This window comes from Sphaerisporangium corydalis, assembly GCF_025506355.1.
Taxonomy (GTDB): Bacteria; Actinomycetota; Actinomycetes; order Streptosporangiales; family Streptosporangiaceae; genus Sphaerisporangium; species Sphaerisporangium corydalis.
Genome location: NZ_JANZYP010000022.1, coordinates 1 through 57,671, shown reverse-complemented (window position 1 = coordinate 57,671; position 57,671 = coordinate 1). Strand labels below are relative to the sequence as shown.

Annotated in this window: 46 protein-coding genes and 1 pseudogene (1 of these 47 running past the window's edge); 22 read left to right on the top strand and 25 right to left on the bottom strand. The window is 70.4% G+C overall.

Going from position 1 to position 57,671, the window contains the following annotated elements; all coding sequences use genetic code 11:
• The 3 genes from NYZ98_RS17410 to NYZ98_RS17400 form a co-directional block, all read left to right on the top strand.
• Nucleotides 1–910: the 3' portion of an MGH1-like glycoside hydrolase domain-containing protein gene (locus tag NYZ98_RS17410; RefSeq protein WP_262843842.1), read on the top strand. Its footprint begins 455 nt before the window's first position; the window shows 910 of its 1,365 coding nt (coding positions 456–1,365); its start codon lies beyond the left edge, outside the window; its stop codon occupies nt 908–910.
• Between the two features lie 351 nt (nt 911–1,261).
• On the top strand, nt 1,262–2,302 hold the full coding sequence (locus tag NYZ98_RS17405; protein WP_262843841.1) for a glucosyl-3-phosphoglycerate synthase: 1,041 nt from the start codon (nt 1,262–1,264) through the stop codon (nt 2,300–2,302).
• A 106-nt stretch (nt 2,303–2,408) separates the two neighbouring features.
• Entirely contained in the window at nt 2,409–3,848 is a 1,440-nt protein-coding gene (locus tag NYZ98_RS17400) for an NAD(P)/FAD-dependent oxidoreductase (RefSeq protein WP_262843840.1), read from the top strand.
• A gap of 92 nt (nt 3,849–3,940) precedes the next feature.
• Here the strand turns inward: NYZ98_RS17400 and NYZ98_RS17395 are convergent, their stop codons facing one another.
• The 3 genes from NYZ98_RS17395 to fxsA all read right to left on the bottom strand — a co-directional run bounded on the left by NYZ98_RS17395 (nt 3,941) and on the right by fxsA (nt 7,200).
• Nucleotides 3,941–5,956 carry an nSTAND1 domain-containing NTPase gene (locus NYZ98_RS17395; protein WP_262843839.1) on the bottom strand — a complete coding sequence of 672 codons (2,016 nt, stop codon included), beginning with the start codon at nt 5,954–5,956 and terminating at the stop codon, nt 3,941–3,943.
• Nucleotides 5,953–6,846: an SIR2 family NAD-dependent protein deacylase gene (locus tag NYZ98_RS17390; RefSeq protein WP_262843838.1), complete on the bottom strand. Its 894-nt coding sequence runs from the start codon at nt 6,844–6,846 to the stop codon at nt 5,953–5,955. The genes NYZ98_RS17395 and NYZ98_RS17390 overlap by 4 nt, the downstream gene beginning before the upstream one ends.
• A 150-nt stretch (nt 6,847–6,996) precedes the next feature.
• Nucleotides 6,997–7,200 (bottom strand): FxSxx-COOH cyclophane-containing RiPP peptide, encoded by a 204-nt coding sequence (fxsA, locus tag NYZ98_RS17385; RefSeq protein ID WP_262843837.1) that lies wholly within the window; start codon nt 7,198–7,200, stop codon nt 6,997–6,999.
• 306 nt (nt 7,201–7,506) lie between these two features.
• Between fxsA and fxsT the strand changes: the two genes are divergently transcribed.
• Entirely contained in the window at nt 7,507–10,053 is a 2,547-nt protein-coding gene (fxsT, locus tag NYZ98_RS17380; protein WP_262843836.1) for an FxSxx-COOH system tetratricopeptide repeat protein, read from the top strand.
• A 211-nt stretch (nt 10,054–10,264) separates the two neighbouring features.
• Here fxsT and NYZ98_RS17375 read toward each other — a convergent pair whose 3' ends face one another.
• The 4 genes from NYZ98_RS17375 to NYZ98_RS17360 all read right to left on the bottom strand — a co-directional run bounded on the left by NYZ98_RS17375 (nt 10,265) and on the right by NYZ98_RS17360 (nt 16,450).
• Complete coding sequence (locus tag NYZ98_RS17375; RefSeq protein ID WP_262843835.1) at nt 10,265–10,747, bottom strand: transposase; 483 nt, start codon at nt 10,745–10,747, stop codon at nt 10,265–10,267.
• Between the two features lie 390 nt (nt 10,748–11,137).
• Complete coding sequence (locus tag NYZ98_RS17370; RefSeq protein ID WP_262843834.1) at nt 11,138–13,996, bottom strand: TIR domain-containing protein; 2,859 nt, start codon at nt 13,994–13,996, stop codon at nt 11,138–11,140.
• A gap of 1,065 nt (nt 13,997–15,061) precedes the next feature.
• Nucleotides 15,062–15,685: an NADPH-dependent F420 reductase gene (locus NYZ98_RS17365; RefSeq protein WP_262843833.1), complete on the bottom strand. Its 624-nt coding sequence runs from the start codon at nt 15,683–15,685 to the stop codon at nt 15,062–15,064.
• A gap of 30 nt (nt 15,686–15,715) precedes the next feature.
• Complete coding sequence (locus NYZ98_RS17360; RefSeq protein ID WP_262843832.1) at nt 15,716–16,450, bottom strand: SDR family NAD(P)-dependent oxidoreductase; 735 nt, start codon at nt 16,448–16,450, stop codon at nt 15,716–15,718.
• A 142-nt stretch (nt 16,451–16,592) separates the two neighbouring features.
• Between NYZ98_RS17360 and NYZ98_RS17355 the strand changes: the two genes are divergently transcribed.
• A complete protein-coding gene (locus tag NYZ98_RS17355; protein WP_262843831.1) occupies nt 16,593–17,183 on the top strand; it encodes a TetR/AcrR family transcriptional regulator in 591 nt (196 codons plus the stop codon).
• A gap of 538 nt (nt 17,184–17,721) precedes the next feature.
• Nucleotides 17,722–18,327 (top strand): chloramphenicol phosphotransferase CPT family protein, encoded by a 606-nt coding sequence (locus NYZ98_RS17350; RefSeq protein ID WP_262843830.1) that lies wholly within the window; start codon nt 17,722–17,724, stop codon nt 18,325–18,327.
• A 186-nt stretch (nt 18,328–18,513) separates the two neighbouring features.
• Here the strand turns inward: NYZ98_RS17350 and NYZ98_RS17345 are convergent, their stop codons facing one another.
• Nucleotides 18,514–18,921: a VOC family protein gene (locus NYZ98_RS17345; protein WP_262843829.1), complete on the bottom strand. Its 408-nt coding sequence runs from the start codon at nt 18,919–18,921 to the stop codon at nt 18,514–18,516.
• The gene (locus NYZ98_RS17340) at nt 18,918–19,691 is read right to left on the bottom strand and encodes an arsenate reductase/protein-tyrosine-phosphatase family protein (RefSeq protein ID WP_262843828.1); all 774 of its coding nucleotides are present in this window, start codon (nt 19,689–19,691) and stop codon (nt 18,918–18,920) included. The genes NYZ98_RS17345 and NYZ98_RS17340 overlap by 4 nt, the downstream gene beginning before the upstream one ends.
• 136 nt (nt 19,692–19,827) lie before the next feature.
• On the opposite strand from NYZ98_RS17340, the gene chrA reads away from it, so the two are divergent.
• Entirely contained in the window at nt 19,828–21,039 is a 1,212-nt protein-coding gene (gene chrA, locus NYZ98_RS17335; protein WP_262843827.1) for a chromate efflux transporter, read from the top strand.
• Nucleotides 21,040–21,265: 226 nt separating this feature from the next.
• Here chrA and NYZ98_RS17330 read toward each other — a convergent pair whose 3' ends face one another.
• The gene (locus tag NYZ98_RS17330) at nt 21,266–21,649 is read right to left on the bottom strand and encodes a DUF6223 family protein (protein ID WP_262843826.1); all 384 of its coding nucleotides are present in this window, start codon (nt 21,647–21,649) and stop codon (nt 21,266–21,268) included.
• A 231-nt stretch (nt 21,650–21,880) separates the two neighbouring features.
• Between NYZ98_RS17330 and NYZ98_RS17325 the strand changes: the two genes are divergently transcribed.
• The gene (locus tag NYZ98_RS17325) at nt 21,881–23,134 is read left to right on the top strand and encodes a sensor histidine kinase (RefSeq protein ID WP_262843825.1); all 1,254 of its coding nucleotides are present in this window, start codon (nt 21,881–21,883) and stop codon (nt 23,132–23,134) included.
• A gap of 8 nt (nt 23,135–23,142) precedes the next feature.
• On the top strand, nt 23,143–23,823 hold the full coding sequence (locus NYZ98_RS17320) for a response regulator transcription factor (protein WP_262843896.1): 681 nt from the start codon (nt 23,143–23,145) through the stop codon (nt 23,821–23,823).
• Between the two features lie 409 nt (nt 23,824–24,232).
• Here NYZ98_RS17320 and NYZ98_RS17315 read toward each other — a convergent pair whose 3' ends face one another.
• Both NYZ98_RS17315 and NYZ98_RS17310 read right to left on the bottom strand, forming a co-directional pair.
• Entirely contained in the window at nt 24,233–24,706 is a 474-nt protein-coding gene (locus NYZ98_RS17315) for an NUDIX domain-containing protein (RefSeq protein ID WP_262843824.1), read from the bottom strand.
• Between the two features lie 41 nt (nt 24,707–24,747).
• The gene (locus NYZ98_RS17310) at nt 24,748–26,028 is read right to left on the bottom strand and encodes a tetratricopeptide repeat protein (RefSeq protein WP_262843823.1); all 1,281 of its coding nucleotides are present in this window, start codon (nt 26,026–26,028) and stop codon (nt 24,748–24,750) included.
• 201 nt (nt 26,029–26,229) lie between these two features.
• On the opposite strand from NYZ98_RS17310, the gene NYZ98_RS17305 reads away from it, so the two are divergent.
• The gene (locus tag NYZ98_RS17305; protein ID WP_262843822.1) at nt 26,230–26,634 is read left to right on the top strand and encodes an ATP-binding protein; all 405 of its coding nucleotides are present in this window, start codon (nt 26,230–26,232) and stop codon (nt 26,632–26,634) included.
• Between the two features lie 552 nt (nt 26,635–27,186).
• Here NYZ98_RS17305 and NYZ98_RS17300 read toward each other — a convergent pair.
• The 3 genes from NYZ98_RS17300 to NYZ98_RS17290 form a co-directional block, all read right to left on the bottom strand.
• A complete protein-coding gene (locus tag NYZ98_RS17300) occupies nt 27,187–28,647 on the bottom strand; it encodes an HEXXH motif domain-containing protein (protein WP_262843821.1) in 1,461 nt (486 codons plus the stop codon).
• A complete protein-coding gene (locus NYZ98_RS17295; RefSeq protein WP_262843820.1) occupies nt 28,644–29,810 on the bottom strand; it encodes an FxsB family cyclophane-forming radical SAM/SPASM peptide maturase in 1,167 nt (388 codons plus the stop codon). Before NYZ98_RS17295 ends, NYZ98_RS17300 begins: the two co-directional genes overlap by 4 nt.
• A 226-nt stretch (nt 29,811–30,036) precedes the next feature.
• Nucleotides 30,037–30,972: a heme o synthase gene (locus NYZ98_RS17290; protein WP_380707811.1), complete on the bottom strand. Its 936-nt coding sequence runs from the start codon at nt 30,970–30,972 to the stop codon at nt 30,037–30,039.
• Nucleotides 30,973–31,388: 416 nt separating this feature from the next.
• Here NYZ98_RS17290 and tkt point away from each other — a divergent pair, with 416 nt between their 5' ends.
• From tkt to pgl, 6 genes are all read left to right on the top strand, one after another.
• Nucleotides 31,389–33,500 (top strand): transketolase, encoded by a 2,112-nt coding sequence (gene tkt / locus NYZ98_RS17285; RefSeq protein ID WP_262843819.1) that lies wholly within the window; start codon nt 31,389–31,391, stop codon nt 33,498–33,500.
• A gap of 12 nt (nt 33,501–33,512) precedes the next feature.
• The gene (gene tal / locus NYZ98_RS17280; protein WP_262843818.1) at nt 33,513–34,622 is read left to right on the top strand and encodes a transaldolase; all 1,110 of its coding nucleotides are present in this window, start codon (nt 33,513–33,515) and stop codon (nt 34,620–34,622) included.
• Between the two features lie 145 nt (nt 34,623–34,767).
• On the top strand, nt 34,768–36,399 hold the full coding sequence (locus NYZ98_RS17275) for a glucose-6-phosphate isomerase (protein WP_262843817.1): 1,632 nt from the start codon (nt 34,768–34,770) through the stop codon (nt 36,397–36,399).
• A gap of 218 nt (nt 36,400–36,617) precedes the next feature.
• The gene (gene zwf / locus NYZ98_RS17270) at nt 36,618–38,150 is read left to right on the top strand and encodes a glucose-6-phosphate dehydrogenase (protein ID WP_262843894.1); all 1,533 of its coding nucleotides are present in this window, start codon (nt 36,618–36,620) and stop codon (nt 38,148–38,150) included.
• Between the two features lie 58 nt (nt 38,151–38,208).
• Nucleotides 38,209–39,111 carry a glucose-6-phosphate dehydrogenase assembly protein OpcA gene (gene opcA, locus NYZ98_RS17265; RefSeq protein ID WP_380707823.1) on the top strand — a complete coding sequence of 301 codons (903 nt, stop codon included), beginning with the start codon at nt 38,209–38,211 and terminating at the stop codon, nt 39,109–39,111.
• Nucleotides 39,112–39,232: 121 nt separating this feature from the next.
• Nucleotides 39,233–40,006 carry a 6-phosphogluconolactonase gene (gene pgl / locus NYZ98_RS17260; RefSeq protein ID WP_262843815.1) on the top strand — a complete coding sequence of 258 codons (774 nt, stop codon included), beginning with the start codon at nt 39,233–39,235 and terminating at the stop codon, nt 40,004–40,006.
• A gap of 20 nt (nt 40,007–40,026) precedes the next feature.
• Here pgl and add read toward each other — a convergent pair whose 3' ends face one another.
• Together add and NYZ98_RS17250 are read right to left on the bottom strand one after the other, a co-directional pair.
• Nucleotides 40,027–41,058, bottom strand: coding sequence for an adenosine deaminase (add, locus tag NYZ98_RS17255; protein ID WP_262843814.1), 1,032 nt, complete (start codon nt 41,056–41,058; stop codon nt 40,027–40,029).
• Between the two features lie 94 nt (nt 41,059–41,152).
• Nucleotides 41,153–41,932, bottom strand: coding sequence for a class I SAM-dependent methyltransferase (locus NYZ98_RS17250; protein ID WP_262843813.1), 780 nt, complete (start codon nt 41,930–41,932; stop codon nt 41,153–41,155).
• Between the two features lie 258 nt (nt 41,933–42,190).
• Here NYZ98_RS17250 and NYZ98_RS17245 point away from each other — a divergent pair, with 258 nt between their 5' ends.
• Nucleotides 42,191–42,769, top strand: a complete 579-nt coding sequence (locus NYZ98_RS17245; protein WP_262843812.1) for a CGNR zinc finger domain-containing protein — start codon at nt 42,191–42,193, stop codon at nt 42,767–42,769.
• 182 nt (nt 42,770–42,951) lie between these two features.
• A complete protein-coding gene (locus tag NYZ98_RS17240) occupies nt 42,952–43,572 on the top strand; it encodes a hypothetical protein (RefSeq protein ID WP_262843811.1) in 621 nt (206 codons plus the stop codon).
• A gap of 53 nt (nt 43,573–43,625) precedes the next feature.
• Here NYZ98_RS17240 and NYZ98_RS17235 read toward each other — a convergent pair whose 3' ends face one another.
• Nucleotides 43,626–44,495 carry an oxidoreductase gene (locus tag NYZ98_RS17235; protein WP_262843810.1) on the bottom strand — a complete coding sequence of 290 codons (870 nt, stop codon included), beginning with the start codon at nt 44,493–44,495 and terminating at the stop codon, nt 43,626–43,628.
• Nucleotides 44,496–44,827: 332 nt separating this feature from the next.
• A complete protein-coding gene (locus tag NYZ98_RS17230) occupies nt 44,828–45,628 on the bottom strand; it encodes an aminoglycoside phosphotransferase family protein (protein WP_262843809.1) in 801 nt (266 codons plus the stop codon).
• Nucleotides 45,629–46,111: 483 nt separating this feature from the next.
• Here NYZ98_RS17230 and NYZ98_RS17225 point away from each other — a divergent pair, with 483 nt between their 5' ends.
• The 3 genes and pseudogenes from NYZ98_RS17225 to NYZ98_RS41705 all read left to right on the top strand — a co-directional run.
• Nucleotides 46,112–48,958, top strand: a complete 2,847-nt coding sequence (locus NYZ98_RS17225; protein WP_262843808.1) for a TIR domain-containing protein — start codon at nt 46,112–46,114, stop codon at nt 48,956–48,958.
• Between the two features lie 278 nt (nt 48,959–49,236).
• Entirely contained in the window at nt 49,237–49,719 is a 483-nt protein-coding gene (locus tag NYZ98_RS17220; RefSeq protein WP_262843807.1) for an SRPBCC family protein, read from the top strand.
• A gap of 174 nt (nt 49,720–49,893) precedes the next feature.
• Nucleotides 49,894–50,358, top strand: a pseudogene (locus NYZ98_RS41705) (Clp protease N-terminal domain-containing protein); the annotation flags it as partial.
• Nucleotides 50,359–50,679: 321 nt separating this feature from the next.
• Here the strand turns inward: NYZ98_RS41705 and NYZ98_RS17210 are convergent.
• Nucleotides 50,680–51,708: a GNAT family N-acetyltransferase gene (locus tag NYZ98_RS17210; RefSeq protein WP_262843806.1), complete on the bottom strand. Its 1,029-nt coding sequence runs from the start codon at nt 51,706–51,708 to the stop codon at nt 50,680–50,682.
• 197 nt (nt 51,709–51,905) lie between these two features.
• Between NYZ98_RS17210 and NYZ98_RS17205 the strand changes: the two genes are divergently transcribed.
• Nucleotides 51,906–53,555 (top strand): amidohydrolase, encoded by a 1,650-nt coding sequence (locus NYZ98_RS17205; protein WP_262843805.1) that lies wholly within the window; start codon nt 51,906–51,908, stop codon nt 53,553–53,555.
• Between the two features lie 166 nt (nt 53,556–53,721).
• On the opposite strand, the gene NYZ98_RS17200 is transcribed toward NYZ98_RS17205, so the two are convergent.
• The 5 genes from NYZ98_RS17200 to gap all read right to left on the bottom strand — a co-directional run bounded on the left by NYZ98_RS17200 (nt 53,722) and on the right by gap (nt 57,522).
• Nucleotides 53,722–54,066, bottom strand: coding sequence for an RNA polymerase-binding protein RbpA (locus NYZ98_RS17200; RefSeq protein ID WP_262843804.1), 345 nt, complete (start codon nt 54,064–54,066; stop codon nt 53,722–53,724).
• A 108-nt stretch (nt 54,067–54,174) separates the two neighbouring features.
• Nucleotides 54,175–54,408, bottom strand: coding sequence for a preprotein translocase subunit SecG (gene secG / locus NYZ98_RS17195; RefSeq protein ID WP_262843803.1), 234 nt, complete (start codon nt 54,406–54,408; stop codon nt 54,175–54,177).
• Between the two features lie 129 nt (nt 54,409–54,537).
• Nucleotides 54,538–55,323 carry a triose-phosphate isomerase gene (gene tpiA / locus NYZ98_RS17190; RefSeq protein WP_262843802.1) on the bottom strand — a complete coding sequence of 262 codons (786 nt, stop codon included), beginning with the start codon at nt 55,321–55,323 and terminating at the stop codon, nt 54,538–54,540.
• A gap of 7 nt (nt 55,324–55,330) precedes the next feature.
• The gene (locus NYZ98_RS17185) at nt 55,331–56,518 is read right to left on the bottom strand and encodes a phosphoglycerate kinase (protein WP_262843801.1); all 1,188 of its coding nucleotides are present in this window, start codon (nt 56,516–56,518) and stop codon (nt 55,331–55,333) included.
• Nucleotides 56,518–57,522 (bottom strand): type I glyceraldehyde-3-phosphate dehydrogenase, encoded by a 1,005-nt coding sequence (gene gap, locus NYZ98_RS17180; RefSeq protein ID WP_262843800.1) that lies wholly within the window; start codon nt 57,520–57,522, stop codon nt 56,518–56,520. Before gap ends, NYZ98_RS17185 begins: the two co-directional genes overlap by 1 nt.
• Nucleotides 57,523–57,671 lie beyond the last annotated feature (149 nt).

Sequence of the window (57,671 nt, the reverse complement as noted above, 5' to 3'; positions counted from 1 at the left end):
CCTGCGCGCCGCGCGGCGCTCGCCCGAGGGGCTGGTGTCGATCGTGCACCCATGGGAGTCGGGCATGGACAACAGCCCGGCCTGGGACCGCCCGCTGGCCGCGGTGGTCCCCGACCCGGTCGTGGTGGAGCGGCGCGACCTGACGCACGTCAGCGCCGACGAGCGGCCGACCGACAGCGACTACGAGCGCTACACGACGCTGGCCCGCGCCTACCGGGACTCCGGCTACCGCGCCAACGGGGCGTTCGCCGTCGCCGACCCGCTGTTCGTCACCGCCTACGGCTCGGCGGAGGCCGCGCTGGCGCGGATCGCGGCCGCCTGCGGGCTCGATCCCGCTCCGCACCACCGCGAGGCGGCCAGGGTGACGGCGGCGATGGTCGAGCACCTGTACGCCGACGGCCTGTTCCACGCCCGCGACACGCTCACCGGCCGCCTGATCCGGTCCGGCAGCGCGGCGGGCCTGACCCCGCTGATCCTGCCCGACCTGCCGCGCGAGATCGCGAACGCCCTGGTCGGCACGGCCGTCGAACGCTTCGGGATCGAGGGGGGCACCCTGCCGAGCTTCATGCCCGGCGCCCCCGAGTTCGACCCGGCACGCTACTGGCGCGGGCCGAGCTGGATCAACCTGACCTGGCTGGTCTGGCAGGGCCTGCGGCACCGCCGTCCCGACCTGGCCGACCTGCTGGCCCGGGGCATGGTGCGGGCCGTCGGGCACGCCGGCATGCGGGAGTACTTCGACCCGGTCACCCTGGAGGGCCACGGGTGCGCGGACTTCAGCTGGTCGGCCGCGCTGGTCCTGGACGTCCTCGCGCGCCACCGCCTGGCGGGCGTGACCGCGCCCGGCGGCCACATCGCCGAGTGGCCGGGGCGCCTGGCCGAGGCGCACGACGGTGCCCACGTGCTCGCCTAGCGACGGGCCCGGTGCCGGTCACGGGCCCGCGCCCCGTACTGTGAGGCGAGCGACCCGGCCCTGACGAAATCCGGGCCGGTGATCGAGGTAATTGTTACATCGCGGAAACACAACAGCACATCTGCTGGCCTGCGGTGACATTTCCCGCGCCCATAATGCCGATACGGGTCAGTGAGGGCACGAGGCCGCATATGCCTCTTGTATGGCTCGCCAACCATGATGTTCGGCCCGCTCTTACCGGGGCAGTTCGGCGGCCGTCATTACACGAGAATCGGGGCTGGCTGCATGAATGAGAAATCCGGTCGATCACCACAGGCGCGTTCCCTCGTGGGGGGCGGGTTCGGTCCTCGCATGAGCACCGCCGCCGACTGGCCACTCGACGCGCTCGTGCGGGCCAAGGGCACCACCACGGTGAGCGTCGTACTGCCCGCGCGTGACGAGGAGGCGACGGTCGGTCACATCGTCTCGGTCATCCGCGAGGAGCTCGCCGAGGCCGTCCCGCTCGTGGACGAGATCCTGGTCGTCGACTCCCGGTCCACCGACGCGACCGCCGCCCGCGCCGCCGAGGCGGGGGCGCGGGTGGTCCACCAGGACGACGTGCTGCCCGGCCTGCCGGCGCTGTCGGGCAAGGGCGAGGCGCTGTGGAAGGGCCTGGCGGCCTCGACCGGCGACATCGTGGTGTTCGCCGACTCCGACCTGCGCAACTTCGGGGCGCACTTCATCTCCGGGCTGCTCGGCCCGCTGCTCACCCGGCCCGACGTCCACTTCGTGAAGGGCGCCTACGAGCGCCCGCTGACCGGCCCCGACGGCGTCGTCCAGCGCGGGGCGGGTGGCAGGGTCACCGAGCTGGTGGCCCGGCCGCTGCTCAACCTGTACTGGCCCGAGCTCGCCGGCTTCGTGCAGCCGCTCGGCGGGGAGTACGCCGCCCGGCGCTCGGTGCTGGAGCAGGTGCCCTTCGTCACCGAGTACGGGGTGGAGTTCGGCCTCCTGGTCGACCTGCTGGAACGCGTCGGGCTCGGCGCCATGGCCCAGGTGGACCTCGGCTGCCGCGAGCACAGCCACCAGTCGACGGCGGCGCTCGGCCGGATGGCCGGGCAGATCATGCTGACCGCCTGGTCGCGGCTCGAACGGCAGGGCCGGATCGTCGCCTCGGAGCCGCCCGCGACCGGGCTGCTCCAGTTCGACGCCGACGGCAACGCCACGCTCAGCGACGTCGGGGTGGCCGAGCGCCCGCCCCTCGCCTCGGTGACCCCCCGCGCGGGGGGCCCGCTCTCCTCGGCCGACCCGGTCGTCTCGCTGCGTTCGGTCCCCTCGTCGCCGGGCGTCGCGTCCCCGATGACCTCCGCCGACGCGGTGAACTCCGCCGACGCGATGCGGGAGGACGTCGCCTGAGGGCCGTACCGCTCTGAGGGCCGTACCCGCCGCTCCTCCGCCGGGTATGGTGCTACCTGTCGGTTTTTGGGGCCACGTGGCACACCCGGCCGGCGGAGGAGAACAGATGAGCGGCGATGGACTGAACGGCACCCCGTTGACCGGCGACTTCGCCAACGGCGGGGTGTCGTTCTGGTACCGGCAGATCGGCGAGCCCGACCGCCGCGCCGCCCTTCCGGGGCCGCGCGAGTACGACGTGGCGATCGTGGGCGGCGGGTACACCGGCCTGTGGACCGCGTACTACCTGAAGAAGGCCGACCCCGGCCTGCGGATCGCGATCCTGGAGCGGGAGTTCGCCGGGTTCGGCGCCTCGGGGCGCAACGGCGGCTGGCTGTCGGCCGAGTTCGCCGGGTCGCGGGAGCGGCACGCCGCCGCTCGCGGGCGCCAGGCGATGATCGACCTCCAGCACGCCATGTTCTCCGCCGTGGACGAGGTGATCGAGGTCGCCCGCGCCGAGGGCGTCGACGCCGACGTGCGCAAGGGCGGCCTGGTCCACGTCGCGACCAACCCCGCGCAGGACCGCCGGCTGCGCGCCGAGCTCGAGGACCTGCGGACGTGGGGCTTCGCCGAACACGACATGCGGCTTCTCAGCAGGTCGGAGCGCGAGGACCGCATCCGCGTCGCCGGGGCGATCTCGGCCACCTACAGCCCGCACTGCGCCCGCATCCAGCCGGCCAAGCTGGCGGTCGGCCTGGCCCGCGCCGTGGCCGCGCTCGGCGTCGACGTCTTCGAGGGCACCACGGTCACCGAGATCCGTCCCCGCGAGGCCGGCGGCAAGGGCGGGGCGGCGGCCGTCACCGACCGGGGCACCGTCTCCGCCGAATACGTCATCCGGGCCACCGAGGGCTTCACCGCGAGCATCAAGGGACAGCACCGGCAGTGGCTGCCGATGAACAGCTCGATGATCGTCACCGAGCCGCTGCCCGCCCAGGTGTGGGACGAGATCGGCTGGCGGGAGCGGGAACTGCTCGGCGACGAGGCGCACGCGTACTGCTACGTCCAGCGGACCGCCGACGACCGCATCGCGATCGGCGGGCGCGGGGTGCCGTACCGGTTCGGCTCGCGCACCGACGAGCGCGGCGCCACCCAGCCGAGGACCGTCGCCGCGCTGCGGCAGATCATGGTCACGCTGTTCCCCGCCACCGCCGGGGCGAGGATCCAGCACTCGTGGTGCGGGGTGCTCGGCGTGCCCCGCGACTGGTGCTCCACCGTCCACCTGGACCACACGACCGGGCTCGGCTGGGCGGGAGGGTACGTCGGCAGCGGCGTCACCACCACCAACCTGGCCGGGCGCACGCTCCGCGACCTGGTACTGCGGCGGGAGACCGAGCTGACCGCGCTGCCGTGGGTGGGACGGCGGGTGCGCCAATGGGAGCCTGAGCCGCTGCGCTGGCTCGGCGTGCAGGCGATCTACACGCTGTTCCGCGCCGCCGACCGCCACGAGGGGGCGCGGTCGGCCCGCACCTCCGCCTACGCCCGCCTCGCCAACCTCATCTCCGGCCGCTGACCGCCTTCCCGGCTCCTGAGACCGGCCCGCTCGGCGATCTCACCTCCGCGCCGCCTGACCCTCGTACGGCTGGGTGAGGCCGTCCGCGGCGGTCAGCGCAGGAGGGCGAGGATCTCGCGCTGGTAGGGGGTGAGCGGCGGCCGGGTGGCGGCGCCCGCGCGGCGGACGGCCGCCTCGGCGGCGGCCCGGTCGTCCAGCAGCCACAGGGCGCGGGCGGCGAAGTGGAGGGCGGGGCCGTGCTCCCCGGCCCCCGCGAGGACCGCCCCAGCCTCGGCGGCGGCCTCCTCCGGCCGCCCCAGGGCCGCGAGCGCGAGCGCGCGGGCGGCGAGCGCCGCCGGATCGGCGTGCCGGCGCACCTGGTCCAGATCACGCAGCGCGCCGGTCGCGTCGCCGAGGTCGGCCAGGATCTGGCCGCGCGCCATGACCGCCCCGGGGTCGCTCCCGTCGACGGCCAGCACCCCGCTGAGGATGGACAGCGCCGCCCCCGGGCTGCCCTCGGCCCACACCGCGCGGGCCAGCTCGGTCTGCACGGTCAGGTCGCCTGGCACCCGCTGAACGGCGGCGCGCAGCTCGCCGATCGCCTCCGCGCCGTGCCCCTGGTGCAGCAGGAGCCGGCCCACGGCGGCCAGCAGGCGGCCCACGGCCGCCGGGTCGCGCAGCATCTCGTACAGGCGGGCGGCCAGGCGGTAGTGGCGCTCGGCGGTGTCCCACTGGCCGAGCTCGTGGGCGATGTTGCCGAGGAACGACTCGATCTCGGCGCGCACCCGGGGCTCGTCGTCGCCGCACGCCCTCTTGGCCTTGTCCGCCAGCCGCTCGGCCAGGGCGAACCGTCCGTCGGCGAGCGCCTGCTCGGCGCCGCGCAGGTAGGCGGTGGCCGTGAGGGGCGCGGCCTCGGCGGGCGCGGGACCGGCCCCGGCGGGGCCTTCGGTCCGCGTGACGGGCGGGATCAGCCGGTCGTGCTGCAGCTCGCACCAGCGCGACCCCGAGCGCATCTCGGTCTTCAGCACGTGCCGGTCGACCAGGGCGCGGACCACGTCGTTGGACATGCCCGCCGTCCGCGTCTGCCCCTGGTAGGCGGTGCCGCGCGTGCCGAGCTCGGTCACGAACGTGGCGCGCACCCACGCGCGCAGGTCCCCGGCGGGGACGTCGTGGTCGGCGGCGACCTCGGTGATCGCCTGGTCGTAGAACCCGGCCAGCGACCGGTCCACGTCGGCGTGCCGCTCGACGTACTCGCGGGTGATGACCGCCATGTCCTCGGGCAGGGACTTCCACAGCGTGGAGCAGACCACCTGGAGCTGGACCGGCTCGACGGCGTCCACGACCACCGTGCTCGTCTCGCCCGCGCCGCGCAGCGTGATGGTGCGCAGGTCCTCGACCAGCTTCTCGGCGGCCCCGGTGGCGAACGAGCGGCCGGTGCCGGCGAGCGGGCCGCGGATGGCCTCGAGCGCCGTCTCCTGGTCGAACGAGGTGAGCCCCACCATGGCGGCGGCGTCCCGGCCGAGGTCGCGCTCGTGGGGCAGGATCCCGGCGAGGAAGTCCTCGCGTATCGAGATCAGCAGCCGCAGCTCGGGGTCCTCGTCCAGGGCGTTCACCAGTTCCCTGATGAACGGCTCGCGGTGGCCCTGGCGGCTCGGGAAGTCGAAGAAGAGCTCCTCGGCCTGGTCGATGGCCACCAGGCGGGGCATCGGGTCCCCGTACCGGTCCACCCGGCCGCCGCGCCGCCGCAGGAACTCGCCGACCGTCAGCCCCGACAGCCGTGTCGGCGCGACCTCGGGGGCCCAGGACGACAACAGGGCGAAGGTGAACGGGTTGCGCTCGGGCAGCGCGGCCAGCGGGAAGGCCGACCCGTGGGACAGGCGCCCCACCGGCAGCGCCTCCACGCGGGCGGGGTCCAGCAGCGGGAGGACGCCGGCCTGCAGGACGGAGGTCTTGCCGACCCCCGAGGGGCCGTACAGGACGGTGAGCCGGTTCGCCTGCCACAGCACGGAGATCTCGTAAGCGTCGCGTACCCGGCCGAAGAAACGTTCCCGGTCGTCCCCGGTGTAGGAGCGCAGCCCGACGTACGGCTCGGGGCCGGCGTCGCTGGGCGCGAGCGCGGAGGAGATCACGGCGCCGTGCCCATCCGCCGGCCGAGCTCGCCGCAGAACTCCTGCGCGGAGCCCCAGAAGATGGAGATGTCCCAGCCGTCGAAGTACCGGCCGAGATACATCTTGGCGCGCTCGGTGGCGCCGGTCTTCATGTGGTCGCCCGGAGGCGGTAACTGGACGCTGACATGGCGTCGGCGGCGAATGGCCGGGTATCGACTGATGAGTCCATGGAATAACACCCGAAACGTCCAGTCCTGAAGGCTATAGCCTATGAACAAAAGCGGTCGATTCGCCAGTGCGTCGAGAATGGCGGGCGGCATGATCTGCCGGTTGTTGCGCGTGCGCGCCGCCGTCATGTGCACCAGGAATTCGAGGTAGTCGTCCTCGGTCAGGACGAGTGAGTCCGGACGCTCCACGCTCCCGTGAAGATGATAGACCACCGGCCGCGCCACCTCGGGACGCAGCCCCGCGCCACGCTCGAAGAGTTTCCTGTCATAGGGCAGCCCGTCGTGCCAGGGACAGATGGCCGGATGGGGGGTCTTGTTCCGGGCGCGTAAACCCTCGACGAGAAAGTCGTCGTAATTAGTGGTGAGAAAAACGGGTATGGGAAATCGGGCGAGGAACGAATGTATTTCGCCGTCCCGGGTGAAGTCCGGGCGCCCGGCGGCGAGCAGGTGGTCGCAGACCTCCCGCTTCAGGGTCACGGCGTCCTTGATGTCGGCCGCCGCGTACTGCATCACCCGGGCGAGGTTGTCGCCGTCGATGAACGGATAGTCGTACTTGGCGGCCCAGGCGCGGCTGAGCTCGCCCCCGGTGGGAAGCGTGCCGTGGCAGGCGCCGGCGCCGAGGAACGGCGTGCACTCCCCCGTCTCCAGCTGCCGGGTCAGCCTTCTCCAGTCGGACTCGTCCACCGATGGCACCACCTCGCACGACCGATCGGCCCGTGACGGACCATGACGTCGCACGACTCTATTGTGGCGGTCAAGCCCGTTCCGCGCGCAGGTGCGGGCCGTGTCCGGCGAGGGCGGCGGTGACCTCGTCCAGGGATGCGCCATGACCACCTACTTCGGGTGACGATCGCTCGGCTCGGTGCCGCGGTCGATGCTCTGACTGAATCCGGCGAACGGCTCCAGATCCCCCTCGCCGACCTCGACCAGGCGGCGCAGGGCCCTCGCGAGGGCCGACTGGTCGGCGTCGTCGAGGTCGGCGAGCGACAGGCCGCTCACGTCCAGGAGGCCATCGGATTCGGTCGGTTCGCCACTCATGAGGCTCCTTGCCCATCAAACACGACATACAGCCTAAACAGCTATTACTACTCACAATTCCCTGGATACGACTACCTGGAACCTGTGGGCCGGAGCGTCCGGCCGTGATCTCATGATCTCATCGCGCATTCGCAGTATCAATCGCCAGTTTCCGGCCATCCGTAATACCATGCGATGCTCATCACGTACGACGGTGGCGGGCCACCGGGACAGGCAAGGGGAGTCGCGTTGCCTGCTCCGGCGAAAAAGCCTTTAGGATGCGTGAATAGCGAGCTGGAACGAGCACGAGAACGTGGAGGCGGCGACGTGACGGTGGATTCGGCGCGGAAGCCGGGCCGCGCCTCTGAGGCACCCGAGGTCTGGGGCAAGGTCCCCTTCCGCAACGTCAACTTCACCGGCCGCGAGGAGCTGCTCACGCGGCTGCGCGCCGACATCTCCACCGGCAGCTCCTCCGACGTCACCGCCGTCGTCCCGCACGCGCTGCACGGCTTCGGCGGCGTCGGCAAGACGCAGGTCGCCGTGGAGTACGCCTACCGTTACCGCTCCGACTACGACGTCGTCTGGTGGATCCCCGCCGACCAGCCCGTCCTGGTGAAGTCCTCGCTGGCCGGCCTCGCGCCCTACCTCGGCCTGCCGGTCGCGGTCGGCACCGGCATCGAGGACGCCGCGGCGGCGGTCCTGGACGCGCTGCGCCGGGGCGAGCCGTACTCCCGCTGGCTGCTGATCTTCGACAACGCCGACCAGCCCGAGGACATCAGCGACGTCATCCCGCACGGCCCGGGCCACGTCCTGGTCACCTCGCGCAACCACCGCTGGCAGGGCGTCGTGCGCACGGTCGCCGTCGACGTCTTCAGCCGCAACGAGAGCACCGAGTTCCTCGGCAAGCGGGTCTCCAGGTCCATCGACGCCGGCGAGGCCGACCGGCTCGCCGAGCAGCTCGGCGACCTGCCCCTGGCCCTGGAACAGGCCGGCGCCCTGCAGGCCGAGACCGGCATCTCCGTCGAGGAGTACCTGCGGCTGCTCGCCGAGCAGACCCGCCTGCTGCTCGCCGAGAGCAAGCCCTCGGAGTACCCGCTGTCGATGACGGCGGCCTGGGGCCTTTCGGTGTCCCAGCTCCGCGCCCGGCTGCCCGAGGCGGTCACCGTCCTGCGCTGCTGCGCCTTCTTCGGCCCCGAGCCGATCCCGCGCGACGTCTTCCGGCGCGCGGCCGGCCAGGCCACCGACGCCCGGCTCGGCGGCATCCTGTCCAACCCCATCCTGGTCAGCAGGGCGATCAGGGAGCTCGGCCGGTTCGCCCTGGCCCACATCGACTCCGGCAGCCGCACCATCCAGGTCCACCGCCTGGTGCAGGCGCTGCTGCGCGAGGAGCTCGACGATGAGGAGCAGAGCCGCTACCGGCACGAGGTCCACCTCCTGCTGGCCGGCGCGGCGCCGATCGACCCCGACGACCCCGCCAAGTGGGCGCGGTTCAACGACCTGATCGCGCACATCCGGCCGTCGCTGATGGCCGACTGCACCAACCCCGCGGTCCGCAAGACCGCCCGCGACCTGGTCCACTACCTGTACCGCTCGGGCAACTACGAGTCGGCCAAGTCGTTCGCCGAGGGCTTCCTCGCGACCTGGACCAAGGAGTCCGGGCCGAGCTCCCCCGACGTGCTGATCGCCCGGCGCTATCTCGGCAGCATCGTCCGCGAGGTCGGCGAATACCGCGCCGCCTACGCCCTGGACAGCTCGACGCTGACGACGATGACCGAGGTGCTGGGGGCCGACGACCCGGAGACCCTGGTGCTGAGCAGCGGGTTCGCGGCCGACCTGCGCGCGGCGGGCGACTTCCGCGCCGCCAGGGAGCTGGACGAGGACCTGCGCCGGCGCCACGAGGAGGCGTTCGGCGCCCTCGCGCCCGCCACCCTGCAGATCATGAACAACCTGGCGCTCGACTACGGCCTGAACAGCGAGTACACCGAAGCCAGGGAACTGCACCAGCTCACCTTCCAGCAGCAGAGCGACGCGACCGAGGGCGTCAGCCAGGCGGACGTGCTCGGCTCCTGGAACGGCCTGGCCCGCGCGGTGCGCCTGTGCGGCGACTTCGCCGAGGCGCGCGACGTCGGCGAGGACGCCCTGGCGTACGGGGTGCAGGAACTCGGTCCCGACCACCCCTGGACGCTGCGCACCGCCAAGGACCTGTCCATCGCGCTGCGCAGGGCCGGGGCCTTCGAGGAGTCGCAGGAACAGGCCAGGAGCGTGTACTCCCGCCTGCAGCGCCTCATGGGCGACACCCACCCCGACACCGTGGCCGCCGCCAGCAACCTGTCCAACGTGCTCCGCCAGACCGGCGACCTGGACACCGCGCACGACATCGCCAAGGACGCGGTCGGCCGCTACCGCGAGATCTACGGCGACGACCACCCCTACACCCACGGCTGCGCCAGCAACCTGGCGGTGCTCCAGCGCCTGATGGGCGACCCCGGCACCGCCAAGGCCACCAACGAGGCCGCGCTCGCGGCCCTGGAGGCCCGGCTGGGCCGCGACCACCACTACTCCCTGTCCTGCGCGATCAACCTCGCCAGCGACCTGGCGGCGCTCGGCGCGCACGACGAGGCCCGGGCCCTCGGGGAGGACTCGCTGCTGAGGCTGCGCCCCCTGCTCGGCGCCGACTACCCGCTGACCATCACCTGCATGGCCAACCTCGTCCTCGACCTGCGGGTCCTGGGAGCCGACGAGGAGGCGGGCAGACTCACCGAGGAGACCCGCGTCGCCTACCTGCGGACCATCGGCATCGAACACCCCGACGCCAAGGCCAGCCTGATCGACCGCCGCCGCCTCGACTGCGACTTCGACCCACCCCCCATCTAACCCCCGCCGACACTCCCGACCTTTCGGCCCCGACCCATCCCAAAGGTCCTCGCCTCCGGCTCGGGCAGTGTTTCCCAAATTCCAAGGGCCTACCGTTCGGCAGGTGCAGGCGCATGAACCCGTACGTCGTCGCTCTCGACGTGGGGGCACCACCATGACCGCCCGCCCCTTCCTTCCGCCCTCCATTCCTTCCGCCCGCCACCTTGACGCGCTAGATCAGGCGCCGAAACGGCGGGGTGCGGTACGGCGAAACCGGCGCCCTATACGGCGACTGACCGGTGCCCTCCACCGAGTCCTCTCCGAGCCATCGATGACGCGCTCTCCCCGGAACAGGGGTAAGAAAAGGCACCGGCTTCAATTGGCCCACCCGTTGAACAGTGTCGTGGGAACCGAGTCCTTCCCACCCAGAACTCGCAACCCACCACCACCCACCCACGAGCACGGACCGACCCTCGTGACCTGAACACCACCACAGGCGCCCTGGCCGACGACTGGGTCGGCGGCCGCCAGATGTGCATCGACGTACCGCGACCACCGCGGCGCGTTCGGCCGCGTAGATCCACGACCGCAACGTCTCGGTATTGACGTTCAGATCAGCGGCGACATCCCTCACCGTCCGCTTCCCGCCAGAAGCGCGCCACAACGCCACGGCATCGATCTTGAACTCCGGACTGTACTTCGAGGGCCTTGCCACGTGAACGACCTTCCTGGATCAACGAGATCCATTCTCAGGCATGTCCACCTCTCGGAGGTGACCTCATCCGCAAGGCCGTCTGCGCCTGCGGGCAGTTCCCGAACGAGGCCACCATCAAGTGCATCTACATGGCGCTGATGGGCCTGGACCCGACGAGGAAGGGCCGCAAAAGGTGGACTATGCGCTGGAAGGCGCCCCTGAACGCGTTCCAGATCGCCTTCGAGGGCCGTCTTACCCCGAGCAACAGCTGACCACTCGACAACCAAGATCAGCCGTTAAATTGACTCACCCCTGGCCCACGCTCGGTGACCAACGAAAGTGAGTTGGAGTCAAAAGAGAGACAGAGCCGTTTACTGGACACGCCCGAATTTAAGATCAGTTGCGCGTTTATCAATTTGCACAAACGTGTCGATAAGGCCTTTCGGGAAGGTAAGCATTCCACTCAGCAGGCGTTAGGTCACGATCCGCGATCGTGCAGAGGGTTCGCCGCCACGACGCTGGGTCGGTGTCCCAAAGTGTGATTGCATTGTTTCGGCTAGTCGATGCTAGTATGCGTCCATTGGGGCTGTAGACGAGTGGTCCGCTTGCCAAGATAAGCTTGGCCATAGGGGCACGCTGGGCCACCGACCACAGGATGATTTCACCCGCAGCGGCTGACACAACGGTTTGACTGTCTGGACTGAAGGCGACGTCGCCAGGCTGGAAGGTGTGGCCAGCTAATGTGGCGATCCGGGCCCGTCGATCAAGACTCCACAATATGACCTCGCACCCGAAACATCCTGAGGGTGTCTGGGGCTGACCTGCAGGTTGCAGCGATGCGAGTGTATGACCATCCGGGCTTGACGTGACAGTTACGATGGAACCGCCGAGGGTGTCGACCGGGAACTCTGCGAGCTTCTTGGCATGTGGGACATCCCACACTACGATCGGTCCGCCGCTTTCACCTGCGGACAGCGTTTTCGAATCTGAACCGAATGCGATGCTGCTTATCCCCTCCGGCGCGGGTAGCGTCGCCATTTGAATGTCGCGACCAAGGTCCCACACCACCAGTTTGGTGCCGTCGCCGATGACCGTGGCCATCTCCCGGCCATCCCTGCTCAGAGCTACCGGTCGCGCTCCATACGGGCCACCCCCAACGCTGACGGCGGCAGGGGGGACGCCCAGCGCCGTGCGCCCGCCATGCGCCAAATCCCATACGGTGAAGTTCCCTTTGTGCACGACGAGAACACGGCCGTCGGCGGTGAAGCCCAACGGGGAATCTTCGCTCGGCAGCTTGGCCACCTGGACGCGTCGGATGACGTCCCAGACGGAGGCATTGGAGCGATTCTTGGCGAAGGCGGCCAAGAGCAGATTGCCTGACAGGTTGAACGCTACAGGTGAACCAGCGTCAGGCAGGCTGGTGGAGGATAGCGGACTTCGAGTTCCGAGTTTCCACCGGATGATGTTGGTGTCGTCACTGCTGGATGCAAGCGTCTGGCCATCGGGGCTGAAGGCGACGTCGGTAACCGCGTCGGTATGGGCCTTGAGAGTGTCGATTCGCGTGAATTTGGTTATGTCCCACAGCGTGACGTGATTGGCGGAATCAGCGGAGGCAAGAGTGTTGCCGTCTGGGCTGAAGTGCAGAGCGTCGACGTCCCCATCCGCCTGCATCCGGGCCAGTTCGGTACCCTTCCGCGCGTCCCAAAGCATGATCATTGCGGAGTGTGCAGAGCATCCCGCGCCAATGATTCCGCCATCCGGACTGAGGGCGATGCTCAAGACGCCGCATTGCTCCGACGCGCTGAGACTCAGGGCGAGTTGGGCTTTATCGACATCCCATACAACAGGCCCGTGGTAATTGGAGTCCGCGATAAGGAGAGAGCCGTCAGGGCTGAAGGCAAGGGCTCTAATACCTAGTCCCTCAGACGGCGAAGCGGGAGACGGGGGCATAGCGAGGGTAGCTAGTTTGACGTGCTTGGCGATGTCCCACACGACGATCGTTGTGATGTCCTGGCCGCCAACGGCTAGTCGTTTGCCGTCTGGGCTGTAGGCGATGGCCGAGCCCAACGGCCCGCAAGGAAAACTTGCGATCTGGGCCCGCTGCGGAATGCTCCATAGGGTCACCTTGGTTTGGTCGCAAACAGCCAACATGTTGCCTTTCGGGCTGAATGCCAGCTTCCGGGCGCTTCCTGGCAGGGTGGCTAGTTGGGTCCCAGCGACCGCGTCCCACAATACGATCTTGTCGCCGCCGGCCGCCAATACTCGTCCATCGCCGCTGAATGCAACAGTCTTAACCACACCCGCGTGGGCGCTCAGGAATTTCTGTGGATGCGCGCGCTGGCTTGCTTGATCTCCCAGCCGGTGAACCATGCTGGTACGAGCCTCTGGCGTGTCATGCACGACGAACGCGGCAGAACTGAGTAGTGCGGCAAGTTGAGGATCCCTACCACTTTCGAGTTCGGAATTGGCGGCCAGTTGACGTGATGTTGCGATGTCACGCTGAAGTAGCGCGGCCTGTCGTTGGACGTTGGCATTGTTCGCCTGGGCCACTGCCGCGGCGGCGGCAACGACAGCGACCAGGAGAAGGCCCGTCAGAGCGGTGATCACGGCTTGTACCAGGCGACGGGTTTTTCGCTGATACCGGATGTGATCTCCGACCAGCGTATCTTTGTCTTGCCCGCGGATAGGCGCAGCGAACTCGGCGACGATGTCACCAAGGCGCGGTTGCTCCTTGGAGTCCACCTGCTCAAGCGTCGCGATCGAGCGCAACTTGCGAAGATCTATCCAGAACGGCTCGTGGCTGAAGACGCCGGACAATAGAGGCGGGATAGCGTTGGTGGTCGACCAGTCGAAATCATCGCCGGACCAGCAGATCTCGCCGTCAGTAAGCGCCAGCAGAATCCGGTCCGGGCTACGATGTCGCAGCCACCACTCAACCTCGTCCTTTACCCATTTCGATTCAGCCGAGACTGGAGAGGCCATGAGCACGAACCAGTCTGACACTTCGAGGGCCTGCTGGATCGTTGGCCATAGGCCAGGCGTGGCGGACAGACTTGTCTCATCACGGAAGATGCGCAGAGCGCGAGGTCGGTACCAGGGGCGAGCAAAGGCCTGCAGCTCCGATTGAAGGGCCTTGGCCAAGACGCTATCCTTCTCGTGGCTGTACGATATGAATGCGTCGTATCCGTCGTTTCGACGACCACCTCGAGAAGCTCCCCTTCCCCGTGTTTCCGCGCCGGCGTCCTCATGGCGAAACTTAGATTCGGACATCATGTTCTCTTGATCGAAATCAGGGGAGCGAAAGAGATCATCTGTAGCCTAAGGTCGTCTCGACGTTTCGCGGCATGCTGGCTTCGGCATGCAATTGGAGCGGCATATCAAGATCCCCGAGGATTGATATCCTACTGGTGCCAAGTAAAATACGCCAGATGTCGCTACCGCCACGGATGTTCTCGAACGCCATGCAAACCGGCCTCACCCGGGACGGATACGAATACGATTCGGAGAAGCCGGGGAAAAACGACACCGACTGTGTACCGCATGGGCGTAGCTTGGTTGCTCCTTACGTGTTGGCGCGTTCTAGTACTTCAGCCGCACTTATTGATCTTTTAGGTGTTGTCGCTGGTAATGGGATTGTCGAGCGTGGGTCTGATGGCGTCGCCGCCTTGCGACCCGTGGTGGACGTGGTGTGTTCGTTGAGGGCGGGCCGGGTCAGCGAGGTGGACAGGTGCCGGATCTCATTGGCTGAGATCGCTATCAGCTGATCGCTGTGATTGGTCGGTGTGAGGTCGCTGCGTGAGGGGACTTCGTCCAGGTCGGCGTGCTGGATGAGGGCGGCAGTGTGACGACCAGGAAGGCCAGGGTGAGCACGGCCAGTGCACAGTGCGAACATCAACTTCTTGGGTTTCATGGAGGTCGACATCGAAGGTGAACTGGCCCAGCTTGGACCCACTGGATACCGGCCGCTGCGTGTGCGCGACACCTTGTTCTAACGCGCAGGGCCCATCCGGCAGACGGGCGATGAGGATCTCATCGCGGCTCGAGCACTGGCCTCATGTTCGGTGGCTAGTGAATTGATCTTGCGGTGGTGGCCGGCCGGGATCGGGCCTGGACCGGATGCGATCACGTTCGGTTGTTCCTGCGTTGATCTCGGTATCCCCGCCGCCACCGCCATGAAGTACGTCTACACCGCCCACCCCGAACGGCGCTCCACTCTGCCCCAGGTGACCTGCTCCGATCATTAAGCGAGCTCACGGAAACCTGTTGGCACGCACCTGAACGACTGTCACGGCGGCGACGAACGGCGAGTAATTCGGTGATCCGTCAACCGTTCGCTCAGACGGGAAGTTCGGTGATGCTGAGGGCGAAGTCGAAGTTCCCCACCCCGTGGTTGGCGAGGCCCACCGTGACCACGCCCGCTCCTTCCAGCCAGTGCGCCATTTTCAGGCCGCCGACGTCCAGCGGGCGCAGCCCGAGGCTCTCGATGAACGCCTCCACACTTGCCTTGGCCTGCGCATCGTCGCCGGCGATGAAGACGTCGGGCCGACCCTTCTCCAGGACATGACGGAAGATGGTGTTGAACGCCTTCACCACGCCGGCGCTGGCCGGGGCCGCCTTGGCGACTTCCTGCGCGATCGAGGTTTCCTCACGGTGGGCCAGCCCGTCGAACGTGGAATTGAAGGGATTGCTGATGTCGACGATGACCTTGCCGGCGAGGGCGTCTCCGTACTGGGTGACGACCGGCACGACACCGTCGTGCAACAGGGCCACGATGACGATGTCCCCGGCCGGGGTGGTGCCCCATTCTCCCGTCGTGGCGCCGCCGCCGAGAGCCTTGGCCAGGTCAGCGGCCTTGGACTGATCGCGGCCCATGACTTCGACGGTGTTACCGCCCGCTATTGCCCGCGCGCCGATGGTGCGGGCCATGTTCCCGGTGCCGATGATGCTGATGTCGCTCATGAGATGTCCTGCCCTGGTGGTGTTGTTCGGTCAGATGGCGGTGGTGCCGCCGTCAGCGACGAGTTCCATGCCGTTGACGTAGCTGGAGTCGTCGGAGGCGAGATAGAGAGCGGCGGTGGCGATTTCGTCGGGGCGGCCCATCTGGCCGCGGGGGATGAGGGACTCGAACTGGCGCTTGGTGGCCTCGTCGAAGAGTTCTTCCTGCTTGGCGGAGGCGACCTGGCCGGGGGTCAGGACGTTGACGCGGATGCGGCGGTCCTTGAGCTCGTTGAGCCAGATGCGGGCCCATGCCTGCTGGACGGCCTTGCTGCCGGCGTAGACGCTCCAGCCGGGGAAGGCGCCGAGGGAGGCGTTGGAGCCGGTCATGAGGATGGAGCCCCCGTCGTTGAAGAGCGGGAGGGCCTTCTGGACGGTGAACAGGGTGCCACGGGCGTTGAGCCCGAACCAGGTGTCGAACTGGGCCTCGGTGATCTCGCCGAGCGGGGCGGGCTCGCCGCCGCCGGCGCTGGCCCACAGCACGTCGAGGCTGCCTTTCTCCCGCTTGACGGTGTCGTACAGGCGGTCCAGGTCGTCCAGGTCGGCGGCGTCACCCTGGACGCCGGTGACGTTGCGGCCGATCTGCTTCACGGCCTCCTCCAGGGCGTCCTGGCGGCGGCCGGTGATGAAGACGTGCGCTCCCTCCTCGACGAACAGCTTCGCGCCGGCCAGCGCCATGCCGGTGGTACCGCCGGTGATGACCGCTACCTTGCCGTCAAGCTTTCCCACGTCGCTCCTTCGGGTCGGTGGTGCCGTGCACACCTGGGGTGACGGTGTTATGTACACCGCCCTGTGTGCTTACGGTACGGGGCGGGCGACCGGGACGCAAACTATGTACACCGGTCGTTACCCATCTGGGTACCATGGGTCCATGACGGAGTTGGAGAAGGGCCCCAAGGGGCGCCGCCGCGGCCGGGGCGCCCGCGAGCGCATCCTCAGCGCGTCCCAGCGGCTGTTCCGCGAGCAGGGCATCAACCGCACCGGAATGGACCAGCTTTGCGCGGCGGCCGAGGTGTCCAAGCGCACGGCCTACCAGCACTTCCCCGGCAAGGACGAACTCGTCGCCGAGTACCTGCGACGGTTCGACCCCTCCGTTCTGTCCGGTGTGTTCGACCGCACCGACCTCACGCCCCGCGAACGGCTCCTCGCCGCTTTCGACATCCCCTCCACCACCCCCCTGTGCCCCTACATCGCCGCCGCCGTCGAACTCCACGACCCCCAGCACCCGGCATCCCAGTACGCACGCGACTACAAGAAAGCCGTCGCCGCGAGGCTCGCCGACACCGCCCGCGAAGCCGGCGCCGCCTGCCCGGAACAGCTCGGCGAGCAGCTCGCGCTGCTCATCGACGGCGCCGCGGCCCGCACCCGGGTCCTCAACGCCGACGCCTTCCCCACCGCCGCCGCCATCGCCGCCGTCCTCATCGACAACGCCATTGACGCGCTCTCCCGGGAATATGGGTAAGGAAAGGCACCGGCTTCAATTGGCCCACCCGTTGAACAATGTCGTGGGAACCGAGTCCTGCCCACCCAAAACTCGCAACCCATCACCACCCACCCACGAACGCGGACCGACCCTCGTGACCTGAACACCACCACAGGCATGGACCGACCCCCAGAGGACTCAACGTCCCAGCGCCCCTGCCAAAGGTCCCCGCCTTCGGCTCGGGCAGTGTTTCCAACCCGAGGGCCTACCGACCCGCCCGTTCCCCGACCGCGTTCTCTCTCGGCAACGCCCTGTACGGCGGTCGACCCGGCGAACACCCTCAAGCCAAGCCAAGCCGCCAGGCCAAAAAACGCCCGAGCCGAAGGCGAGGACCATTGTCTCTAGCCATCCCATCGCCGAGGTGACCAGCCTTCTGGCGCCCGGAGACACCCGCCGGTGGCATCGCTGGCGACGGCCTTCGCCGTACCTGCGATGATCGGAACGAGCGTCTATTTCAGTCCCGTAGATCACGGACCGCAAAGCTGCGAGGCGGAAAGACATCATCATTGCGATCGACGTGACTCCTGACACGGTGGATCCGGCTCACGCGCATATCCCCGATACCGCGGCCGAAGGCACGATCATCCTGCTCAACGGCACGTCCAGCTCTGGCAAGACCAGCATCGCCAGGGAACTTCTCAACCTCCTGGACGGGACCTGGTTCCACATGCCGGTGGATGACTTTCACGCGATGCGGTCCAAACGCGAAATAGCCGACCAAGATCTCCAAGCCGAGATCGATCGCACCATCAAGGGCTTCCACCGTGCTGTCGCCGGCATGGCCGCGGCCGGGAACAACCTGGTCGTCGACCATCCGCTCAGCCTGCGCTGGCGGCTGCTGGATCTCCTTGATGTGCTCGTACCCGAAAAGACCGTTCTGGTCGGGGTGCGCTGCCCGCTGGCCGAACTGGAACGCCGCGAGGTCGAACGCGGCGACCGGCAGCGCGGGCTGGCGGCCCTGCAGTATCACCAGGTGCACTCCTACGAACTGCATGACCTCGACGTCGACACGAGTGTTCACAGCCCGCGGGAATGCGCCCTCCAGATCCGCGATGCGCTGCCGGACCTGCCACGCCCCACTGCCTTTGAGACGCTCCGGCGGACGCTGCGGAAGCCGGCCTGACCACGTCGGCTGTTCCAGTCCCACCGCCAAACCACGGAAGCCAAGAAGGAATAACAATTCCCGCCAGTAGCCTTCCGGGGCCGGACGGGGGGCGCATGAAGGCAGCGGGATCAGCCTCGCCGAGGCAGGCACCGTGGAGCGTGGCCTGCGTCAATGTGATGGGGGCTCGGCCGCAGTGGGCGTCGGTCAGGCGTGGGCCGGTGTGGTGGCGGCTTGAGAGTGGGCGGGTTCGAAGAGTTCGATGAGGTTGCCGGCGGGGTCGGTGAGCAGGATCTGGCGTCCGCCGGGGCCGGCGACCACGTCGCTGGTGAAGGACTGGCCGGCGTCGCGGAGCCGCTCGATCGCGGTGTCGAGGTCGTCGACGATGAGGTGGATGCGGTTGCGTCCGGCGGGGGTGTCGGTGGGTGTGGCGCGGGCGCCGGAGCTGGCGGGGCCGGACAGCAGCAGCCGCAGCGGTCCACGTATCACGTCGGCGAAGGCGGGCGCGGCGTCCAGGCGCAGGGTGAAGCCGAGGTGGGTGGTGTAGAAGTCGACGGCCGCGGCCACGTCGTCGACGAGGTAGCGGACGGCGGCGAACTGATCGGGTGCGGTCATGGCGTGGCCTCTTGTGATGTGAGGGCGGGGAGCAGGTGGCGCACGCGGGTGTCGATTTCCGCGAGGGTGCGGGCGAAGGCGGGGTAGCCGGTCTGTGCGGCGGCAGGGTCGGGGATGCTCCAGTGGATGCGCCGGGCGTGGCCGCCACGGTGGTCGGCGAAGTCGGGGCAGAGTTCGCGGACCTTGTCGCAGAGGCTGATGACGTGGTCGAAGTGGCGGCCGGTGAGGGTGTCAAGGTGGCGTGGCCGTTGGTCCCGCAGGTCGACGCCGTGGCCGTCGCGCAGGGCTCGGACGGCATCGGGGTGCAGGTGCGGACGGGGGTGGCTGCCGGCGCTGGTGACCTCGACGTGGCCGCCGCCACGCAGGCGCAGCAGGGCTTCGGCGATCGGTGAGCGGGCGCTGTTGCCGGTGCAGGTGAACAAGACAGCGGGCGGGCGCGCGGACGGCTCGGGCGGCTGAGGCGGGTCCTGCGTGAGGCGGAGTGCGGGGTGCAGCGCGAGGCCGGTGGCGGCCAGGGCGTGGGCGCAGCGGTCCAGGTCCAGGTGGTAGTAGCTGTCGCGGGCGTCAGCACTGCTGTGCCTCATGGTGACCAGGCCGCCGTCGCGTAGCAACCGCAGGTGGTAGGAGATGAGGTTCTGCGGGTGGTCCACCAGGTTCACCAGCTCACGGACTCGACGGTCGCTGGTGGCCAGTTCGGTCAGCAGCCGCCACCGCAGCGGATGGCCGGCCAGCCGGGCGAAGGGCGGGGCGGGTTGAGCCGGGGTCGCCATGGCCACCATAATACATCAAACGGATTTGATGTATCTGGCTTCAGTGGACCTGTCCGGCCTACTCACGGGCTGACGGCTGGGCCCTTGACGCGGGTCCTCGACCTGGCGATCCGCACGACCAGAGGGAAGAGTGACCGTGGCAGACGAACAGGCCGCAGACGATTCGGCCGACGATCCGGCCGGTGGTCCCGAAGGCGGCAAGACGTCCTGGCCTGCGGTGCGGGAGGTAGCGCTGCTGTTTCTCAAGCTGGGCACTATCGCCTTCGGCGGGCCGGCCGCGCACACCGCGATGATGCGTGATGAGCTGGTGCGCCGCCGCGGCTGGGTCAGCGATGAGCGGTTCGTCGACCTGATGGGCACCACCAACCTGATCCCCGGCCCCAACTCCACCGAGCTGGCCATTAATCTGGGCTTCGACCGCGCCCGGTGGCGTGGCCTGCTGGCCGCCGGAGTCTGCTTCATCCTCCCGGCCGCGCTGATCGTCACAGCTTTGGCCTGGGCCTATGTCACCTACGGGACCACACCGGCCGTCGCGGGCATCCTGTACGGCATCGTCCCGGCGGTGATCGCGATCATCGCCCACGCCCTGCTCGGCCTGCTCCGCGTGGTGATCAAGAACGGGTGGTGCGCGCTGCTGGCCGCCGCCGCCCTGGCCGCCTACCTGCTCGGCGTCAACGAGTTGCTGGTGATGGCCGTCGGCGCGCTGGTGACGGCAGCGGCCCACGCGTACCGCCGCCATCGGCAGAGCATGCACGGGATGCTTGCGCTGCCGTTGCTCGGCCTCGGCTCGCCGGGCCTGCCGGTCTTCCCTGATCCCACCGGAGGTCAGCTGGCGCAGCTGTTCCTCACCATGCTGAAGATCGGGTCGGTGCTATACGGCAGCGGCTACGTGCTGCTGGCCTTCCTGCGCGGTGACTTCGTCGAGCGGCTCGGCTGGATCACCGGCCAGCAGCTCATCGACGCCGTCTCCATCGGCCAGGTCACTCCGGGCCCGGTCTTCACCACCGCCACGTTCATCGGCTACCTCATCGCCGGCCCCGTCGGGGCGTTCCTGGCCACGGTCGCCATCTTCCTGCCGTCCTTCGTTTTCGTGGGCCTGCTCACCAAGCTCACCGACAAACTTCGCTCCAGTGCCTGGACCTCCGCTCTGCTCGACGGCCTCAACGTCGCCGCGCTGGCCCTCATGGCCGGTGTCTCCCTCCAGCTGGGCCGCAGCGCGATCGTCGACCCGCTCACCGCCGTGATCGCCCTGGCCACTCTGGCGCTGCTGTGGAAGACCAAGCTCAACAACGCCTGGTACATCGCCACCGGCGCCGCCATCGGCCTGGCCCACTCCCTGCTGACCTGAAAGGCTCTGCGATGACCGACGTCGCGCTCGCTGCCCGTACTGCCGGTCGGGCGCCGCTGATGGCCAACCGCCGGGCGGGTGGGTCTACCGTGGCCACCCACCTCTGGCTTTCTCAACGTGCCCCAGCGTGGCCAAGCCGCCGACGCCGACCGAGCCGCCGAGGCAGTGCGCCAGCACCTGTCCGGCGAGTACGGGTTTCGTCGATGGTTTCGGCGCCGGGCCGGGGTCAGGTGGTGCGGCGGGCCCGGGCCACTGCCAGCCCGCCCAGGACCATGGCGATCAGCCCGATCACCAGGTCCACGTAGCCTCCGACGATGCCGTAGCCGGTGCCGGGGCCGCCCTTGGCGGCGGCCACGACCAGGCCGCCGATGACCATGCTGGTCAGCCCCGCCGCTAGTGCCATAACAGCCCGCACTCTCCAGGAGCCGCTACCGAACCGGCCGGTTGGGCGGGCCAGAGCGAGCCCGCCGAGGACCACGCCGGCCAGTCCGGCCGCTGCGGCGACCAGGGACCAAAGACGGCCGGGGGTCAGGTCGTATGCGCCCACGGGCTGGGCTAGAACAGTGGCGGCCGCCGGTGCGGCGGCGGCAAGCAGGAGACGGACGGACATCGAGGATCCTTTCCGCGGATGACCTCCTGGGCAGCGCGCCGGATCGGCCCGCTGCCACGGAGGGTTGACGCCTCGATCCTCACGTGGGTCCACGCGAACGCGCCTCCGACGGCGGGCGGCAGCCTCTACACGGTCCGGCGTAGCCGAGGACAGTCCATCTACGCCCGTCGTCGTAGGCGCTCGCGCGTCTGGGCGGACTGCTTTCAAGGGCGGCGACCGTAGGATCGCCGCATGGAACGCGCCGTACCGTTGCGCTTGCCCGCACCCGCGCAGGACGCGTTGCTCGCCTTGTTCATCACTGTCATGCAGCTTCAGGGCACGGTGGTCCGCAACACCGGCGAGGTGGTGCAGCGGCCGCTGACCGACCTCGGATACCTGGGATACGCCCTGCTGATCGTCAGCGGCCTAGCCATTGTCGTCCGCCGCCGGTGGCCGGTGCCGGTGCTGCTCATCACGGCGATGGCCAGCCTGGTCTACTACAGCCTCGACTTCCCTGACGGGCCCGGCTGGCTCGCCCTCTTCGTCGCCCTCTACACCCTGGCCTCCTACGGTGACGGGCGCCGGTCGCTGCTCATCACTGGCGTGGGCATCGCGGTGCTCACGGTCGGCTGGCTGGCCGCCGCGGCCGACATCGAGCCACGTGCCGCCATCGGCTGGGTGTTCTTCCGCATCGGCGCGTCAGTCATGAGCGCGGCACTCGGTGAGTCCGTCCGGACCCGGCGGGTCATCGCAGCCGAAGCTCAGCAGCGAGCCGAGCTGGCCGAACGCACTCGTGAGGAGGAAGCACGAGCGCGCGCCGCCGCCGAGCGGCTCCGGATCGCCCGCGAGGTCCACGACACGGTCGCGCACGCCATAGCGATCATCAACGTCCAGTCCGGAGTCACCGCGCACGTGCTCGACAGGCGGCCGGGCATGGCGCGCGAGGCGCTGCGCGTCATCGAACAGACCAGTGCGCGGGCACTGCGGGAGATGCGCGCGATCCTCGGGGTCCTTCGCGACGACGACGGGGACGACAACGACGGGCGCGTGCCGTACCCCGGGCTGGGGCAGATCGGCGAACTGACCGCCAAGGCGCGCGAGGCCGGACTCGACCTCGCGCTTGAGGAGATTTCGCCCACAGAGCCTGCGCCGGTGCCGAGCGCGGTGAGCGGCGCCGCCTACCGCATCCTGCAGGAGTCGATCACCAACGTGATCCGCCACGTCGGCCCGACCCGGGTGACGGTGGTGGTGAAGGCCGGGGCCGAGGACTTGGAAGTCCGTGTGACCAATGAGGGACCCCAGACCGTCTCGGGGGATGATCACGCGAACCCGCCGGCTCGCTCTCCGGCCGGCGCCGGTAGTACGGCCAAGCCCGGCCGGGGCATCCTCGGCATGCGCGAGCGCTGTCACTTGCTGGGCGGAGAACTCGACGCCGGGCCGCTTCCGGGCGGCGGGTTCGAGGTCAACGTCCGGCTGCCTCTCGTCCCGAACGGGTCACGCGCATGAAAGCGGCGATGGCCTCCCCGTCGGCTCCTGCTCCGATCACCGTTGTGCTCGCCGACGACGAAAGCCTAGTGCGGTCCGGGTTCAAGCTGCTGCTCGACCTTGAAGACGGCATCACGGTGGTGGGCGAAGCCACCAACGGCGCCGAAGCCGTCGAGCAGGCTCGCGCCCTCCGCCCCGACGTCGTCGTCATGGACATCCGCATGCCGAAATTGGACGGCATTCAGGCCACCGCCCAGATCGCCCAGACGCGCGGGCTGGAGCAGGTCCGCGTCCTCATCCTCACCACCTACGACACCGACGAGCATGTCTTCGACGCCCTGCAGGCCGGGGCCAGCGGCTTCCTGCTCAAAGACGCCGGACCGGCCGAGCTCCTGCACGCCATCCGGGTGATCGCCGCCGGCCAGGCGCTGCTCGCGCCACGGATCACCCGGCGCCTCATCGGCCAGTTCACCGCGCAACGTCGAGCCGCCCAGGTCGGCGAGGATCGGCTCGCGGTGCTGACCGAACGCGAACGCCAAGTGCTGGCCCTGGTGGGCCGGGGCCTGAACAACGACGAAATCGGCGGGGAACTGTTTCTCAGCCCGGCCACGGCGCGGACCCATGTCAGCCGAGCGATGGCGAAACTGGGCGCGCGCGACCGGGCTCAACTGGTCGTCATCGCCTATCAAACGGGCCTGGTCGACCGCTGACGTACGTTCTCAAGGACGAGCCGGCCGCTGGCACGCGTCCGGGCGAGACCGAACCCGCCGACACGGTCGCATGGAGCAGTCGGCCTGCGCATGGACAGGAACAAAGGCCCGCTGGTGCGTGAGGTCCCGTCGGGCAGACAAGGTCCTCGCCTTCGGCTCGGGCAGTGTTTCCAAATTTCAAGGGCCTACCGGCCCTCCCGCTCCCCGACCACGTTGTCTCTCGGCAACGCCCTGTATAACGGTCGACCCGGCGAACACACCCTCAAAGCCAAGCCAAGCCGCCAGGCCCAAAAAACGCCCGAGCCGAAGGCGAGGACCATCTCCGGCGCCGAACGGGCCCCTCCCCTCCGCCCGCCACATCTGACCCATCTCAACCACTTACTGACCATGGTCACAGTCGAAGAATCCACTACAGGTGCAGAGGGTGCCCTTCATGGAGGTAAAGAGCGTGCCCGGTGTCCATCACCCGTAGGGCCGCTTGTAGCCGTGGCCGCATGTGATCTCGTACGAGATCCAGCGCCACCTCAACAGGGAAGAAGCGAACCTCCGCTACTTCCGGGTCGGCCGGTGTCAGCTCTCGGCAGCCGGAGGAGGACATCACGCCACCATCGAAAATGAAGGCGATCTGGTCGTCCCATGGCCCGTGTGGAGCCACCCAGTCGGCACAGAGCATGCCACCGATGGTGATCTTGATCCCGAGTTCTTCGTCCAGTTCACGAACCGCCGCCAAGTGGGGCGGCTCATTGGCTTCGGCCATGCCTCCCGGTAGGTCCCAACCATCCTTGTAGGTCGGATCGACCAGCAGAACGCGACCAGCCTCGTCCCTGATGAGGACATCCGCAGCAACTCGTTTACGGGCCTGCCGGGCATTGCCTTCGGCCATCCACGCATTCCACTCGGGAGTACCTTGCCGAGGGTGCCGCTTCATTCAGGCAAGCCGCCCTTCATCCTGAGGACACTGCCCAAGAGCATCTTACGGATACGGACAGCGTCGGTCATTTGATCTAAGAAGTCCTTGATCGGCCGCTTATCACGGTATTTGTCAAGTACATCACGCAGCTCACCAAGTTGGCGGAGTACACGTACGGAACCTAGGTTCTGACTACCAGCGAGCAGTTCGAACCCTACGGCCGCCGCATGCTCCAAGTCACCGCCACTCACATGAATCTTGGCCAGGGTGAGCTGCCCGAAAGCCATGCCACGAACCCTGCCTCCTCTACAGAGTTCGATGGCTTCCTCAGCGTGTCGACGAGCCGACGCCAAATCGTGAAGCTCATAACAGCAAAGGGCCGCCTCGCCGGCGTACGAGGCACGATCGAACGTGCTGATCCACGGATGTACGTCTATGCTCTCGACACACTGCTCGGCGCGGTCAAGAGATTTGCGGGACCGGGCATCCCCCTGTGACGCAAGACCTCGGGCTTCCATGATGTAGAGACGCCCGTACAGGGCCGGGCACCAATCCCCCCGACGGCCGATCTCCATGCCAGCGCGCGCGAGCCGCACTGCCTCACCGGGAACTCCCTGTTGGCTCGCGAGATGCGCCATGCTGGCGAGCACATGCGCCTCGATTATCGGATCGTTCGCCGCGTGAGCCAGAGGCAATGCTCGCTCGAAGTGCGCCGCGGCCCGATCGTCACGACCGGAGTCGTGCGCCATCCAACCGGCCATCTCCGTGAGCGCGGCCGCCATCGCATAGACGTTGATCCGAGTTGGCCGTGTGTCGATGCCGAACAGGCATGGAGCCACCTCATCGCTGAGGTACCGGACCACCGCGGCGTAGAGGTGGCCTCCGCCAAGTTGTCGATCGGCCGATCGGAACGACTCCATCGCGGCCAGGTAGTTGTTCGGCTCTGCGTCCTTGGAGACGTTGGGCAGCGCGGGCAGCGGCACCGGCAGACTCACGGAAGACGGCGCATCTTCCCAGCGTCGAGCTGCAAGCCCGAGCATTGCTCCTGGTATGTGCAGTCCATCTGAAACGCGTCCGAGTACTTGGGTACTGCTGGCCCGCGTTTTGCCGTCAATATATTCTTTCACCCGAGATGGGGTAAGTTGCACTCGTCGGCCGATGGCAGAATGTCCGAGACCTGCCCGCCTGCGGACCAGAGCGAACACTTCGCCGATATCTCGATCAGCACAGGCAGAGATCATCGCAGGATCATCCAGAAGATCGCGGGGCAATCGCGAAGAGCTGTGCTCGACCATAACGGGACTTTCAGGACCGAGGATCGACAGGAACAAGTCACTCGCTACTAGCGAGTTTACTCATAGTGAGTACTCGGCCTGGCCTTTTCGCACTCCACATGAGTACGCGACCGTTCTGGCATGCACCCGAAGACATTGCCCGGCGAGGGTCAGACCGGCGACTCAGTCGAACCAGTCGACGCTGATGACCAAACCTGCCGTATGAAGCAATTCGAGGCGACTCCACGCGTCGTCGGACAAGTACGCGGTTTCATCGGCGCCGCCCTGGCAGATTGGGATTTGCAGGAGATGGCGGACGACGCACGGCTCTATGCGACTGAACTCGTCACGAACGTCATACTCCACTCGGCGCCTCAGGCAGACGGGAGCAAGACCGTCGATGTCCTGATCGATCGCCGGCGCTCCGGCGAGGTGACGATCATGATTCGGGACATGGACGCCCGGCTCCCGGTGCCGCAACTGACAACTCCCGCGCCCCACCAGGAATCAGGTCGTGGCCTCCATTTGGTTTCCGCGCTCGCGGACTCCTTGTGGGTGCGCTCGACGCCGACCGGCAAGACCATCGGCTGCCGGTTCGATCTTCAGCGGTATGGGGTTACATCGTGAACCGCGCGGTCTCGAGGCGGCCATCACACAGACGACCAGCAGCAGGCCCAGGGTGTCGGTGACGATGAAAGGTCCTCGCCTTCAGCTCGGGCAGCGTTTCCAAATTTCCATGGGCCTACCGGCCCGTCCGCTCCCCGACCGCGCCCTCCTTCGGCGACTCCCTATACGGCGGTCAACTCGGCGAACACACGCGGCAAGCCAAGCCATGCCGCCAGGCCCGAATAAAACGCCCGAGCCCAAGGCGAGGACCATCTCCACCACCGACCGACCCCTCCCTTCCGCCTGCCACCTAGACGCTCTCGACAAGGCGCCGAAACGGCGGGGTGCGGTACGGCGAAACCGGCGCCCTGTGCGGAAATCGACCCGCCGAACACACCCTCAAAGCCAAGCCAAGCCGCCAGGCCCAAAAAAACGCCCGAGCCGAAGGCGAGGACCATCTCCGGCGCCGACTGGTCCATCCTTCCGCCACGTTGGCGCACTAGATCGGGCGCCGAAGCGGTGGGGTGGGGGTGGTGAAATCGGCGTCCTGTGCGGTGGAGGGGCTTGCCGGGGTTACTGGTCGAGGGTGGGGGTGAGGTCGCGGTTGTTGGTGGCGTGCCAGCGGGTGAGGTGGTCCAGGGCGTCGTGCCGGGCGCGGGCCGCGGCGGCGGGCGGGACGCTTTCCGTGCCCCAGGCGCCGAGGACCGCCGCCATCCGGGCGACGAAACGCTCACCGCGCCTGGTGAGGCAGCCGCCGTCCAGAAGGAGGTGGGCGACGTTCTCGGCGGCCTCCCGCCAGCGGGAGAACTCGGCGTTCGCCCCGATCACGGCGTCCCCCGCCTCCAGCCGGCGCTGCCTGCGCCAGAACCCCGTCACGCCGAGGTAGGCGTACGCGCCCTGGAGGAGGCCGCCGACGGGGCGCGGGTCGTCACGCCAGGGGGCGTAGTGGCGGCGGCCGTCGTCGTGGTGGATCAGGGGGACCACGTCGAGCAGGGCCGCCAGCTTGGCGTGCTGGATCTCGTGGGCCAGTGTCAGCGCCAGGGTCCTGGCGTCCACCGGGGCCGACATCGCCACGCAGCCGAACGTCTCGCGTGAGCTTCCGCTGATCTGGTCGCCTGGGGCCCGCTCCAGCGGCGTCACCACCCGCGTGATGACCGCGACCTCGGCCGCCGTGGTCCAGTGGTGGGTGACCAGCAGCCGCCACGCCTCCCCCAGCGTGTCCTGCCACGCGCCGGCCTCCCGGTCCCGCAGGCGTCCCCGGGCCAGCCGGGCGCCGGGCATCCGGTGCGGGTCGAGGTCGTCGACGAGCACGCTGACCGTCCGGCCGCCGGCGGTGGCCGACAGCCGCCGCAGGCCCTGCCAGCCGGGGGCGTCCCGCTCCCGGTCGGCGGGCACGCGTACGGCACTGCCCCCGGCGGTGATCTCGGCCCTGCCGCCCTCGGATCGGACCTCGGCGGTCCCGGTGGCGGCGGCCAGGTCGGCGCGGCCGAGCGAGGGCAGCATGACCCCGCCGTCCACCACGGGCACCTCGGCGGCGAAATCGGCCCCGGACCGAAGCGCCGCCGCGGCAGCGACCACCGCCAGATGCCGAGGCCCGAAGACCTCAGGCATGGTGACACCGTCTGCGGCGGCTCCAGACCCGGAGACCCCAGGCACGACGGCACCAGGCACGGTGGCACCGGCTGCGGCATCTCGCCGTACGGACGCCCCGGGGGACGTCGGTTCGGGGTGGGGGGTTCGGTGGAGGGTGCGGAGGGTCGTCAGGGCCCAGGCGCCTACCGAGGGGTGGCGGAGGACGGTGGACACGGCGGCGGGGTCGTGCCGCTGGACGGCGGCCAGCAGGTCGTAGGCCCGCCGGGCGCCCGCCGCGTCCTCGTGCCCGGCCAGCAGCGCCGCGTCGACGACCCCGCGCACGAGCAGGACGTGCTTGCTGTGCTGGGCCCGTGACAGCCAGCGCGCGGCCACGGCCCCGCCGCCGCCCGACGCCATGGCCAGAAAGAGATCCTCGGGGACGGCGTGGTGGCTGAGGTTCATCTCCGGCTTTCCATCCGGGCGGTCACGTCGGACTCGACCCTGTGGCGGATGTGGGTGATGAGGCGGAACAGGTCGGCGCAGTAGACCGACGGGTTGGCGAAGCCGGCCCCGGGCCGGTAGCGGTGGGCGTAGAGCCCGCCGCCGCAGACCCGCATCACCGGGCAGGCCAGGCATTCCGCCCCGAGCGCCTGGGCGCCGATCTGCCGCGCCCGGACGGCGGGGTGGCCGAGCACCGCGTCGAACGGGTCCCGCGCGACGTGGAAGCCGGTCGCCGGGCCGCCCGGGTAGGCCGACTTGAGCGTGTCGGACTGCTCGATGGCGCCGTCGGTCTCGATGACCACCATCCGGGCGGGCGCGAGGCCGACCGCCTCGCCGGCCGAGGCGCCGCCCAGGAGCAGGTGCATGATGTCGGCGAACAGCCGGACCTCGGTCGGCCGGGCGCCCGGGGCGTACCAGCGGTCGAAGATCGGGATCAGCCAGTCGGCGTACGGGGTGGCCGCCGAGCCCGGTGACCGGCCGGGCGGGGGCGCGGCCCAGTTGCCGTGCGGGAGCAGGAAGTCGACGGCGGGCGGGGCGAAGTCCAGCAGCGCCTCGTAGGTGCGCAGCGGGTCGTTGCGGACGTCGACCGTGCACAGGATGCCGCCGAACAGGTGGCGGTACTCCCCCGCCAGCGGGCCGAGCGCGGCGGCGACGGCCGCGTGGCTGCCCCGCCCGTCGGCGTGGCGGCGGTGCCGGTCGTGCGCGGTGACGTCGCCGTCGAGGCTGACGCCCACGCGCGCGCCCAGCCGGTCGAAGGCGCGCAGGAAGGTCTCGTCGAGGCGCACCGCGTTGGTCTGGACGCTGACGGCGACCCGCACCCTCGGCCCGACGGCGTCCCTGATCGTGGTGACGGCGTCCTCGATGCCCTCGACGCCGGCCAGGAGGGGCTCCCCGCCGTGCAGGACGAGATGGATCGACGCGAGCCCGTGGGCGTGGACGTGTTCGGCTATCCGGAATGCGACGTGCCGGAGTGTGCTCCGCGGCATCGTGCGTGGCCGTTCCGCCCAGCTCTGGTCGGCCATCGTGTAGATATAACAGTAATCACAGCTTAGGTCGCATCTGCTGTGGACTTTGAGTATGAACTGCCGAAAAGGGCGAGGTCGCCAGCCATCCGGTGATCGCATACTCGTGGTCAAACCCGCTCAGCCCCCAGCCGGTCCCCGCCACAGCGTGACATACGGGTGAACATTACCCGTTAGTCACAAATATGTGAATAAGGCGGCATACCCGGTTGAATTCCCGGCTTTCCCCCTGGAATGCGGCACCGAACCGCATTCGACCGGCCCCGCCCGGAGGAACGGGCCCGGCGCCCGAAGGAACAGGCCCGCCCGCAAGACAGAGGGGGCCGGGTCAGAGCAGGGAGTCGACCGCGACGGTGAGGAACAGCAGCGCCAGGTAGGCGTTCGACCAGTGGAAGAAGCGCATCGGGCGCAGGTCGACGCCGGTCTTGCCGGAGTTGAGGCGCCCGAGCAGGCGGTAGACCTCCCACAGGCACATCACGCCGAGGGCGGCGGCCACGGCGGGATAGAGCGCCGTCGTGCCGGCGACCGGCCACAGCAGCAGCGAGCAGATCACCGTCGCCCAGGTGTAGGCGATGCTCTCCCGCACGACCCGGCGCTCGCCCGCCACCACCGGCAGCATGGGCACCTTGGCGGCCGCGTAGTCCTCGCGGTAGCGCATGGCGAGGGTCCAGGTGTGCGGGGGCGTCCAGAAGAACACCACGCCGAACAGGACCAGGGGGGCCCAGTCGAGCCGCCCGGTGATCCCCGACCAGCCGATCAGGACCGGCATGCAGCCCGCGATGCCGCCCCAGACGACGTTCTGCGAGGTGCGGCGCTTGAGCAGCAGGGAGTAGACGAAGACGTAGAACAGGATCGCGGCGGTCGAGAGCCCGGCGGCGATCCAGTTGACGGCCAGCCCGAGCCCGAGCGTGGACAGGGCGCCCAGCACGATGCCGAAGATCAGCGCGTTCCTCGGCGAGACCTCGGCCATGGCCAGCGGGCGGCGCCGGGTGCGGCGCATGGTGGCGTCGATGTCCCGGTCGATGTAGCAGTTGAGCGCGTTGGCGCTCCCCGCCGACAGCGTGCCGAACACCAGGGTGGCGACGGCCGTCCACAGCGGGGGAAGGCCGTGGGCGGCCAGGAACATGACCGGGAGGGTCGTGATCAGGAGCAGCTCGATGATCCGCGGCTTGGTCAGCGCGACGTACGCCCGCACGGTCGCGAGCGGTGATCGGCGCTCGCCTGCGAGCGGGACCGTCGTTGGCTTGGTCGTCAGCACCGTCAAGGCGCTTCCAGCGGGTGCGGGGTCAACGCGTAACCTCTGATTGGAGCGGATCCGTGAATGCGGGCATGAGCCGACGCTTGAGGACTCACTGTAGTGCGGGGGGTCGGCGGGCCCGGCATCGGGGGCGAATGCCACCTCCGGCGGCGCCTTCGGCCGGGTGTTCATCATGGCTGGTGAAAGGCCCCCCACGTGCCCGGTCACCCAGGTCCCGGCCCGTAACATGGTTCACGTTCCAGATGGCGTGCAGGGGGCAGGGTTAAAACGACGTGGGCGCCACTTTTCCCGGTCACATGTTGGACGCACGATGCATCTACGGTGAGGGGATCGACCCGTTAGGGTCCGGTGTGGGGAGGAACGCCCAGACCGGACGTGCGAGCGAGCCGAGCCGGCGCCAATACCAATAGGAGATCGAGCAGTTGAGCAGCGAACTCGTGCCAGAACTTGAGTGGGGCGACCTCGATCGGCGCACGGTCGACGTGATACGCGCCTTGGCGATGGACGCGGTGGAGAAGGCGGGCTCGGGCCACCCCGGCACCGCGATGAGCCTGGCGCCCGCCGCCTACCTGCTATTCCAGCGGATTCTGCGCCATGATCCCTCCGACCCGGCCTGGACCGGGCGTGACCGGTTCGTGCTGTCGGCCGGCCACTCCAGCCTCACCCTTTACATCCAGCTCTACCTTTCGGGGTACGGCCTGACCCTGCAGGACCTGGAGTCGCTGCGCCAGTGGGGCAGCCTGACCCCGGCCCACCCTGAGCACGGCCACACGCTCGGCGTCGAGACGACCACCGGGCCGCTCGGCCAGGGCCTCGGCAACGCGGTCGGCATGGCCATGGCCCAGCGGCGCGAGCGGGGCCTGTTCGACCCCGACTCCGCGCCCGGCGCCAGCCCGTTCGACCACCAGATCTGGGTGATCGCCTCCGACGGCGACATCGAAGAGGGCATCAGCCACGAGGTGAGCTCCATCGCGGGCCACCAGAAGCTGGGCAACCTCAACGTCATCTACGACTCCAACCACATCTCGATCGAGGACGACACCGCCATCGCGCTGTCGGAGGACGTCGCCAAGCGGTACGAGGCGTACGGCTGGCACGTGATCACCGTCGACTGGACCGAGACCGGTGAGTACGTCGAGAACGTCGAGGAGCTCTACCGGGCCTACCAGGCCGCGCTGGCCGAGACCGAGCGCCCGACGCTGATCAAGCTGCGCACGATCATCGGCTGGCCCGCGCCGAACAAGCAGAACACCGGCAAGATCCACGGCTCGGCGCTCGGCGCCGACGAGGTGGCCGCCACCAAGGAGGTCCTCGGCCTCGACCCGGCCAAGAGCTTCGACGTGCCCGAGGAGCTCCTGGACCACGCCCGCGGCGTCGTCCAGCGCGGGCGGGCCCTGCACGCCGAGTGGGCCAAGGGCTTCGACGCCTGGCAGGCCGCCGGCTCCGAGCGGGTCGCGCTGTTCGACCGCATGCGGGAGCGCAAGCTGCCGGCCGGCTGGGAGCAGGCGCTGCCGACCTTCGAGGCGGGCAAGTCCGTGGCGACCCGCAAGGCCTCGGGTCAGGTGCTGACCGCGCTGGCCCCGGTGCTGCCCGAGCTGTGGGGCGGTTCGGCCGACCTGGCCGAGTCCAACAACACCACCATGGAGGGCGAGCCGTCCTTCATCCCCGAGGAGCACCAGACCAAGGCCTTCCCGGGCGACAGGTACGGGCGCACGCTGCACTTCGGCATCCGCGAGCACGGCATGGGCTCGATCCTCAACGGCATCGCCCTGCACGACGGCACCCGCCCGTACGGCGGCACGTTCCTGGTCTTCAGCGACTACATGCGCCCGGCCGTGCGCCTGGCGGCCCTGATGGGCCTGCCGGTCACCTACGTGTGGACGCACGACTCGATCGGCCTCGGCGAGGACGGCCCGACCCACCAGCCGGTGGAGCACCTGTGGGCGCTGCGCGCGATCCCGGGCCTGGACGTCGTGCGCCCCGCCGACGCCAACGAGACCTCGGCCGCGTGGAAGGCCATCCTTGAGCACACCGACCGCCCTGCGGCCCTGGCGCTGACCCGGCAGAACGTCCCGACGTTCGCGGCCTCGGCCGACTTCGGCAAGGTGGCCAAGGGCGCCTACATCCTCGAAGAGGCCTCCAACGGGCAGCCCGCCGTGATCCTCATCGGCACCGGCAGCGAGGTGGAGCTCGCCGTCGGGGCACGCAAGTTGCTGGAGGACGAGGGCTTCCCGACCCGTGTGGTGTCCATGCCGTGCGTGGAGTGGTTCAACGCGCAGGACGACGCCTACAAGCAGCTCGTCCTGCCGCCGGCGGTCCGCGCCCGGGTCGCGGTGGAGGCGGGAATCGCCCTGGGCTGGAGGCAGTTCGTAGGTGAGGAGGGTGAGGTCCTGAGCCTTGAACACTTCGGCGCCTCCGCGCCGTACAAGACGCTGTACGAGCAGTTCGGGCTGACCGCCGAGCGCGTCGCCACCGCGGCGAAGGGCAGCCTCGCCAAGACCGGGGCCGACAAGGGCCACACAACCGGAAACTGAGGGACCTTAGTCATGAGCGAAAACCTGAAGCGCCTGACCGGCCAGGGCGTGTCGATCTGGCTCGACGACATCAGCCGTGAGCGCCTGCGCACCGGCAACCTGGAAGCCCTGATCCGGGACAAGCAGGTCACGGGCGTCACGTCCAACCCGACGATCTTCGCCTCCGCCCTGAGCAAGGGCGACGCCTACGACACCCAGCTGCGCGACCTGTCGGTCCGCGGGGTGGACGTGGGCGAGGCGGTCAGGGCCATCACGACCTTCGACATCCGCTGGGCCGCCGACGTGCTGCGGCCGGTCTACGACGCCACCAAGGGCGTCGACGGCCGGGTGTCCATCGAGGTCGACCCGCGCCTGGCCGACGACAGCGCGGAGAAGACCGTGGCCGAGGCCAGGGCGCTGTGGTGGCTGGTGAACCGGCCCAACGTGTTCATCAAGATCCCGGCGACCCTCGACGGGCTGCCCGCGATCACGCAGGCGCTCGCGGAGGGCATCAGCGTCAACGTCACGCTGATCTTCTCGCTGGAGCGTTACCGCGCCGTCATGGACGCCTGGCTCGCGGGCCTGGAGGGGGCCAAGGCCAACGGCCTTGACCTGTCCACGATCGAGTCGGTGGCGTCGTTCTTCGTCAGCCGCTTCGACACCGAGATCGACAAGCGGCTGGACAAGATCGGCACCCCCGAGGCCGTCGCGCTCAAGGGCAAGGCGGCCATCGCCAACGCCCGTCTCGCCTACGCCGCCTACGAGGACGTCGTGAACGACCCGCGCTGGCAGGCGCTCGAGGCCGCGGGCGCCCGTCCGCAGCGCCCGCTGTGGGCCTCCACCGGGGTCAAGAACCCGGACTACCCCGACACCATGTACGTCGACCAGCTCGTCACCGCGGGCACGGTCAACACCATGCCGGAGAAGACCCTCGACGCGGTCGCCGATCATGGCAACATCGACGGCGACACCATCCGGCCCGGCTACGAGCAGGCGTGGAACACCATGGCCGAGCTCAAGCAGGCCGGTATCGACTACGACGATGTGGTCAAGGCGCTGGAGGAGGAAGGCGTGCAGAAGTTCGTGGCCTCGTGGGACGAGCTGCTCGGGACCCTTGAGACAGAGCTGAGGAAGGCCGGCTGAGGCCGGTCCGCGATTCGCATCCGAGCCGGCCGGGCGCCGAGGCGGCCCGGCCGGACTCTCGTCAAGACCGCCGATCCGGGCGCGCGCGATGCCCGGCGCACCGGCGCCTGCCGGCCCGCTCTCGCGCGAGGAGAGACTTCTAAGGATGGATATGTCCGTAACGTTCGGTGACGACGCGGTAGCCGATGAGGCGTCCGAGGCCGTGCGGGGGCTCGCCGAGGCGAGCGTGCCCCAGGCACTGTCCAGCGGCGACCCCACCTTGTGGGGACCCGAGGCCGAGGAGGAGGCGCGCGTCCGCCTCGGGTGGCTCGGCCTGCCCACCACCTCGCGCGAGCTGCTCCCGGAGATCGCCAAGCTGGTCGAGCGGGCCCGCGCGGAGAACCTGGAGCACGTCGTGCTCGCCGGCATGGGCGGCTCTTCGCTGGCCCCCGAGGTCATCTGCGCCAGCTCCGACGTGCCGCTGACCGTCCTCGACACCACCGACCCCGGCCAGGTGCGCCGGGCGCTGGACGACCGCCTCGACCGCACGATCCTGGTGGTGTCCAGCAAGAGCGGCTCGACGGTCGAGACCGACAGCCACCGCCGCATCTACGAGAAGGCCTTCCGCGACGCCGGCATCGACCCCGCCGACCGCATCGTGGTGGTCACCGACCCGGGCTCCCCGCTGGAGCAGAGCGCCATCGAGGCCGGCTACACCGTCATCCTGGCCGACCCGAACGTCGGAGGCCGCTACAGCGCGCTCACCGCCTTCGGCCTGGTGCCGAGCGCGCTGGCCGGGGCCGACATCGCGGCCCTGCTCGACCAGGCCGCCGAGGTCCTCCCGAGCCTCGCCGGCGACCAGGACAACCCCGGCCTGGAGCTGGGCGCGGCGATCGGCGCCGCCGCAGTGGCCGGCCGCGACAAGCTGCTGCTGGACGACAGCCTGTCGGGGATCAACGGGCTGCCCGACTGGACCGAGCAGCTGGTCGCCGAGTCGACCGGCAAGCAGGGCAAGGGCATCCTGCCCGTCGTCGGCACCGACCCGACCGACGGCGGCGACGAGCTGGTGGCGGGCATCGACACCGAGGCCGGCGTCCAGATCGACGGGCCGCTCGGCGCGCAGTTCCTGGTGTGGGAGTACGCCACCGCGGTCGCCGGGCGGCTGCTCGGCATCAACCCCTTCGACCAGCCGAACGTGGCCGAGTCCAAGGAGAACACCGCCCGCATCCTGCGGGACGCCGGCGACGGCCCGCTGCCGACCGGTGCCCCGGCGCTGGTCGACGGCCCGGTGGAGGTGTACGGCACCCTGCCCGAGCACGTCAAGGACCTCTCCGGCGTCCTCACCTTCCTGCTCGAGGACATCCCCGAGCGGGGCTACCTGGCGATCCTGGCCTTCCTCGACCGCGAGGCCGCGTTCGACGTGCCGGTCCCGGAGGACGCCTCCTTCGAGGAGATCACCGACGTGTGGGCCGCGCACGACGCCGCCACCCTGCAGGGGCTGCTGTCGATCCGCACCGACCGGCCGGTCACCTTCGGCTGGGGCCCGCGCTACCTGCACTCGACCGGGCAGTACCACAAGGGCGGCCCGCAGAACGGCGTGTTCCTGCAGATCACCGGCGTGGTGGAGAACGACCTGGAAGTGCCGGGCAAGTCGTTCACCCTCGGACGGCTCCAGCTCGCCCAGGCGCTCGGCGACCTCGACGCGTTCGGCAAGCGGGGACGACCGGCCGTACGCCTGCACCTGACCGATCGCGAGGCCGGTGTGCGGCACCTGCTCGCCGCCGCCCGGGAGGTTTGATGAACGACAGTGAGCAGCCACGCTCGGCCGGCGAGAGCGGCCCTCCGGGGTCCACGACGGCGCCGGAGGGCGCGAGCGGCCTGACCGGGCCGGACGGGGGCGCGCCCGCGCCCTCGCCCCGCGAGGTCTCGGCCGCCGCGCACGCCGAGCACCCCCACAAGGTCACCCCAGACGACTCGCTCACGGCCGCCCAGTCGGTCGCGAGCACCGCCACCACGATGGAGGTGATGGAGGCGAACCCGCTGCGCGACCCCCGCGACAAGCGCCTGCCGCGCGTGGCGGGGCCGTGCGTGCTGGTGCTTTTCGGAGTGACCGGCGACCTGGCGCGGCGCAAGCTCCTGCCCGCCATCTACGACCTGGGCAACCGGGGGCTGCTGCCGCCGGGGTTCTCGCTGGTCGGCTTCGCCCGGCGCGACTGGGCCCACCAGGACTTCGCCAAGATCACTCATGACGCCGTCAAGGAGCACGCCCGCACTCCCTTCCGGGAGGAGGTCTGGAAGCAGATCTGCGAGGGACTGCACTTCGTCCCCGGCTCGTTCGACGACGAGGGCGCCTTCGACGCGCTGGCCATGGCGCTCAAGGAGATCGACGAGACGCGCGGGACCGGCGGCAACTACGCCTTCTACCTGTCGACGCCGCCGAAGGCCTTCCCGCTCATCGTCGACCAGCTCAAGCGCACCGGCCTGACCAAGGCGCCGGCCGGCTCGTGGCGCCGCGTGGTGATCGAGAAGCCGTTCGGGCACGACCTGAAGACGGCCAGGGAGCTGAACCGCACCGTCGACTCGGCCTTCAAGCCCGACTCGGTGTTCCGCATCGACCACTACCTGGGCAAGGAGACCGTCCAGAACATCCTGGCGCTGCGGTTCGCCAACACCCTGTTCGAGCCGATCTGGAACCGCGGCTACGTCGACCACGTGCAGATCACGATGGCCGAGGACATCGGCGTCGGCGGCCGGGCCGGGTACTACGACGGCATCGGCGCGGCCAGGGACGTCATCCAGAACCACCTGCTTCAGCTCCTGGCGCTGGTCGCCATGGAGGACCCGACGGCGTTCGGCGCCGCGGCGCTGCGCAGGGAGAAGGAGAAGGTCCTCGAGGCCCTCACCCTGCCGGAGGACCTCAGCCTGGCCACCGCCCGCGGCGCGTACACGGCGGGCTGGCAGGGCGGCGTGCCGGTCGCGGGGTTCCTGGAGGAGGACGGCATCCCGGCGGACTCCACCACCGAGACCTACGCCGCCATCAAGCTGGAGATCGCCAACCGGCGCTGGGCCGGCGTGCCGTTCTACCTGCGCACGGGCAAGCGCCTCGGCCGCCGGATGACCGAGGTCGCCGTGGTCTTCCAGCGGGCGCCCCACCTGCCGTTCAGCAAGACCGACACCGAGATCCTCGGGCAGAACGCCCTGGTCATCAGGATCCAGCCGGACGAGGGCATCACGGTGCGCTTCGGCTCCAAGGTGCCGGGGACCGCCATGGAGGTCCGGGACGTGAACATGGACTTCGCCTACGGCGAGGCGTTCCTCGAGTCCTCCCCCGAGGCCTACGAGCGGCTGCTGCTTGACGTGCTGATCGGCGACCCGCCGCTGTTCCCGCACCAGCGCGAGGTCGAGCTGTCGTGGAAGGTCATCGACCCGATCGAGGAGTTCTGGGCCAAGACCGACGAGCAGCCGGAGGGGTACCCCTCGGGGACCGGCGGCCCCAAGTCGGCCGACGAGCTGATGGCCCGCGACGGCCGAGTATGGAGGATGCTGTGACCCACACGCGACAGCCGGGGCTACGCCCGTCACGGGGGGCGGCGTGACCAGTTTCCTCATGGGGGCCACCACCGCCTCCGACATCTCCTCGCAGCTCACCCGGCTGCGCCACCAGGTCGGCGCGCCGGCCGTCGGCATGGTGCTGACGCTGGTGGTGGTGTGCGACGAGAGCCACCAGTACGACGCGGTCCGCGCGGCCTCCGAGGCCTCACGCGAGCACCCCTCGCGGATCCTCGCGGTCATTCCGAGGGAGCGTGAGGAGGCCACCCGGCTGGACGCGGAGATCCGGGTCGGCGAGCTGACGACCGGCGAGGTCGTCCTGCTCCGCCTGTACGGGGAGCTGCGCGAGCACGCCGACTCGGTGCTGTCCCCGCTGCTGCTGCCCGACATCCCGGTGGTCGTCTGGTGGCCCAACAACGCCCCCGAGGCGCCCGCCAAGGACCCGGTCGGCGCGTTCGGCCAGCGCCGCATCACCGACGCGCGGTCGGCCGGCGACTCGGTGGCCGCCATCCGGAGCCGCAGCGCCGGCTACACGCCGGGCGACACCGACCTGGCCTGGACCCGGATCACCCCGTGGCGCAGCCTGCTGGCCGCGGCGTTCGACCAGCCGGTCGGCAAGATCCTGGACGGCTACGTGGAGGCCGAGCCGGGACACCCGAGCGCGGCGCTGCTGGCCGTGTGGCTCTCGGACCGGCTGGACGCGCCGATCAAGGTGACCGAGTCCAAGGGCCCGGGGCTGACGACCGTCCACCTGCGGCTGAAGGGCGGCGAGGTGGTCGTGAAGCGGCAGGACTCCCGCACCGCCACCCTGGTACGGCCCGGGCAGCCGGACCGGCAGGTCGCGCTGGCCCGGCGGCCCACCTCCGACCTGCTGGCCGAGGAACTGCGGCGGCTGGACCCCGACGAGGTGTACGCGGCGGCGATCCAGGCCGCCGCCTCCAACGGCTCCAAACGGTCGTGACCCGCTTCGCCGGGTCCTGATCTGGTTCGCACCTGGTGGCCCGGCATCCACCTTCGGTCCCGGATTCTTCGGGACGAGGGCGGGTGCCGGGCACCGATCGTTGTTAAGGACGGTTGTTCTCGTGAGTGTTCCTTCGGTTCTCGTCCACCGGGACGCCGACCTGCTGGCGAAGGCCGTCGCGGCACGCCTGATCACCGGGCTGGTCGACGCCCAAGTGGCCAAGGGCTCGGCGCATCTGGTGCTGACCGGCGGCGGCATGGGCGTCGCCACCCTGGCCGAGGTGGCGGCCACCCCGGCGCGCGACGCGGTGGAGTGGCCGCGCCTGGACATCTGGTGGGGTGACGAGCGCTTCCTGCCGGCCGGCGACCCCGAGCGCAACGAGACCGGCGCCCGGGAGGCGCTGCTCGACCACGTCGACGTCAACCCCGCCCGCGTGCATTCCGTGCTCGGTCCCGACTCGGGCATGACCGCCGAGGAGTCCGCCGACCGGTACGCCGACGAGCTGCGGGCGATGTCGCGCAACGAGGACCACGGCCCGGTGCCGTCCTTCGACATCCTGCTGCTCGGGCTCGGCCCGGACGGCCACGTGGCCTCCCTGTTCCCCGGGATGCCCGCCCTGTACGACGAGCGCCCGGTGGTGGCCGTGCACGGCGCGCCCAAGCCGCCGCCGACCCGGATCTCCATGACGCAGCCGACCATCAGGTCGGCGCGCGAGGTGTGGGTGATCGCGGCGGGCGAGGAGAAGGCGGGAGCGGTGCGCCTGGCCCTGCAGGAGTCCGGGCCGGTGCAGGTGCCGGGCGCGGGGGCGCGGGGGCGGCTGCGCACGCTGTTCCTGCTCGACCGCGCCGCCGCCTCCAAGATCCCTCCCGGCCTGGGCCGCCCCGCCTCCCCCTGACCTTCCGTGATCCGACGCGGCTAGCGGGGCGCGGAGAGCGCGTCGATCTCGGCGATGATCGCGCGCTTGCCGTCCCCGTCCAGGTAGGACGCGTTGACGGCGTTACGGGCCAGGTCCGCCAGGTCCTCGGGGCCGAGGCCGAAGACCTCCGACACCACCCGGTACTCCCGGTCGAGCGTGGTGCCGAACATGGGCGGGTCGTCGCTGTTGAGGGTGACGTACAGCCCCTGCTCCAGCAGCCGGGGGAACGGGTGGGCGGCGATGTCCGGCACCTGCCGGGTGCGGACGTTGGACGTCGGGCACACCTCCAGCGGGATCTGGGTCTCCCGCAGGTGGGCCATGAGCCGTGGGTCGTCCACGCAGCGGATGCCGTGGCCGATGCGCTCGGCGCCGAGCCCGTCGATGACCTCCCAGATGGTCTCGGGCCCGGTCATCTCGCCCCCGTGCGGCACGCTGTGCAGGCCGGCCGCGGTGGCCGCGCGGAACGCGTCCCTGAAGGCGTCGCGGTAGCGCGGGCGCTCCTGCTCGATCCCGGCGAGGCCGAAGCCGACCAGCGCCTCGGGCGGCTCGTTGAGCGCGTGGTCGAGCGTGGCCCGGGTCCCCTCGATCCCGAACTCGCCGGGGATGTCGAAGACGTAGCCGACGCGCACCCCGTACCCCGCGGCCTCGCGCGCCGCCAGGTCCAGCGCCTCGGTGATGGCGCGCCGGGACATGCCCATGCGCTGGTGGGAGTACGGGGTGACCGTCAGCTCGACGTACCTGACGTTCTGGGCGGCGAGGTCGCGCGCGGCGCCGGTGACCAGGGTGGCGACGTCGGCGGGCTCGCGTACCAGGCCGTTGACGCCCTCGTAGATCTGGGCGAAGTGGGCGAAGTCCCGGAAGTCGTAGAAGTCCCGCAGCTCCTCCTCGGTGGAGGGCACGGCGCTGCCGGGATAGCGCCGGGTGAGCTCGAGGACCGTGGGCACCGAGGCGGCCCCGACCAGGTGAACGTGCAGTTCGACCTTGGGCAGGGCCGCGATGAACGCTTCGATCGATGTGGTGCTGTCCGTCATAGGGACCGACCTTAGGCAGCCCGATGACCTGGACGAAAGCCATTTACCGGGAATCTCACACTATTGTGTGAGATTCGGCCGGAAGGCCCTTCCTTCAGGGGCGGACGGCGGCCAGGAGGCGGTTGTCGCCGTTCTGCCACAGGGTCCCGACCTCGGCGAAACCGGCATCGTGGAGCGCGGAGACGTGCGTGGACAGCTCGCCGGACTCCGAGCCGTGGTGCGCGGCGCCGGCGACCCTGCGCTCCCGCTCGTGGCGAAGCCCCGACAGCACCGGGTCCGCGGCGACCGCGTCCCACCACTGGCGCCAGTCCTCGGGCGGGCCCTCCTTGAAGCGCCGCCGCGTCGCCCGGTCGTGGATCGCGTGCTCGAGCTTGGCCAGCGCCGGTGTGACGTCGCCGGCGTCCATGTGGTCACCGTTGAGGAACAGGCCGCCGGGGCGCATCACCTGGGCCAGCTCGGCGAACAGGGCGCGCAGGTCGGCTTCGGGCAGCCAGTGCAGCGCCGTGGTGCTGACCGCCACGTCCACCGGGCGATCCAGGCCGAGGCGGGAGGTCCATCCGGCCACGCACAGGTCGAGGTCGGCGAAACGCAGCCCCGGGGTGCCGTCGTGGCAGGCGCCGCCGAGGGCCAGCAGGAGCGGATCGGCGTCGATCGCGATGACCGTGGCCTCGGGAAGGCGGTCCAGCAGGCGGGCGGAGAGCGAGCCGGGGCCGCAGCCGAGGTCGAGCACGAGCGGGTCGGCCCGCCCGGCCCCGGCCTCGACCGCGTCGATCAGAGCGGTGAACCGCTCCTCGCGGTCGGGCAGGTACCCCTCCTGCTGGCGGTCCCATCGGGCGATCCAGTCCTGTGCGAGCTCACGCGGGAGAACGGGCACGAGGGCCTCCTTGTAACTGTTGTCCAAGCTTTCAGTGGTCACAGCCTAAACCGCGTTCCCGTAACGGGTCAAGATGCTTTCGACGGTTACCAGAAGGGCCGACCGTGCTCACCGGAACCGGGCGGGCCGATCACCCGGACCGGGCGGGGCGGTCACCCGGACCGGGCGCGGGCCGCCCGCCGCTCGCCGTGATCCCCCGTCGCGGCCATCGGCTAGGTTGGTGGACGCGAGACCGAGGACGAGGGTGCAACTACTCCAGTGAACTTCAACAGCCACGCCGACACCGCTGTGGCGGTCGCCGCCTTCCTGGTGAACACGCTGACGCCCGGCGAGAGCCGGGGCCGCCCGCATGCGTTGCCGCCGCCGGGCCCCGAGCGCGCCGCCACCGCCACCTCGGCCCTGCGCGCCGGCGGCTGGAAATCGACCGAGGCCACCGAGACCGAGGCCGACCAGCTCGTCGGCGTCGCCGCGGAGCTGCGCGTCATCTTCGTCGCGGTGGACCGGCACGACATCGACAGCGCCGCCGAGCAGGTGAACCGCCTCCTGGACCGCACGCAGGCGCGCCCCCACCTCGAACGGCACGACGGCGAGCCCTGGCACCTGCACTTCCACGGCACCGGCCAGACGCTCGGCGACGACTGGGCCGCCGCGTGCGCCACCGGCCTGGCCATCGTGCTCGGCAGCGAGCTGCACGACCGGCTCGGCGTGTGCACCGCGCCCCACTGCGACCGGGTCTACGTCGACACCTCGCGCAACGGCACCCGCCGGTTCTGCTCCACCGCCTGCCAGAACCGCGTCAAGACCGCCGCCTTCCGCGCCCGCGCCGTCCAGCCCTGATCCCCCGGGCCGCCCCGCCGGGTAAAGCATGGTCACTTCACGTGTCGAGATGATCACTCTGGGGAAGTGAGTGAAGGTCATCCGGAACGGCCGGCGAGCCGTTCACCTGGCGACCGGTCCGCTTCCGTGCGACATCGCGGGCGCGCGGACCGGCCCGCCGCGAAGTCTCTCAGGGGGAAGAAGTGGCTGTACGGAGTCCTCGATCGGCCGCCGTCCCGGTGGCCCTGCTGGCGGTCGCGCTGCTCGGCGGATGCGGTGGCGGCAAGGCCCCCACCATGACGCCCGAAGGCGCGATCGTCAGCAGCACCGCGGGCCTACCACCGTCGGGCGCGGCGCCTTCGGCCGGCGCCGTGCCGACGGCGGGCGCCGACGCCGAGTACAACGCCGAATGCCCGACCGGGGGCAACGCCAAGCCGTTCGCCAAGACCCGGTTCGCCCTGCACGCGGGCCTCGCCCTCGGCGCCTTCCACCGCTACATCTACAAACCCCTGCGCGACGGCGGCTTCAAGGAAGGGGCCGACAAGCGGAAGCGCACCTTCGTCAAGGCCGCGGTGGCGGGGGTCTTCGCCCTGCACGAGCTGAAGATCGCCAAGGGCTTCTCGGTGGCCAACCCGACCCTGTGCAAGGCGGTCGCGGGCGTCAGCGACAAGTTCACCGCCCTCACCGGCAAGCTGAAGGGCGGCACGGCCACCGAACCCGACCTCAACGCGAGCAAGGCCTCCATGGACGGCCTCCAGCAGGACGCCACCAAGAACGGTTTCGGCTTCACCGAGAAGAACGTCTCCGTTCCCGGCGCGAGCTGACCCCGCACGCCCGGGGGGCGCGTGGTCGCCACGCGCCCCCCGGTGGAGCGGGCCTATCGGCCGATGGTGTCCAGCTCCGCGACCACGTCGGCCGGGAGGTCGAGGTGCGCGGCGGCGACGTTCTCGCGAAGGTGGGCCGGCGAGGAGGTCCCGGGGATCAGGACGATCGCCGGGGACCGCTGGAGCAGCCAGGCGAGGGCGACCTGCTGCGGCGAGGCGTCCAGGCGGGCGGCGACGTCGGTCAGGATCCCGGACTGGAGCGGGCTGAAGCCGCCGAGCGGGAAGAACGGGGCGAACGCGATGTTCTCGGCCGCGCACCGCTCGACGAGCTCGTCGTCCTGCCGCAGGGCGAGGTTGTAGAGGTTCTGCACGGTGACGACGGGCGCGATGGCCTGCGCCTCCGTCAGTTGCGCGGAGGTGACGGAGCTGAGCCCGAGGTGGCGGATGAGGCCCTCGCGCTGGAGCTCCACCAGGGCGCCGAACTCCTCTGCGAGGGATTCCTCGGTGGGGCTTTCGGGGGTGCCGAGGCGCAGGTTGACGACGTCGAGGGCGTCCAGGCCGAGGTGCCTGAGGTTCTCGTGGACCTGCGCCTTGAGGTCCGCGGGCTCCCGCGACATGATCCAGGAGCCGTCGCCGCCTCGGCGGGCGCCGACCTTGGTGACCAGGTGGAGGTCCGCCGGGTAGGGGTGCAGGGCCTCCTTGATGATCTCGTTCACGACGACGGGGCCGTAGAAGTCGCTGGTGTCGATGTGGGTGATGCCGAGGTCGACCGCCTCGCGCAGGACGGCGACGGCCTGATCGCGATCCTTGGGCGGTCCGAAGACACCGGGTCCCGCGAGCTGCATGGCGCCGTAGCCCATGCGGCTGATGGTGAGGTCGTCCGCGAGCGTGAGGGTGCCGCCGCCGAGTGTGCTGATGGTCATGTCATCTCTCTCACGGGGGTTCGGCCGCGTCACGGCGGGCGCCGTGGGTGGCCGGGTCACTGACTAACCGGTTAGCCATATCCTCGCTCCTGTCTAACCGGTTAGTCAAGTGCGTGGCATGCGAACGACAGAACGCCCGCTTCGCATGGCGCGGGGCCATGCGAAGCGGGCGTTCCGGTGTGCGTGCCGCCCTACCGCGCGGCGCCCGGGACAGTCCCGGTCACCGCCCGGCACGAGCACCTGGGTCACCGTCGAGCGTGACCGGGCCGGTCACACCGTCAGGCGTTGACGGCGCGGTCACACCGTCAGGCGTGCACGGCCCGGTCACATCGTCAGGCGTGGACGGCGCGGTCCAAAAGCGGCCGGTGGCGGATCATCCAGTCGGCGGCCCTGGCGCGCCAGGCGAGCGCCCACAGGGGTGCCGGGTCGGCCGAGTCCGGGGTGATCCGGGCACGGGCCGCCTCGGCGGCGCAGTCCCGGATCGCGAACTCGATCATCCGGGCGACCAGCCCGTCCCGATCGGCCGCCGGCAGCCCGTACCCGTCGAGGAACGCCCTGAGCCGCCGGGCGCGGACCTCCGCGCCAGGCAGCCCGACACGCTCGGCGACGTCGTCACCATGGAGCTGGGCGTGCCACCAGGCGGTGCTCGCGACCTCGTCGAGCCGGTCGACCGGACCGGCGAGGGTCCAGTCGATGAACCCCACCGGGCGCCCGTCACGGACGACCGTGTGCCAGGGCCCCGCGTCGCAGTGCCCGATCACCGACTCGCCGCCCTCGCGGTGCGTCCACCAGGGCTGCCACAGCGCGTCCGGCGGCGGCCGGAACCCTGCGGTGGCGGTGTGCAGGTCGCGGAGCAGCGCGCCGGCCTGCCCGACGATCTCCTCGGACGAGGGCTCCGGGTGGACGACGGCGCCCTCGATGTAGGTCAGGACCTCGTTGCCGTCGGCGTCGAGGCCGTCGCCGACCACCCGCGGGGCGCCGGTGAACCCGGCGTCCTCGAGGTGGCGCAGCAGTGCGTGGACGGTGCCGGTCCAGGGCCCGGCGGGACGCCTGACGGTCCGGCCGGAGCGGGTGACATGACTTGGTCCGCCTTCGGCCGCCGTCAGCGGTTCGAAGGATGATGCGGATTCCACGAGTTTCTCCTCGTATCGGCTTGGCAGTCGATGGCACGGTGCCGAGGGACGGCACCGGCGACGCGCGGCGCGGAGGATTCCGCGTCCGGGCGTGACGCTACGAAGCGAGGAGTCGCGTGTCGGACCTGCCGACCGGGCGAGAAGGCGCCAGGTGCGGAGAAGAACCGGCGAGAGAAAACCGGGTCAGGTCGCGGCGAGCCCACGCGTCGTAGCGGAGACGGCTACCTCAGTTCGGACCATGCATGCCATGTGGACCTCCTAGACCGATGCGGGCAGGCTAACCGGCCGCCTCGGCCCCCGGCAACCGAATTCCCGCCTGGCCATGACCGCGCTCGCGCCCCGCCCCATCACGCCGACCGGTGCCGCGTCGGTGGTCCTCGGCGGCGTGATCGGACCGGTTCGGGACCCTACCGCCGGGTTTCACCGGCGCGTGTTCGTCTCCTCACCCATAGTGGACGGAACCATCCTGGCGAGGAGGAAAGCGTGCGCCGATTACCCGCCTTACGAGTGATGTCCCGCCTGCTTCGTCCCCCCTCCCTCCGGCGTTCCGCGGCGGGAGCGCACCCGCCGGACTACGACGCGTTCATCTCCTACAGCCACGCGCTGGACGGAAAGATCGCGCAGGTCCTCCAGCGCGAGGTGGAGCGGTTCGCCCGCCCCTGGACCCGGGTGCGGGTACTGCGGATCTTCCGGGACACGACCAGCCTGTCCGCGGACCCGGGGCTGTGGTCGGCCATCGAGCAGGCGCTGGGGCGCTCGCGGTGGCTCCTGCTGATGGCCTCCCCCCACGCCGCCCGGTCCCCTTGGGTCCACAGGGAGCTGACGTGGTGGCTCGCCAACCGCTCCGCCGCCCGGATCATCCTGCTGGTCACCGACGGGGAGATCGCCTGGGACGACCGGACGGGCGACGTCGACTGGCCGGCGAGCACAGCGGTCCCGCCGGCCCTGCGCGGGGCGTTCGCCGAGCAGCCCCGGTGGGTGGACCTGCGCTGGCTGCGGGACGCCGAGCAGGTCGACCGGACCAACCCGCGCCTGGCGGACGGCATCGCCGACGTCGCCGCCGCCGTGCGCGGCCTGCCGAAGGACACCCTGGTCGGCGAGCACATCCGCGAGGAGCGCACGGTCAAGCGGGTGCGGCGGGCGGTCACCGCGGCGCTGGCCGTCCTGCTGTTCGTCGCGGTCCTGCAGACGCGGGAGGCGCTCGACCAGGCGCGCACCGCCACCGGGCGGGGGATGGCGGCCACGGCGGTCGCCGCGCTCTCCACCCGCGCCGACCAGGGCCAGTTGCTGGCCACCGAGGCGTTCCGGATGGACCGCAGCCCGCAGACCCGCTCGGCGCTGTTCCAGGCGGTCGCCGCCGACCCGTACCTGGTGGCCCAGACGCCGACGGGCGGGCGGGTGACCGCGCTGGCCGGCTCGGCGGACGGGCGCGTCGCGGTCGCGGGCACCACCGGGGGGCGCCTGATCCGCTGGGACGTGTCCGGGCGGACCACCACCACCGTCACCGCGGGGAACCGGCCGATCACGTCGGTGGCGGTCAGCGCGGACGGCGGGCGGGTCGTCGCGGCGGACGGCGGCGCCGTGGTGCTGTGGGACGCGGGCCGGGCTCCCCGCCGGATCCCCCTGGCGGGTCCGGACCTCGTCGCGGTCTCGCCGTCGGGACGGCTGGCCGCCGCCGGGGCGACCGGCCGCGCGGGGTTCACCCTGCTGGACGGGCGGTCCGGCGCGGTGCTGCGCCATGGCTGGACCGGCCTCGACCTGAGCGTGATCGGGCTGCCGGACGACGCGACGGTCACGCTGGCGAGCGCGACGGGCAGGTGGCGGTGGCTGTCGGCGGAGACTCTGGCGATCACCGGCGGGAGCGACGAGTTCCGCACCCCTGCCGGTGGCTACGTCTTCGGCTTCGCTCCGGGCATGGAGTACGCCGGTTTCATGAAATATCGCAGCGTGACGGTGTGGCCGATGCGGAGACCCACAGCCGCCGGTTCCGATGGCACGTTGTCGGCGACCCTCCCGGTGACGCAGCCGGAGCTCCTGGCGGTCAGCCGGGACGGGACGCGGGCGGCCGCGTCCGGCGGCGACGTCCTCTACGTCGACGACCTGAGCACGGAGGCCGGCTCCGTCCCGCAGCCGAGGCGGCTGTCGGGCCACGGGCGCGTCGGGGCGCTCACCTTCCTCGGCGCCGGCGACCGGATCGTGGCGGCGGCCGACGGGATGCTCGCGATGTGGGACCTCACCCGGCCGTCGGCGCTGGCCCGCCCGCCCTTCGTCGACATGCCGGAGGTCTCCCAGGCCGGTCCGCCGCCGAACATCGCCGTCACGCGCGACGGGACGCGGGTCGCGGTGATCAGCGACGGCGGCTTCACCACCCCCGGCGTGCCCGCCGGCTCGGTCGTGCACGACCTGCGCGGCCCGGTGCCGAAGATCACGCGGCTCGCCTCCACCTACACCTACGAGCTGCCCATCTGGAGCGCCGACGGCTCCCGCCTGCTGGTGACCGGCCCTGGAGGCGCCACCGATGTGGTCGAGGAGGGGCGGACGGTGCAGCGCTGGCCGGGGCTGAACACCCGCCCGGTCGTCGCGGGCCGGGTGTCCCGCGACGGGAGCCGGGTCGCCTTCGTGGACGACCATGCCGGGGTGCTGGTGCGGAGCATGGCCGACGGGCGCGTGCTGCGCACGGTTCCCGGCACGACCTCACCGCTCACCACCCCGGGGTCGCAGACGAACGGCGTGGCGGCGGTGAGCGAGGACCTGGGCACCGTCGCGTACGCGCGGTTCGACGAGCGGTGGGAGGGCCCGGTGACGGTCGCCGACGTCGCCACCGGCCGGACGCGCCCGGTGCCGGGCTCCCCCGCCATGGCCGTCTCGTTCAGCGGCGACCGGCTGCTGGTCCAGCGCAGGGACGGCACGCTGGAGACCTGGGACACCGCGGGGCCCACCATGATCCACGCGTCCGCCGGGGACACCGGGTACTCCCGCGCGCTGGCCGCCCTGCCCGCCCTCGGCCTGGTCGCGCGGCTCCGCGACAACGGGACGGTGACCGTCGCCGACCTGGATTCGGGGGACGAGCTCGGGTCGTTCGCGCTGCCGCCGATGACGCGGGGCTCGGTCCCGTCCCCGTGGTTCGCGACCGTCCTGATCGGCGCCGGGGACGCCGGTGAGCTGGTGTCCGCCACCTCGGGCGGGCCATTGGTGCGCTGGCGGATGACCGAGGACGCCTGGCTGGACACGGCCTGCGCCACGGCGGGCCGGGACTTGACGCCCGGGGAGTGGCGGGCGGCCGCCGGCACCGATCCCCCGGACGACCTGACCTGCGCGCGTGAGCCCTGACGCGCAGCGCACCGGACGGCCCTGACCGGCGTTCACGCGGCGGCCCCCGCGTGGGCGCCGAGCCGCTCACGGGCGATCGGGACCTGCGGGAACACCGAAACCCCGGTTCGGGTGCGTGAGAAAGTGCGCTCACCGGGCACAGATCCCACCGCCGGTCATGGTCCGGTGACGGTGACCGGCGGCCACGGCCGAGCGGCGCGCGGCGGTCCGTCCAGGCCCGCCCTCTTCCGTGAGGCCGGCACGAAGGGCTTCCGCGAGGCCCGGACGAGAGGATGGAAATGACCGGAACCCCGTTCACTCCGGCGGTGACCGCCGAGTACACGATCACCTATGTCCTGGACGCCCCACGCGATCTGGTGTTCGCCGCCTGGACCGACCCCGCGCGCTTCGCGCACTGGTTCGGCCCCCACGGGTACACCACGCCGATGCGGGGGATCTCGATGGACCTGCGGCCGGGCGGCGTGTGGCGCGCGCTCGTGGTCGACCGCGACGGCGCCGAACAGCTCCTGGACGGCGTCTACCGCGAGGTGGACGCCCCCGCGCGGCTGGTCTTCACCACCGGCGACCCGGGCAACACCACCGGCGACCTCGCCTCGGTGGTGACCCTCACCCTGACCGACGTCGGCGGCAAGACCGAGATGCGGTTCCACCAGGCCGGATACAACACCGACGAGGCCCATGCGCGCGGCTCCAGGGCCGGCTGGTTGGAGTTCTTCGACCGGCTGGCCGAACACCTCGCGCGCGATCCCGCGACCGGCTGAGGGGCGTACGGCGCCGCCCGCCGGTCTGTGTGGCGGGTTCCCGCGACGCATGGGTGCGTACGGCGCCGCCCGGCCGCCCGTGGTGGGATCCTGTGACGCATAGTGGAAAATGCCGGAGCGGGCCGGTCCCCATGACGGCGCCCGGCCGACCTCACCGAATCACGGAGGCTCCTGGTGTTCGAGCGCTTCACCGATTCCGCCCGCCGCGCCGTGGTCGCCGCCCAGGAAGAGGCCAGGCGGCTCAACCACGACTACATCGGCACCGAGCACGTGCTCCTCGGGTTGCTCGGCGAGGGGAAGGGGCTCGCGGCGACCGTGCTGAAAAGCCTCGGGCTCACCCTCGAAAGCGTCAGGTCCAACGTCGAGGAGCTCGTCGGGCCCGGCGAGACCACGCCGGGCGCCCACATCCCGTTCACCTCACGGGCCAAGAAGGTCCTCGAACTGTCGCTGCGCGAGGCTCTGCAACTGCATCACAACTACATCAGCACCGAGCACATCCTGCTCGGGCTGATCCGCGAGGGGGAGGGCGTCGCGGTGCGGGTGCTGCGGCTGCACGAGGTCGACATGCAGCGGGTGCGCGAGCAGCTCGTCGAGGGCGCCGAGGGCCGCAGGATCCGCCGCCTCGGCAACCCGGGCGAGGACACCACCATGCTGGTCGCCTCAGGGGCGGCCTCCTTCGGGGCCCGCCTCGACCGCCTCCAGGAGAGCATCGACCGGATCGAACGCCGGCTGGACGCCCTCGGCGTACCGCTCGCCGCCGACCCCGCCGACATCACCCCCGGCCCGGGCGCGGCCCACACCGGTACGACCCATCCGGGCCCGGCCGCCGGCACCACGCCCGATCCGGGCACGGCCGATCCAGGCGACGTCGCCCCCGGCGCGGCCGATTCCCGCTGAGCGCTCGGCGATGATCCAGGCCGCCGCGATCCGGGGTCCCCGAGCGTCCCCGGATCGCGGCGGTCAGGCTCGGGGGGCCGCCATCGTGCCGGCCGCCATCCTGGCCTCCAGCACGCCGGGGTCCTCGGTGTAGGAGGGCGCCGCGCCGAGCGACAGCAGCAGGCGGCGCATGCGCACGTTGTCCGAGAGCAGGCTGACCCGGACCTCGGCGAAGCCCAGGTCGCGGGCCTCCTGCAGCAGCATGCGGGCCAGCGCGCCGCCGAGGCCGCGCCCCTGCCACCGGTCCTCGACCAGGAACGCCATCTCGGCGGTGCCTGGGTCCGGTGTGAAGATCAGGCTGGCGAGCCCCACGACCTGGCCGTCGTACCCGGCGACCAGGGAGTGCCCCCGGTCGCGGTCGCACAGCCGTTCGAACATGCGCGGCGGCAGGGCCGGCATCGAGGTGAAGTAGCGGAACCTGCGGGAGTCGGGCGAGCACCGGTCGTGCAGGTCGCGCACGGCCTCGCGGTACAGCGAGGTGAGCGGGCGCACCTGCACCTCGACCCCGTCGCTGAGCACCACGGGGCGCTCTGCCGCGGTGGCCTCGGCCGGCGGCTGGGCGAGGCGGACGAGCGCCGCCGCCCTGGCCGCCTCGGTCATGGTGAACGGCAGGCCCATCCGGCGGAGCCGTACGGCGCGGCGCGGCGCGACCGGGACGGTGAGCAGCGTCGGGTCGGGCAGCTCGGCCGCGGACTCGCCGCCGTTCCCGTACACCCAGCGGGCGTCGTCGGCGCGCAGCAGATCACCGAGCGCCTCAGGCAGCCGCCAGGGCGTTGCGCGCAGCCGGGCGGCGAGCAGCAGGACGCGGGTGGGCTCGTCGGTCAGCTCGTGGGCGGTGGCGGCCACGACCTGCACGCGCCGGCCGCCGGCCAGCTCGAGGGCCTCGCGCACGCTCTCGGCGGAGGCCGGGATGTCGGCGACGAACTCGTCCACGGTGCCGTCGGTGTCGGGCTGGACGCTGAGGCCGAGGATGTTGCCCCCCTTGGCCGCGAGCGCGGCGGTGAGGGAGGCGAGGCGGCCCGGACGCTCGTCGACGGTGGTACGAATCCGCATAAATCCCATCGAAACCCCCTGGTGTCTGGTCACCAGAATGCCGCCGGACTGTTACGAATCTGCTACATAGACGTGAGCCCAGGGTTTCGTTTGCCGGGCCTTTACGATCAATGCCCGATTTCCTGGGATATGTCGTACATTGTCGCTTCTTTCCGTTGTCGGCTGCGGGGCGCCGGAGGATATAGCAGGATGTGGCGGTGACCGATCTGCTCTTCCACGGCGGCCCCGTCTTCACCGCCGCCTCCCCATATCCCGGCTTCTCCGGCCCCCCGGTCTTCGCCGAGGCCGTGCTGGTCCGCGAGGGGCGCGTCGCCGCCGTCGGCGCCGAGGCCGACGTCCTGCGGCAGGCCCGCCCCCGCACCGAGACGGTGGACCTGCGCGGGCGGCTGCTCACGCCCGCCTTCACCGACGCCCACGTCCACCCGGTGCAGGCCGGGCTGGAGCGCGCGAAATGCGAGCTGTCGGAGGTCTTCGGCCTGCCGGCCTACGTCCAGAAGATCGCGGAGTACGCCGGGGCGTTCCCCGGCAAGCCCTGGGTCGACGGCGGCGGCTGGGACATGGCCGCCTTCCCCGGGGGGCTCCCGCACCGCTCCCAGATCGACTTCGTGGACCGGCCGGTCTACCTGATCCAGCGCGACCACCACGCCGCCTGGGTGAACACCCGGGCGCTGGAGATCGCCGGGATCACCGCCGAGACGCCCGACCCCGCCGACGGCCGCATCGAGCGCGACGCCGACGGCACCCCGAGCGGCGTCCTGCACGAGGGCGCCATGGACCTGGTCGGCCTGCTCACCCCCCGCCCGACCGCAGGCGACCTGGACGCCGCGCTGATGGACGCCCAGGAGCACCTGTTCTCCCTCGGCATCACCGGCTGGCAGGACGCCATCGTCGGCTCCTACGCGGGCTCCGACGACAACTTCCCCGCCTACCTCTCCGCGGCGGGGTCGGGGCGGCTGAAGGCACGGGTCGTCGGCGCCCTGTGGTGGGACCGCAACCGCGGCGCCGACCAGATCGAGGAACTCGAAGCGCGCCGCGCCCAGGCCGGCGGGTCGTTCTCCGCCGGCTCGGTGAAGATCATGCAGGACGGCATCGCGGAGAACTTCACCGCCGCCGTCATTGAGCCGTACTGCAACTGCGGTCCCGACCAGCGCGGGCTGTCGTACGTGGAACCGGGCGCGCTGAAAGGGTACGTCGCCGAACTGGACCGGCGGGGCTTCCAGGTGCACTTCCACGCCATCGGCGAGCGCGCCGTGCGCGAGTCCCTGGACGCGCTGGAGGGCACCTCGCCCGGCAACCGGCACCACATCGCCCACCTGCAGATCGTCGAGCCGTCGGACGTGCCGCGCTTCGGCCGGCTCGGCGTCACCGCCAACCTGCAGCCGCTGTGGGCGACGCACCACCTGCAGATGGACGAGCTGTGCATCCCCTTCCTCGGCGAGGAGCGCTCGTCGTGGCAGTACCCGTTCGCCGGCCTGGTGCGCACCGGCGCCCGGCTGTGCGCGGGCAGCGACTGGCCGGTGTCGTCGGCCGACCCGTTGCAGGGCATGCACGTCGCGGTGAACCGCACCGAACCCGGCGGATCGGTGCACGCGGGGTACCCGACGGCCCAGACGCCGTTCCTGCCCGGCCAGAGCCTCGACCTCGCCACGGCCATGACCGCCTACACCGCCGGTTCCGCCTGGATCGACCACGACGACGAGGCCGGCGTCATCGCCGTGGGCAACCGCGCCGACCTGGTGGTCCTCGACCGGGACCCGTACGCGCTGCCGCCGCGTGACATCTGGACCACGGGGGTGGCCCTGACCTTCGCCGCCGGTGAGGCCGTCTACGAGCGCCCGTCGTCCTGACCGCCGGCACGGCGCGCGTGACCGCTGCCGGGTGGCGCGGCGCGCGTGGCCGCTACCGGTGGCGCGGGCGCCGTGCGGGCCGGGACGGGCGTGCGGCCTCGAACGCGACAAGGCCCCCGCGACCGTGCGCGAGGGCCTTGTCGTACGTCTCTACCGGCAGGGGCCCCTACCAGGGCGAACGGTTGTTGCGAAGCCGCTCCAAGGCCTCGGCGAGGATCGCGGCGCCGTCGGTGTCGCTGCGCCGCTCCTTCACGTAGGCCAGGTGCGTCTTGTACGGCTCGTTGCGCGGAGGCGCGGGCGGGGCCGACTCGTCCTGACCGGCGGGAAGGCCGCATCGAGGGCAGTCCCAGTACTCCGGGACGGCCGCGTCGCTGGCGAAGCTCGGACGCGTCTCGTGCATGTTGGCGCACCAGAACGAGACCCGTACCCGAGGCGCCGACTCGCCACGCTCGGCCTCCCCCATCGGGCCGGCGCCGACACGGCTACCACGGATGGCGTTGCCACTACCCACGGATGAACTCCTCGCTTGATCGCCCCGCCGGGCGGGGAAAGAATCTTTGGTCAGGCGTTGCCCGGAAGGACCACTACCCCCGGTAGGGTCGCCAAGCCGGTGGGGCCGTTACGCCGGCTTGAGAAGCAGTCCGAGCGCGATGATGCAGACGAACCAGATCGTGCCGGTGATGACCGTCAGCCTGTCGAGGTTCCGCTCCACGACCGAGGACCCGCCGAACGACGACGTGAACCCGCCGCCGAAGAGATCCGAGAGGCCGCCACCCTTGCCCTTGTGGAGCAACACGAGCAGCACCATGAGGGCGCTCGACAGGATGAGGGCGATGGAGATTCCGATAGTCACCGTTGACCTGTTCTCTGTGACGCGCGCCGAGGCGCGACCTGACCTGCCCGGCGACCGCCGGGGTGACGATTCAAAGTTTCTCTTTGAGGGTACGTCGTGATGTCAACTCGTACCTCCCAAACAGCTCAGCTAGCCCGACATTTCGCCAAAACGGCAGATCTTAACGAACTCGACCGGGTCGAGACTCGCTCCACCCACCAGGGCTCCGTCGACATCGGGCTGAGCCATGATGCCGGCGATGTTGTCACCCTTGACCGACCCACCGTAAAGGATACGGACGGCACCGGCCACTTCCTCGTCGTACAGCTCGGCGAGTCGCACGCGGATCGCGCCGCACACCTCCTGCGCGTCGTCGGGCGTCGCCACCTCTCCGGTGCCGATCGCCCACACCGGCTCGTAGGCCACGACGATCGACTTCGCCTGCTCGGTCTTCACACCGTTCAGCGCCGCGTCGAGCTGCGCTACGGCGTGCGCGACGTGACCCTCGGCCCGGCGGACCTCGAGCCCCTCGCCCACGCACAGGATCGGCGTGAGCGAGTGACGGTAGGCCGCCTGCACCTTGGCGCCGACGAGCTGGTCGTCCTCGGCGTGGTGCTGGCGCCGCTCGGAGTGCCCCGCCAGGACGAACGTGCAGCCCAGCTTGGCGAGCATCACGCCGGAGACCTCACCGGTGTACGCGCCGGCGTCGTGCGTCGACAGGTCCTGCGCGCCGTACTCGATGCGCAGCTTGTCGCCGTCCACCAGGGTCTGCACGCTGCGCAGATCGACGAACGGCGGCAGCACCGCCACCTCGGCACGGTCGAGGTCCTTGTCGGTCAGCGTGAACGCCAGCTTCTGGGTGAGCGCGATGGCCTCGAGGTGGTTGAGGTTCATCTTCCAGTTGCCGGCCACGAGCGGCTTACGGGCTCTGCTCATTGATCGCTCAATCCTCCAGCGCGGCGAGTCCGGGGAGGGTCTTGCCCTCAAGGTATTCGAGGCTGGCGCCCCCACCGGTGGAGATGTGGGAGAAACCGTCCTCGGGGAGACCGAGCTTGCGCACGGCGGCCGCCGAGTCGCCGCCGCCGACGACGGTGAACGCGCCGGACGCGATCAGCGCCTCGGCCACCGCGCGGGTGCCGCCGGCGAACGCGTCGAACTCGAACACGCCCATCGGGCCGTTCCAGAAGACGGTCGCGGCGTCGGCCAGCTTGCCCGCGAACAGCTCGCGGGTCTTCGGGCCGATGTCCAGGCCCTCGCGGTCGGCGGGGATCGCCGTCGCCTCGACCACCTCGTGCTCGGCGTCCTCGGCGAACCCGGTCGCCGCCAGCACGTCGACCGGGAGCACCAGATCGACGCCGCGCTTGGCGGCCTCGTCGATGAAGCCGCGCACCTGGTCGAGCTGGTCCGCCTGCAGCAGGGAGTTGCCGACCTCGTGGCCCTGGGCCTTGAGGAAGGTGTACGCCATGCCGCCGCCGACGATCAGGCGGTCGACCTTGCCGAGCAGGTTGGCGATCACGCCGAGCTTGTCGGAGACCTTCGCCCCGCCGAGCACGACGACGTACGGCCGGGCGGGGTCCTCGGTGAGCTTCCGCAGCACCTCGACCTCGGTCACGACCAGGCCGCCCGCGGCGTGCGGGAGGAGCCTCGGCACGTCGTAGACGCTGGCGTGCTTGCGGTGCACCGCGCCGAACCCGTCGCCCACGTACAGCTCGGCGAGATCGGCCAGCCGGGCGGCGAAGGCGCCGCGCGCCTCACCGTCCTTGGACTCCTCACCGGGCTCGAAGCGGAGGTTCTCCAGGAGGGCGACCTCGCCGTCCTCCAGGCCCTCGGCGACCTCGCGCGCGGAGTCGCCCACGACGTCGGAGGCGAACGCGACCGGGCGGCCGAGCAGCTCGCCCAGCCGGGCGGCCACCGGCGCCAGGGAGAACTCCGGCGCCACCTTGCCCTTGGGGCGGCCGAGGTGGGCGCAGACGATCACCCGCGCGCCGCGTTCGGCGAGCGTGGTGATCGTCGGGACCGAGGCGCGGATGCGCCCGTCGTCGGTGATGGCGTCCCCGTCGAGGGGGACGTTGAGGTCGGCGCGCACGAGCACGCGCCGGCCCTTGACGTCGAGGGAGTCGATGGTCCGCATCAGAGCCGCGAGCCCACCAGCTCGATGAGGTCACCGAGGCGGTTGGAGTAGCCCCACTCGTTGTCGTACCAGCCGACGACCTTCACCTGGTTGCCGATGACCTTGGTCAGGCCGGCGTCGAAGATGCAGGAGGAGGGGTCGGTGACGATGTCGGAGGACACGATCTCGTCCTCGGTGTAGGACAGGATGCCGCGCAGCGCGCCCTCGGAGGCGGCCTTGAGTGCGGCGTTGACCTCCTCGACCGTGGTCTCGCGCTTGAGCTCGACGGTCAGGTCGGTCGCGGAGCCGGTGGGGATCGGCACGCGCAGGGCGAAGCCGTCGAGCTTGCCCTTGAGCTCGGGGAGCACGAGGCCGATCGCCTTGGCGGCGCCGGTGGAGGTCGGCACGATGTTCAGCGCGGCGGCGCGGGCGCGGCGGAGGTCCTTGTGGGGGCCGTCCTGGAGGTTCTGGTCCGCGGTGTAGGCGTGGATCGTGGTCATCAGGCCCTTCTCGATGCCGAAGGTGTCGTGGATGACCTTCGCCATGGGGGCCAGGCAGTTGGTGGTGCAGGAGGCGTTGGAAATGATCGTGTGCGCCGACGCGTCGTACTTGTCGTCGTTGACGCCCATGACGATGGTGATGTCCTCGCCCTTCGCGGGGGCGGAGATGATCACCTTCTTGGCGCCGTTGTCGGCGTGGGCGCGCGCCTTGGCGGCGTCGGTGAACAGGCCGGTGGACTCCACGACGACGTCGACGCCCAGGTCGCCCCAGGGCAGCTTGCCCGGGTCGCGCTCGGCGAACACCTTGATCGCCTTGCCGTCGACGGTGATGTCGTCGGCGGAGCTCTTGACCTCGTAGGGCAGGCGGCCCAGGATGCTGTCGTACTTGAGCAGGTGGGCAAGGGTGGCGTTGTCGGTCAGGTCGTTGACGGCGACGACCTCGATGTCCTTACCGCTGGCCGCTACGGCTCGCCAGAAATTGCGGCCGATACGGCCGAAGCCGTTGATGCCTACGCGGATGCTCACGGAAACAAATCTCCTCGAACTTCGTGCGCCGGCTCGCGCCGGCGTCGTGGCGGGCTGAAACCTCAGACAACCCTACCGGGTCACAATTGGTGTAGACCACGTGGCTCTCCCCTTCCCGCCCCCCAAGCCCCGCCCCCGCCGTCCTCCCA

What these genes read in the sequence shown, in the direction of transcription:
- NYZ98_RS17405 (WP_262843841.1), top strand. Translation starts at nt 1,262, where the DNA reads ATGAGCACCGCCGCCGACTGGCCACTCGACGCGCTCGTGCGGGCCAAG.
- NYZ98_RS17400 (WP_262843840.1), top strand. Translation starts at nt 2,409, where the DNA reads ATGAGCGGCGATGGACTGAACGGCACCCCGTTGACCGGCGACTTCGCC.
- fxsA (WP_262843837.1), bottom strand. Translation starts at nt 7,200, where the DNA reads ATGAGTGGCGAACCGACCGAATCCGATGGCCTCCTGGACGTGAGCGGC.
- NYZ98_RS17370 (WP_262843834.1), bottom strand. Translation starts at nt 13,996, where the DNA reads ATGTCCGAATCTAAGTTTCGCCATGAGGACGCCGGCGCGGAAACACGG.
- NYZ98_RS17365 (WP_262843833.1), bottom strand. Translation starts at nt 15,685, where the DNA reads ATGAGCGACATCAGCATCATCGGCACCGGGAACATGGCCCGCACCATC.
- NYZ98_RS17355 (WP_262843831.1), top strand. Translation starts at nt 16,593, where the DNA reads ATGACGGAGTTGGAGAAGGGCCCCAAGGGGCGCCGCCGCGGCCGGGGC.
- NYZ98_RS17345 (WP_262843829.1), bottom strand. Translation starts at nt 18,921, where the DNA reads ATGACCGCACCCGATCAGTTCGCCGCCGTCCGCTACCTCGTCGACGAC.
- NYZ98_RS17340 (WP_262843828.1), bottom strand. Translation starts at nt 19,691, where the DNA reads ATGGCGACCCCGGCTCAACCCGCCCCGCCCTTCGCCCGGCTGGCCGGC.
- NYZ98_RS17330 (WP_262843826.1), bottom strand. Translation starts at nt 21,649, where the DNA reads ATGTCCGTCCGTCTCCTGCTTGCCGCCGCCGCACCGGCGGCCGCCACT.
- NYZ98_RS17325 (WP_262843825.1), top strand. Translation starts at nt 21,881, where the DNA reads ATGGAACGCGCCGTACCGTTGCGCTTGCCCGCACCCGCGCAGGACGCG.
- NYZ98_RS17320 (WP_262843896.1), top strand. Translation starts at nt 23,143, where the DNA reads ATGGCCTCCCCGTCGGCTCCTGCTCCGATCACCGTTGTGCTCGCCGAC.
- NYZ98_RS17315 (WP_262843824.1), bottom strand. Translation starts at nt 24,706, where the DNA reads ATGGCCGAAGGCAATGCCCGGCAGGCCCGTAAACGAGTTGCTGCGGAT.
- NYZ98_RS17310 (WP_262843823.1), bottom strand. Translation starts at nt 26,028, where the DNA reads ATGGTCGAGCACAGCTCTTCGCGATTGCCCCGCGATCTTCTGGATGAT.
- NYZ98_RS17305 (WP_262843822.1), top strand. Translation starts at nt 26,230, where the DNA reads ATGAAGCAATTCGAGGCGACTCCACGCGTCGTCGGACAAGTACGCGGT.
- NYZ98_RS17300 (WP_262843821.1), bottom strand. Translation starts at nt 28,647, where the DNA reads ATGAACCTCAGCCACCACGCCGTCCCCGAGGATCTCTTTCTGGCCATG.
- NYZ98_RS17295 (WP_262843820.1), bottom strand. Translation starts at nt 29,810, where the DNA reads ATGCGATCACCGGATGGCTGGCGACCTCGCCCTTTTCGGCAGTTCATA.
- tal (WP_262843818.1), top strand. Translation starts at nt 33,513, where the DNA reads ATGAGCGAAAACCTGAAGCGCCTGACCGGCCAGGGCGTGTCGATCTGG.
- NYZ98_RS17275 (WP_262843817.1), top strand. Translation starts at nt 34,768, where the DNA reads ATGGATATGTCCGTAACGTTCGGTGACGACGCGGTAGCCGATGAGGCG.
- zwf (WP_262843894.1), top strand. Translation starts at nt 36,618, where the DNA reads ATGGAGGTGATGGAGGCGAACCCGCTGCGCGACCCCCGCGACAAGCGC.
- opcA (WP_380707823.1), top strand. Translation starts at nt 38,209, where the DNA reads ATGGGGGCCACCACCGCCTCCGACATCTCCTCGCAGCTCACCCGGCTG.
- add (WP_262843814.1), bottom strand. Translation starts at nt 41,058, where the DNA reads ATGACGGACAGCACCACATCGATCGAAGCGTTCATCGCGGCCCTGCCC.
- NYZ98_RS17235 (WP_262843810.1), bottom strand. Translation starts at nt 44,495, where the DNA reads ATGACCATCAGCACACTCGGCGGCGGCACCCTCACGCTCGCGGACGAC.
- NYZ98_RS17220 (WP_262843807.1), top strand. Translation starts at nt 49,237, where the DNA reads ATGACCGGAACCCCGTTCACTCCGGCGGTGACCGCCGAGTACACGATC.
- NYZ98_RS17210 (WP_262843806.1), bottom strand. Translation starts at nt 51,708, where the DNA reads ATGCGGATTCGTACCACCGTCGACGAGCGTCCGGGCCGCCTCGCCTCC.
- tpiA (WP_262843802.1), bottom strand. Translation starts at nt 55,323, where the DNA reads ATGAGCAGAGCCCGTAAGCCGCTCGTGGCCGGCAACTGGAAGATGAAC.
- NYZ98_RS17185 (WP_262843801.1), bottom strand. Translation starts at nt 56,518, where the DNA reads ATGCGGACCATCGACTCCCTCGACGTCAAGGGCCGGCGCGTGCTCGTG.